Here is a 57,671-nt window from a genome sequence, read left to right as displayed (position 1 = left end):
ATACGCAGATGATTTTGTTCTAATCCACGAAAGCCTAGCCGTAGTGGAAAAGGGCAAAGAGATAATTGAAACATGGTTAAGTGAACTAGGACTCACATTAAAACCCGAAAAAACAAGAATCACGAATACCTTGGATAAGTATCAAGGAAACGTCGGGTTCAACTTCCTAGGGTTTAATGTAAGACAATATAAATGCGGGGTTCATAAGGATATGAAAAACTCCTATGGGAAACACCTAGGATTCACCTTAAGAATCAAACCACAAAAAGAAAAAGTCCTAAAACACTATGAGAAGCTTCGAGACATCGTAGATGCCCACAAAGCAGCACCACAAGCTGCCCTAATATCCCATCTGGAGCCAATCATAAGAGGATGGTCAAATTACTACAGCACAGTAGTAAGTAGTAAAGAAAAATCCTTACTAGACCACCTGTTATTCTTAAAACTTAAAAGTTGGGCGAAAGGAAGGCATCCAAAACAAGGGGTCAAAGAAATAATAGAAAAGTATTGGCATAAAAAGAAATTCGGAAAATGGAACTTCTGTACAATAGAAAACGGAGAACCAGAATTCCAACTCCTAAAACATTCTGAAATTCACCACAAAAAATACAAAAAGGTGAAAGGAGTAGCCAGCCCATACAATGGAGACTTAATCTACTGGAGTACGAGAAAAGGTGAACATCCCCTATTACCCGACAAGTACGCAAAACTACTTAAAAAGCAAGACGGGAAATGTAACCACTGCGGATTGTTCTTTAAAGATGGAGACAAATTCGAGATTGACCACATTATTCCCAAATCCCTAGGAGGCAAGAATAATGAGGAAAACAAACAACTACTCCATCGTCATTGTCACGATAAAAAGACTACCCTTGATGGAAGTCTCGGCAACAAATCTGACTGTAATAGTGTCAAGCCTAAATCACAATCAAATATCCTCAAATACAAATGGGTAGATGATATGTTGGTGACGCAGTTCTAATGACAAAGACCAATTAATTGAGGAGCCGTGTGGGGTGAAAGTCTCAAGCACGGTTTTGAAGACGAGTCGATGAGGCGACTCATCGGCTTAGTTTAATCGTCCCCAGAAGTTAAAATTCTGGTCAGCTAAGAAGACGTGGAGCCACGTCGATTTATAAGGGGCTGTGTGGCGAGGTTGCCTCGCCACTTTATACGCCCCGTCGCGTTGCGAAGCATCAGCTTTAGAATCCCCGTCTCTTTAGAGCGGGGAGAAGTCAAGCTAGAATAAAACATGAACTCATTGCTCCAACTACTGACCCCCTCACCCAGAAGCCTAATTATTTCTAGGTTTTTTCCTGAGTGAATGGGCAAATTTTGAATAATAAAATTGCTGACCCATGACCATCACATCCCCTGTTGAATTCCAAGACTCATTCGATGTCATCGTTGTTGGTGCCGGACATTCTGGATGTGAAGCCGCCTTGGCTACTGCGCGTTTAGGATGCCGCACCCTGATGCTCACCTTAAATCTGGATAAAATCGCTTGGCAACCCTGTAACCCGGCTGTGGGCGGTCCTGCCAAATCTCAATTAACCCATGAAGTAGATGCTTTAGGCGGGGAAATCGGGAAAATGGCAGACCGAACCTATCTACAAAAACGGATACTCAACGCTTCGAGAGGTCCGGCCGTTTGGGCATTAAGGGCACAAACCGATAAGCGGGAATACGCCGCCGTTATGAAACAAATTGTCGAAAATCAAGAAAATTTGTTCATCCGCGAAGCCATGGCCACCGATTTGGTACTGGGGAAAAATGATGAGGTGATAGGAGTTCAAACCTATTTCGGTACTTGCTTTGCCGCCAAAGCGGTTATCTTAACCACAGGAACCTTTTTAGGGGGTCGCATTTGGATAGGAGGTAAATCCATGGCCGCCGGGAGGGCCGGAGAATTCGCCGCCGTTGGGTTAACCGATACCCTCAATCAATTAGGATTTGAAACCGGACGCCTCAAAACCGGTACCCCGGCCAGGGTTGATAAACGTTCAGTGGATTATTCTAAATTAGAACCTCAGCCGCCAGATGACAAAGTTTGTTGGTTTAGCTTTGATCCGCAAGCTTGGGTAGAACGAGAACAAATGAATTGTTATCTCACTCGTACCACCGCCAAAACTCATCAACTGATTCGAGATAACTTACATTTATCTCCCATTTATGGCGGGTTCATTGATTCTAAAGGGCCTCGTTATTGTCCCTCCATCGAAGATAAAATCGTTCGCTTTGCCGATAAAGAAAGCCATCAAATCTTTATTGAACCCGAAGGAAGAGAAATTCCTGAACTCTATATCCAAGGATTTTCGACGGGATTACCGGAAAATATTCAATTAGCCATGCTGCATACCCTGCCCGGATTAGAAAACTGCGTGATGCTGCGCCCGGCTTATGCGGTGGAGTATGACTATATACCGGCAACCCAATGTTATCCCACCTTAATGACCAAAAAAATAGAAGGATTATTTTGTGCCGGACAAATTAACGGTACCACCGGCTATGAAGAAGCCGCCGCACAGGGAATTGTCGCCGGAATTAATGCGGCGCAATTGGTTAAAGGCCTACCCTTCGTGGTGTTTCCCCGAGAAGAAAGCTACATCGGAACTTTGGTTGATGATTTATGTACAAAAGACCTCAGAGAACCCTATCGAATGCTCACCAGTCGGTCAGAGTATCGCCTGATTTTGCGTTCTGATAATGCTGACCAACGGATGACTCCTTTGGGGCGAGAAATTGGTCTGATTGATGACCGCCGTTGGGACTTGTTTCAACGGAAACAGGCTAATATTATCGCCGAAAAAGAACGTCTTTATGAAAGCAGAATTAAAGAAAATGATGAGTTAGGAAAAGCCATAGCGGCTAAGACTGAACAAAAGATCAAAGGTTCGGTTACCCTAGCCGATTTATTACGTCGTCCGGGCTTCCATTACGCGGATTTAGAAACTTATGGACTGGGGAATCTGGATTTAACGACGGCTGAAAAAGAAGGGGCAGAAATTGATATTAAATACTCGGGTTATATTAAGCGGCAGCAAAATCAAATCGAGCAAGTTTCTCGTCATAGTAATCGCTCATTGCCGGCCGAGCTTGACTATATGAAAATTGACACTTTGTCAATGGAAGCTAGAGAAAAATTAACCAAAGTTAAGCCGCTAACCATTGGACAAGCATCACGGATCGGTGGGGTTAATCCGGCAGATATTAATGCCCTGCTGGTCTATTTAGAAACTCGTTTCCGTTATCAATCTATTTAAGTAAAAAAGGGTTGAGATTATGGCAGTTAGTTCTAATGAATTAGAAACCGAAATTGTCTATCCAGATAGTGATGGTAAACCAATGGCAGAAAGTGATGCGACTAGAGATTATTTGATTTATGGAGTGGAAGCATTAAGTAATTATTTTCAAAATCAAACCGATGTTTATGTCTCAGGAAACCTATTTATCTATTATAAAAAAGGCAGTCCAAGTGCGGTGATTGCCCCGGATGTATTTGTGGTCTTTGGGGTAGAAAAGAAAAAAAGAATGAGTTATAAAGCTTGGGAAGAAAATAGCCAACTTCCTCAGTTTATTTTAGAAATAACCTCAAAGACTACTCAGGAAAATGATGAATATGATAAGCCGATTAAATATGCCCAATTGGGCGTTCAAGAGTATTTTCAGTATGACCCCACCGGGGATTATTTGAAATCTCAATTAAAAGGACAAACTTTAGAGGAAGGTCGCTATCAACCTCTAGCAACTACAAGGTTAGCAGATGGAGTTTTATCAATACATTCTCAAGTGTTGGGGTTAGACTTACGGTTGTATGAGGGCGAATTACGTTTTTATGACCCTCAAACCCAAAAGAAACTTTTAAGCCCTCAAGAAATAGAACAAGCTCGCCAAGAAGCTGAACAAGCTCGCCAAGAAGCTGAACAAGCTCGCCAAAAGGCTGAACAAGCACAGCGAGATGCAATTCCTCGGTTAAAAGAGATGGGGTTAACAGTCGAACAAATAGCAACAGCATTAAATTTGCCAGTTGAAGAAGTCAGAGCATATTTTTGAGCTTTAGGAAATTTAACTGATCCTAATGGCAATATCTGTTAGAATTTATGCCAAAAACTGGGATAAAAAACTTCAGTAAGATAATGCTATGACCTCTCATCTCAATGGAAAAAAAAATATAAAACTTTCTTTCGACAAAATCCTATTTGTCATCGCTTGTACTTATTTAATGATGGTGATTTTTGGGTTAGTCAGTCAAGGCAAGCCGAAATTAGCCGGCACCGCTAACTCATCTGCTCAACCCTCAAACCCAAACCCGACTCTTTCCCCTGATGATGCTCGATTTATCGCCTATTTACAACAATCTTTAGAAATTCTCGAACGCAAGCAGCAACAACAAAAAGCTATCCATCAACCCACCTCTAACCACTCGGGTACACAACCGATAAAAGTTCCTTCTCCACCGCTTCCTTTAAATCCTTCTTCTACCACCCCAACAACTCCTCGCATCGTAGAAAAAATTTACATTCCTGTTTATCCCCAGATGCAACCAATACAACAGCCTAGCGCCGCTATCAATTCCCCTCCCGTAATCGCTCTTAAACCCTCTTCTAGTAGCCTTAGCCGCTCTCTTGTTCCCCCACCGCCACCGCCAACAGTTCCCACTCCCCCATCAATTCAACCGGTTAAACCCCCCTCGACAGTTCCAGTATTAACCCCAGGCGTTAGTCTTGTTCCACAAACTCCCCCACCCCTTTCTTCTCCTTCGAGTAATGGCGGTGGAAATCTATTAGTGGGTTTGTTAGAAGCGGGTGATAAATCTTCGGCTTTGATTACAATTGATGGTCAAACTCAACGAATTCAAGTAGGTGAGAGCATAGGAACAAGCGGCTGGACCTTAAAAGCGGTGGAAAATCAGCAAGTCATGATTACCCGCAATGGTACAGTTCGCCGTTTGGGGGTAGGACAATCTTTTTAAGCTTAAGAAAGCTCATTGACCATATCTTTCTAAGCGTTGCATTGCTAAAACTAAAGTGGCCTTGATGCGGGTAAAAGCCTGAGCTAACAAACCCACTTCATCGAGGGATTTTTGCTGAAAATCCGCGTCTAAATTGCCTGAACTAATAGCCTCAGCTACTTTTGTCATCCGTTTAAGGGGTCGTACCACCGAACGAGTCAGCCAATAATTAACTACAAAAAGCGTTACCCCTAATATAGTGAGCATAATGGCCAAGAAAATGAGCAAATTTCTGCGAGCAATGTTAAATACTTGACTAGCAGGTACATAAATCATATTTGCCCCAATGACTTTATTGAGTTGCCAATTAAAACCATTGCTGCTTCCATATCGCTCAATCATGCTTTTTGGAGCCACTTCCGGGGTGCTGTGGCACTCTAAACAACTCGCACTCGAGACAACAATCGGCTGGGCAATATAGAACATTTGCTCATCTTCACGGGAGCGAAAGCCGCTCAATTGCTGAATTTGCCGATTGTTGCTCATTTGTTTAATAATATCGGTTTCAAAATCATCGGCTCTATCCCGAAGATTGGTAGGATTAAGGGTAGCATCTTTATAAAAATAATTCTGCCATTGGGGATTGTCGCGCAATTTTTCAAAAACTTCCCAGGCGGCAAAAAAAGGAATGATTTGCGGTAAAAATTCGTTGTTTAAGCGAGCAGATAACTCTGGGGTAATTTCTTTATCGGTATAAGCACTCACAGCATTCATTGTCTTTAACAGTGCTGAAGCTTCTGCTGTTACTTGACGTTGTGCGCTTTGATTGAGGATTATTCCTATCAGGAAGCCACTGAGAAGAATGGCTCCAACAAAAAGTAATCCGAGCAAAATAGAGATCTGTTTGCTAAGATTAACTTCTCTCAAGCGGGAACGAAAAATTTCAAACATAGCCGTGTGGGTGGTTTACTAATAATCAACTCCTGGCGGTTGAACAAGTGGAGCGGCAACATTAGTCAATGGTTTTTGCTCCCCCGGGTTTGTTAGATTAAGATTAAAAAATGATATGACTACAGCCAACGCCTATAAATTAGCAAAAACAGAATTACCCAATATCCTGGAAGGAACCTTAATTTTGTGCCGCTTTTACGAGATAGCTGATGAAATTGATCTAGCCGCCGTATCCAATTGTATCGCTAAACCCACCGCCCGACGGCAGATCTCAGTTCATGCCAAACAAGCTGAAAGTATTCAAATTGCTCAACCTCCTGTACAAGCTGAATTTGGTCAAATGTCGTTTTCTCTGGGGGGGGTATTTTTAACCGGAACCCTCAGAACCAGTATCTATGATTTAGGGGCGATCGCCTTGACTTTAGAATTACCTTTATCTGATCATACTCCTTGGGACACGATTACTCATATAATTGGTTCCTTACAAGAATCGCCACAAGAATTACAAAAGCTTTTTGAAACTGCGCTAGAAGAACTGGAAAAACTCTTAACGCCTGTGCTGAAAAAAGCTCATCGCGGTTCTATTGTGGAAGATTATAGTATTCTGGTTATTCAACGTCTAGCCGCAGAAATAGCCATTCCTGAACTGGGAAAAAATCCTTATGTATGGGCGACTGTATTAGGAGAAAAACGCCTGTTAAGCCAAAGCGCCTCAAATTTGTTGACTCAGATGAGTTATTATCTCAATGATTTAGCTCTTTTAAGCTGGAATACGGCTTTACTCATCGAACCTGATCCATTAGCTGTAGCTACAGCAGTGGCTTTGATTGAATTTGCTAATGTAGAGTTATTGCTGATGCGTTCCTATGATGCGGAACTGGACGCTGAGTTACCCTTATTGTATCGTCAATTGCCCCAAGAACGCCCCCAATTTGCGATTCCTGTGGTGGGTCGTTACAGTCAATTATTGCACCAGGTACAACGCTTGGTGGCAGAATTTACAGAAGTGACTGAACGGGTTGATAATGCGCTTAAGGTCACTGATGATGTTTACTGGAATCGATTTTACAGTGCTTTACTTAATGTTTTACGGGTTGATGTCTGGCGTTCAGGAGTCGAACATAAGTTGACTTTACTGCGAGAAACCTACAGTATGTTACACAATGAGGCAGATACAGAACGAGCAACTGCGTTGGAGTGGATTATTGTTTTATTGATTTTCTTTGAGATTGTGATGGCACTGTGGAGAAATACTTGATATTTGCTTTTTTTATCATCAAGACCCAGAAATATCACATCTTCTGGTAATCACTTTAGCCGGTTGAGAGATCAGAGTCACTTTTCCTTGACTGTCAATTAGCCATCCTTTTGCTTCGACTACTTTATCGGATGTGGGTGTTGAGTTTTGTGCCGCCACAGGTGTCTGATGGAGGTCTTGAGGCGGTTGTATATCTTCCCAAATTTCATTATTACTGAGAGTTTCAAAAGGATCAGAAGCTAAACCCCCCCGTCCAGTAATCACAAAACGACTCGAAGTCTCTGCACTGCCAAATTGACATCCTTGTAAGAGTTGAGGGGTTTCAGGGGGATTAGGGTTTTCGGACAGTTTATCTTGAGGATCAAAATCTCGTTGATTGATTTGGACGACTCCACTAATTCCTAACTGGGAACTGGCGTTAATGTCACTCAAACCTGTCAGACTTGCACGGGGTTCAATTCCATAAATTCCTTCAGTAGTGATGGTGATGTTTCCCCCTTTTCCTTCAAAAGCATTGGCAGTAATATCGCTATTTTCATTAGGAACTGCCAAGATCAATCGAGCATTAATGTTGATGTTGCCTCCGTCGCCGCTTCCTTTGGCAGTGCTACTAATCTGGCTGTTGTTGCGTAGTGATAAAAGAGCTTGTACGTTTAAATTAATATTACCTTGTTCCCCTATGGTTTCAGCTTTTATCGATCCTCCATTATTAAGGAGCAGATTTTCTGTATTAATTAAAAGGTTGCCGGCTGTGCCTTTTCCCATACTACTGACGCTGATTTCACCCCCATTGTTAATGAGCAATTGGGGGGTATTAATGCTTAAATTTCCCGCCGGGTTAGGACTTTCAGTGGTCCCTAAGATCGTGCTGCCTTTGTTATCGATTAGTATCGACTTGGAAGCATTAATGTCTAAAGACCCGGCTTGACCAATACTTCCTTTAACAGCCGCCACCGATATAGTTCCCCCGTCTCGGACCACTAATTGCTCTGTATTGATGATTAAATTGCCGCCATTCCCTCTGGTCCCTTGTTCTGTGGTAGTGGCAAATATGCCGCTAGGACTTATTACTTGATTCTCTAGGGTTTGACCCCTAATTTCTATAGATTTAGAAGCATCTATTCTTACTGTTCCCCCATTGCCACTAGAAAACTTAGTGGAGCTATCTATCCGTCCCCCATCCCGAAGAATCAATTTTTCGGTTGTTACCTTCAAGGTTCCAGCATTTGTGCTTCCGTTAGCCGTCTGTGTTGTTAATACGCTGATTCCTTCTCTATCACCGCCTACTTCTACCGATTCAGAAGCATTGACGCTTAAATTTCCTCCCTGTCCATTACCCTGATTAGATGCGTCTATAAAAGAATTATCTCGCACAATCAACTGCTTTGTGTCAATGGTTATGTCTCCCGATGCTCCGGTCGAAAAAGTATTAGTATTAATATTACTGAAATCGCTCACTTTTAAGGATTCGGAAGCTTTAATAACAATATCTCCACCCTGATTAATTCCTTGGTTAAACGACACTAATATCGAACCCCCAGTCACAACTATCTGTCTTCCCTGTAACAAAATATCTCCACTGGTTTGACCCTCTGAGGCAGTTGTTCTAACCCGCGCCTCTTGAGATAGTTGAATATCTTGAAAAGCTTGCACTCCCTCAATTCCTAAAGACCAGCCTTGCTCTATGGGATTCAAGCTGACCAAGCTGTTGTTACCCACGCTCGTGAGTTCGATTCTTCCCCCAGGTGCAGATAATATCCCCCCTGTTAAGAAAATATTCCCTCCCACAAGGGCTAGGGTTTTGCCGTATGCTACCTCAAGCCCCACTCCCAAACCAGCACTATTGTCTACTCTCGATTGATTGATAATGGCTGCGGGATTATTGCCAAATTGCAAGCCAATGGGAACACTAAGAGTTAACAGGGGTTGGGATGGGGAATCAACTGCACTGTAAAAGGTTCCATCAGCAAACTTGATTTGATTAGCCGTCGTGGCGATCAGTGACCCTCCTAGGTTTAGACTTGCATTAGGGCCAAATAAAATGCCGCTAGGATTGAGCAAAAATAGGTTAGCATTGCCATTAGCTCGGATGATCCCATTAATATTAGACATGGAGCCTCCAGTCACCCGAGTGATGATATTCTGCACCTCGGGGAGGTTGTCAAAAAAAGCTTCCCCTCCATTGGGCACAGAAAATTCTCTTAAACTATGAAAAAGATTTCCTCCTGCTTGCCTTCCACCAGTAATGGTGAAATGAAGATTATCTGTAGAGGTAACTTGTGTTCCCACAGAAGGGTCGCTGCTAATTTGTCCGTTACACCTGCTGCTATAGACATTGAGGCAACACAGAGAAATTGCAGCAACCATCCAGGATGAATTAGGAAACTTTTTCAACTCAACTAAGGCTCCTGTTAAGCTTTAACACACAACGCAAAAATTATCTACTCTGCGTCCAATTCGATTATAAGGTGGGCATAGAACAGTACAGGTACTGTCAGTGCTTTGATTGACGGTTTGCGAATCAGCAAAAGGGTTTTCATTGGCTTTGTTTATGGGGGTAAAGGTTTGCTCTAATTTTTCTGTACTGACAACTGGGATGTTGTCCTGAGCAGCCAAAGGATTGCCGAGTGCGCTAATCAGTTGTACTATTACAAAAACACTAAAAAATAGGCATAAAAACATTATTATTGACTTTCTGGTTTTCATAATAATAACGTTGGCTCTTCCAAGTAGTAGAAATGTTTAGGTTTACTAACTTATATTTTACCTAATATTTTGTCCAAGATATCAATAAATTATTAACTAATATTTCTTTTCCTAACGGGGTACTAATCGATCTTCCAACCTCTTGTTAATAGACATTTGAGACTGTCTCATGATTTGACAAGGCCGGCAGGCCCAAGCCTAGCGGCTCTATAGTTCATAATATATATTTATATAGACTAAGGGTAAAAATGAATTCATGCTTCCTCATCCTCAATGGCAAATCCTAACCCCTGTAGAAATTCCCCGATGGTTTCAAGAGATAGTCAAGGGTTATACTCGCAACTCAGATGGGTTAATGGCTGCACAATTATTATGGCAAAGAGGCATAACTGACCCCCTGCAACTGCCGGGTTTTTTAGACCCAGATGCTTATCAGCCTAGCAGCCCCTTTGCCTTTGGTCAAGAAATGAAATGGGCCGTTCAACGTCTCCAACAGGCACTCTCTAGCGGCGAAAAACTCACGATTTGGGGAGATTTCGATGCCGATGGCATCACCGCCACCAGTGTTTTATGGGAAGGACTCGGAGAATTTTTTCCTCAATATCTTCAACTGGATTATTACATCCCCAACCGCTTTAGCGAATCTCATGGCTTAAACTGTTCGGGTATAGACCGCCTGGCAAGACAGGGAACCCGCTTAATTATCACCTGTGACACCGGTAGTACCAACCTCACCGAGATAGAATACGCCAATCAATTAGGTATTGATATCATTATTAGCGACCATCACACCTTACCCCAAGACCGTCCTCCCGTTATTGCCATTATTAACCCTCGCTATTTTGACTCCTCTCATCCTCTTTTTCATCTTTCTGGTGTGGCTGTCGCCTATAAATTAGTTGAAGCACTATATCAAACGTTACCCGATTTGCCGAAAAATCCGCTCTTAAATTTATTGGACTTAGTAGCTATAGGATTAATTGCTGATTTAGTACAACTCGTCGGAGACTGCCGCTATTTAGCGCAACGCGGCATACAAAAACTTCAACAGCAACTCAAAAACCCCACTCGTCCAGGAATTGCCCGTCTCCTAGAATTATGTCAAAGAAGCGGCGATCGTCCTACTGATATTTCTTTTGGTTTAGGGCCAAGAATTAACGCCGTTAGCCGCATACAAGGAGATGCGACTTTTTGTGTGGAATTACTCACCAGTAAAGATAGCCAGCGCTGTCAAAAATTAGCCTTAGAAACCGAATTAGCCAACACCCGCCGTAAAGCCTTACAAAAAGAGATCACCGCACAAGTCCAAAAAAAACTCTCTCAGTTAGATCTCTCTACCACTCATGTGATTGTTTTAGAAGACCCTCAGTGGCAAAGTGGGGTTTTAGGATTAGTAGCCGGACAAATTGCCACTGAATATAACCGTCCTACCATTTTATTAACCCCTGGAGATGAAGAAAATGCCGATAATGCCGCCTCTTTAGCGAAAATAGCGAGAGGTTCTGCGCGTTCAGTTAATCATATTGATTTGTATCAATTAGTGGCTTCTCAGTCTCATTTATTACATCGTTTTGGCGGTCATCCTCTGGCAGCCGGGTTAAGTTTACCCGTAGAAAATATTTCCCTGTTTCGAGATGGAATTAATCAACAACTGCGGCAACAACATGGAGATTTAGCTTTACGGGGTCCGGTCATAGAAGCTGACTTGGTGGTGAGTGTTGCTGAGTTGGGAAAGGCCCTATTTTGGGAGTTAAAGCTTCTCGAACCCTATGGAATGGGAAATCCTATTCCTAAATTACTGATTCAAGATTGCTGGTTTGAAAACGCTTGGCATAATAACCCTAAAGATTTAAGAGGAAAAAAAATTCAATACATCAAAACCACCTTTCAACTCAGGGATAATTCCGTCAATGAAGGATTTCCTGGTGTCTGGTGGGGACATTACAAAGACGAATTGCCTCAAAATACCTCCTCTGATGCCCTGGTTGAACTCGATTATAATCTCTATGAAAAGCGTTATGAGGTGCGCTTGCTGGCGGTTCGTCCTCATACTCCCGACCATTATCTTAATAGCCGTTTACCAAATACAGATATACTCATCGATTGGCGAAATCAACCTGCTATAGACTCCTCACAACCGGTCAGAATTCTGCAAAAATGTCCCACCTCTTGGGATGAAATTCAACAGGAATATCGACGGGCCATCGCACTTTCTTCTAAACTTGCTCTTGCTTACCCTCCTCCTCAACCTCTATCTCCTGAGCAAACTTGGGAAAAGTTAGTCGGTATGGCTAAATATCTCAGTCGTCGGGGTCAAACAACAACCCTCAGACAAATGCAAGAGCAATTAAATTTAAGCCGCTATTCCCTTAATATTGGTTTACAGGCTTTGTCTGAGTCCGGTTTTCATTGTCACAGCCATCAGGGAACCCTTGAAATCAGCCACTCTTGTGAGAGTTTTCCCGAATCTGATGCTGCCATTTATCAATTTTTTTCGGCGGTAGAAGAAGAACAATTTATACATCAGTATTTTTCCCGAATTCCGCTTTCTGTTCTTCAAAATTTACTCGAACAAACACCGATAAATTTTGATATTTTTTAATAAAATTTATTCGTTTATTTTTTCTTACTAATTAACGGATAGTGACAAAAAATAAATATTTGTAAAAAAAAATTAAGAAGTTAAAAACTTTTATGTCAAAACCGAAAAAAATCAAGACATAAAATCAAGGTTAATCTAAGATTGAAGAGGAGATATAATTAGAGTCTGAATCAATTGCTATGCGGTTATTGTTAATACCAATTTTCCCAGAGTGCTGTATTTAATTCCTCCCCAGCAGTCCTTGATAAGGGAAAAATTTAAGTAAAATTAAGGATATCATCAAGAAAATGGTATAAACTCCAAAAATAACGAAATAAGCACAGGGATATTTTTTGAAAAATATCAATAAAATATAGAAAAAGTGAGTAACTGAAAATGATCAAAGTAACTCCCAAATTATTAACCCAACTAACTGAGGCGTTTGACAAACTAAGTCAACAAAAAGCCACTGGAGAGTTAGTTCTCAATCAATCCCAAAAAGTAGCAACAATTTACCTATTTTCAGGTAGACTGCTCTACGTTGTTGATGAAATTCATCGGGTAAGACGTTGGAAACGCGCCCTCAAGCAACATTGTCCAGACTGGACTCCTCCGACACAATTATCGAATAATGATCCTTGGGAATATGATTTACTCTATCAAGGAATCAGCCAAAAAAAATTAAGTTTGAATCAGGTTAAAAATATTATCTGTACCATTGCCCAAGAATGTTTATCCGAATTAGTTTTATCTAAAGACCTTCATAGTAAATGGAGCGCAACTCAACGGGAAAAATCCACACTGGTTTATTGTATAACTTTATCTTTAGCAGAAATTCATCCAGTTTTAACTCATGCAACCGAGATTTATCACCAGTGGCAAGCCGCTAATTTAGAGAGCATTCATCCGAGTTTATCACCCCAACTGATGTCAACAGTCCAGGGAAAGCCTCTACCGGTACCTGCACAGTATCTCAATGGAAAATATACCCTGTGGGATATTGCTTTAGAACTTAAACAACCGGTGACAGAAATTAGTAAGCTTTTATTGTCTTTAAAAGATGAAGGAAGGATTATATTTCAAAAAATCGAAGATTTGCCGAATTTATTGACTAAAGCATCCCTATCTAATAAGCCTTCCATCTCTCAACCCTCAACCCCTTCCCCGGCAAAAGCCAGTAACAATAATTACCTAATCGCCTGTATTGATGATAGTCCTGTAGTGGCCCATAATTTGAAAAAGATCTTACAGCCAGCAGGATATCAAACCTTATCTATTCAAGAACCGATGGCAGGATTTGCCCAATTAATTGAACATAAACCGAATTTGATTTTACTAGATTTAAATATGCCTAATGCCAACGGCTACAGTGTTTGTAAATTCCTACGAGAAACGCCGGTTTTTGGCAAAACCCCGATTATTATTCTAACCGCTCAAGATACCGTCATTGATCGCGCTCGAGCTAAATTAGTAGGAGCAACGGATTTTATTAGCAAGCCGCCTAACCCAGAAGAATTGTTACAGATCGTGCAAAAGTATTTAGCCCAAGCGAGTAAAACCGAAGAAGCTACCTATGGAAATTTGACTAATCAACCCGCTTATTAAGATCTGATTAAAGACTACAAGGATATCCTCGATGTTAACTGAATCAACCGCTCAATTTACCCCCGTTTATGGACCTGTCAAATCATGGCGTTATGGGCGATCCCTGGGCATCGATCCCATTGGTAAAATATCTAGCTGTTCGTTTAACTGCGTTTACTGTCAACTCGGAGAAATTGAACAACCCACCGGTGATCGCGCCTTATTCGTAGCCACATCAGAGATTTTAGACCATTTAAAACACTTTGCGCCTTGGGACGTAGAGGTGATCACCCTTAGCGGCAGTGGAGAACCCACATTAGCGCTTAATTTAGGGGAAATTCTCCGAGAAATTAAAGCCCTGACCGGCAAACCGACCTTAGTATTAACGAACGGAACCCTGCTCACAGATGCGGCTGTTCGTAGCGAATTAGCCCATGCCGATAAAGTTTCACTGAAATTAGATGCTGTTAATGCTTCACAACTCAAACGAATCAACCGACCCATAAGAGAATTCAATTTAGCAGAACTGGTGAGAGGAATCAAACAATTTCGAGAGCAATATAAGGGAGAATTGAGTATTCAGACAATGGTTTTAGTCCCTTGGGATGACATCACTATAAATACATATATAGAGTTAATTAAGCAAATAAATCCCAAAGAGATACAACTCAATACCCCTAAGCGCCCTAAACCTTTACAACATCAGCTAGAAGCACGAGGAAATCATACTCAGGCTGAGGAACGTTTTTACCCAGTGCAAGTGTTAAAATGTGTGAGCGCGACAGTTTTAGAAGCATTAGCAACCCGCATAGCTCAAGAAACTCAAATTGCTATCAAATGCGCTTAATGGCTCCCTAAACCCTTTCCCCTTTTGCGGTTCGGGAGTTTAGCCCTGATGTAGGATACTGGGGTGGTGAAGTAAGGTTAGTATAAAGTTAGAACAAAAAAACCAAGGAAACAGAGCCGTGAATACAAATTTTGTTCTCACTCTAGCCGCAATTATGACTGTTGGGACTCTAGGAAATTTGGGATTTTCCAGTTCTGCCAATGCTCAACAGAATAATTCCTCTTCATCAGACATCATTCAAGACACCGAACCGAATACCAACAATAACAGAAATACTCCTCAAAAAGGAGACAATTCTCAGTCACGGACCGTAATTATTTATTACGACTACCCTGATCCGGTTTTAGAACAAAGAATTTACCGCAATAACTTAGAGGGAAGACTGTTTGATGAAAGCCGCTCTCAAAGAGCAAGGGACTATTACTATCGGATCACCGAGCCATATAATCAACGTTATTACCTAGACCGTAGCCCAGTCCCCTACTACTATCGAAGATAAAAAATCAGATTGTGGTGGGTTATTGCCCCCCAATCTAGATTAATTTTGAAAACGAGCTAACATTCGGTTTGTTATCACCCTAAAATATCGGAAAATAGGAAACTGATAATATTCTATGATCAGCCAAATTAAACAACACAGATGACTGACTAACGTCAGCACGATCCAAAAAATCGGTAACCAAGACAAACGACTTTCAGGCAGAGGGGGAAACAAATAAACCGACAAGCTGACAATGGCTGTAGGCAGTAAAATAAACATCATTCCTGCTATCCAATAGCCCCAACTCAGTTCAACCCCCTCAGATTTTACACTCTGCCAAGAACGACCATTCCAACGCCATTTCAAGGCTAACTGACTATCAGCCATTTGGATAACTTGTTGTTCTAAATCAGCAGAAAAAATATGATTACAGAAATTACAGGCAAAAGCGTCCATTAAGGAAATATTAGAAAGTTCTCCATGACGACAGACAGGACAGGTGTAAACGCGACTATAATTTAAAACACTACCGGATTCAGAAATATTAGACATCACACCAACGCTTTAATAGAGGTTCTCTGTGATTAATTTTCGAATGGTTTATTTAAACCCCACCGTTGAAGGCTTCAGCCGAAGTCCTGACCGCAGGAAGGGTCTACCAAGGAGCGGGGTCTTTATTAAGCTAACATTTATTCGTGGATAAAAACCAAGCGGCTATAAAGCTCAAAAGCCGCATCCCAAGGGGTTTCTTCTGGGCGTAGTAGGGTAATATGAGGTTCTATTAATTTAAGCATTTCTTGAAAATCTAGAGCGGTTTCAGCAAAATGGTTAAAATCTGACCAGACCGGCACTTGGGGTAACTGCTGGTTTAAGTATTGATTTAACTGTTTCCAATTATCGCTAGTGGTTTTTGGTTCACCCGTGTGCTGCGCTGATGAAAAATTAACCCCTTTTTGAAACTCGTAGTTTTGGTCCCATAAACGAATAATACAAGAGTGCGGAACTCGTTCGGCACCCCAGTTAGCTTTAAGATGGAGATCGCAGACTTGGATATAATCTAGGGTTTTAGTCTTTCGTTGTAGTTGACGTTTAGCATCGATGTCTATACATTCTTCAAAAATAGGAAGGCGACCTTCTACCCGTTGAGTGACCATAGACCAATCAAAGGTAATGGTTTCTGACTCTCCTTTTTTGGGCTTATAAACGGCTGTTACTTGGGGAGATACTGAGTCTAAATATTTAATTTCATATACTTGAAACCGTTTAATTTCTGGCAGCGAAGCAGAAAAACAGGGGATTTCAGCTTTGGTGAGCAGTTCTTGATAATAGCGCATTTCCCCAATATTACCAGTGCGATACAACCGCCAAACTCGACTTGGCAATTGTAAGCGGGCGCTATAAGGGTCTAAATTCATAATTTTTGCAAAGGCAAGGGCAGCCTTTTGTTTTAATTCATTCGGGATCGGTTCTAAAATTAATATGCCAGGTTCAGTATTGCCCGGCTCACTGTTAAGTTTTGCTAAGATTTCTTGACGTTGCGCTTTGGCTATTTGAAGTTCTCGATCTTCGAGTTCGCTAATGCGGTTAATCCCTTGACGAGCCAGAGCAACAATTTTAGGATTAGGAGAGGAAAGCAGCAATTGCCGGTATTGTTGATGAGCTTGAGCTAAATTTGCTCGTGCTTCGTCTAAACGGGCTATATAAAATTGAAACCAAGGGTTATCTGAGTCTTCTTTTCCAATTTGTTGTAGGAGTTCTTGGGCAGATTGATAATCTTGATTTTCGATCGCTTCGGCAACATCATTATACATAAATCATACCTAAGAAAACGATTGAGTGTCCACCATAGCACTGACAAGAGAAGCCACATAAACAGGGGCAGTAATAGCGCGTAGAATGCGAGGTCCTAAAGAAACGGGTTGAAAACCAGCACTGATGGCTAAATCAATTTCTCCAGTTGTCCATCCTCCTTCGGGCCCGGTGGCAATGATTTGAGGATTTAAAAGCGGCTTAGTTAAATAGCTGAATAAATGATCTGTTTCTCTACGAGTAACACAAATATATTTATCTGTCTTTACTTCTTTTACTTTTGTTAATGCGATGGAAAACTTGATGGGTTCAAGGATTTGAGGAACGATTTGTCTTTCGGATTGTTCCGCCGCTTCTAAGGCAATTTTACGCCAACGTTCAATTTTTTGGGCACTAGGATTGAGTAATGTCCGTTCACTGATTACAGGAATAAAGGTGGTAACACCTAATTCGGTACAACCGCGCACGATCTCTTCAAAACCACTGCCTTTGGGTAAGGCGATCAACAGGCTTAAGTTAAGTGCTAATTCTGTTGATTCAGTTAAGGTTTCTAGAAGTTGGGCTGAGGTTCCTTGTAAAATTGCCTTCCAAGCTTTTCCTTGTCCATTCATAATGATCAAAGGATCACCGTCTTTTAATCTCAGTACCCGTTTAAGATAATGCTGTTGATCATGAGTTAAGTTTACCCATTCTTGTTGTTGTTGTGTCGGTTCAATGACTAATCGATACACTTTTTTAAGTTAATAAAAGTATTGTGTATATTGGGTGAACTCGAAACAATATTGATCATTATTTTCTCATCTGACGTTCATATCTTGGGCGGCAAGGAGTTCCCCAAGCCACTTGTTGGGAAGGGATATTACTAAAAACGCTACTTCTAGCCCCGATAACAGCATTAGCTCCTATATTAACGCCAGGTGCAATAAAACAATCTGTCGCTATCCAAGCCCCATTGCCAATATTAATGGGTGCTGTCATCAGTCTAAAGGCTTCATCTTCTATATCATGGCTGCCAGTACATAAGTAACATTTTTGGGAAATTACAGCTTGAGTTCCAATTTTAATCCAATCCAAACTATAAATTACCACATCATCCCCAATCCAACAGTTGTCTCCGATTTCTACTTTCCAGGGATAAGTAAAGCGGGCGGTGGGACGAATAATTACTCCCTTACCAATTTTTGCACCGAATAGCCGCAACATCCAGCAGCGTATAGCGTTTAAATTGTGAAGACTCAGAGGAAAAACCATCGCCTGCACCAACCACCAGATTAAAATCAACCATCCCGGACGACCGCGATCAAACCCGGCTTGGTCGTATTTCCGCAAATCTACCAAAGGTTGGGCGTTTAAAATCGGAGGAAGATCAGTATTAAATTCCATTAGCGGGTTAAGACTTCAGATTTAGCTTGAACGGGGGCAGACTGAGACAAATTAGCAATATTTAAAGCACCTCCAAAATTTCGTAACTCGTATAATTTTACTCCGATTTGATATTCATATTGACTTAATAAACGTGCATAAATATAGCCGGCTTTGCCATCTAAGAAACCCAGGCGAATAATATAAAATAGGATAAAACGTAACAAAGGTTTAAACGGAAGACGCACCCAAATTTTCTTTAAAAAACGTTTACGCTGTACAGCATCTCCAAACAGATTTGAGCCAATTGTTCCCTCATTTCCTTGTCCGCTTAAAAGATTATAATAAACTCTGGCTTCCCAGTTAGAGTAACGGTTATGTCTTTCTAACCAATGATAAATATCCCGAAAATCAATGTGTAGCATATCATTTTTGAGATAGCCCACTTTGCCTTGTAAAATCACGTGTTCATGAACTTCGTTATCGCCGGTATTGGGAATGTCTTCGGTTTTTAAATTTTCGTAACGTCCTAACTTGTGTTTAAATAGTCTTAAATTCCAATCGGGATATTTTCCCCCGTAACGTATCCATTTACCGAGAAAAAAGACTTTTCGATTGAGATAGTAACCATTGTACTCAGGATTTTGTATGGCTATAGCTATCTCATCCCAGAGTTCTGAAGGAATGCGTTCATCACAGTCTACTATTAAAATCCATTCATTGCGTAGGGGCAGATTTTCTAATGACCAATTTTTCTTTTTTGGCCAACCTCCATTAAAATAAAATTGGACAAGATTAGCTCCATAATGGCGAGTAATTTCTCCACTGTGATCGCTGCTTTGAGAATCTACAACAAATATTTCATCGGCTCGAGCAACACTTTCTAAACAGGCAGGCAAATTTAATTCTTCATTTTTTGCCGGTATAATTACGGATACGGGAATTTTATTTAATTCAATAGACATAGTTGAAGGACCATTATTATTAAATTACTTGGCTGATAATCCTAGTTTAGGCTCGTTTCCAAGACGATCACGAGGTTTAGTCCAAAAAAATCAAGGTGATCGTTGATCTGTTGTCTCGATTTTACTATACTCTATAGAGTTTATGAATCAGCAAATTTCCCGAAGAAAAATTATTCTCGTAACTGGTGCTGCTCGTTCAGGTAAAAGCGAATGGGCCGAACAATTAGCCGCACTGAAGAATGATCCCGTCACTTATATAGCCACTGCTTATCGAGACTCCACTGATCTAGAATGGGAAGCGCGGCTTAACCAGCATCGTCTAAGACGGCCTACCCATTGGCAAACAAAAGAAATTCCTCTAGAATTAGCCACCACCATCGCCCAAGCTAAAGCGCCGCATTGTTTGATCGTAGATTCTTTGGGAACTTGGGTTAGCAATTGTTTAAATGAAGATGGTGCGAGTTGGCAACAGATCTCCCTTGAGTTACTGACCAGTTTACAACAATCTCAGGTAGAGGTGATTTTAGTGGCAGAAGAGACTGGCTGGGGAGTTGTGCCTGCTTATCCTGTGGGGCGGCTTTTTCGTGATCGCCTTGGTCATTTGATTAGACAGATTGGAATTATAGCAGATGTTGTCTATTTGGTTACGGGAGGTCATGTTCTCAACTTGTCTCAATTAGGACAACCTTTAATAAAAAATCAACAAAGTGATGATTTTATTGCTTAAATTAATCTGATGAGTTAAAGAAAGCTTAAAAAACAGCTTTGATCAATTCAGATTAGCTATTTGTAGCGACTTTCAGGATTTTAGCGCAGAAATTTTGGCTATCTGTACACCTGAGTTTTTTTTTAAGTATATATTACCAGTAATACGGCTAGGCTAATCTTATTTTAAGAAACGATAACATCTGCTTCACGTTAGTATAAAAATAGGACTTAAAAATAGTACAACTCGAACAGCAATATATATATGAGTATGGCAACAGAACAACAAGTAAAACTCTATCTTGCCTATTGGTTTCAACTAGGCAAAAAAGTTTTACTCCGTAATGGACGAGAACAATTGCTTCCCAAGCCAATTTTTTCTGAAAATAGCTACTCTTCGGAGTTTGAAAACTGTTGGGAACGTTTAATTGATCCTAAAAGCGGAGATTGTTATTTAGAAGGAACTAATCAAACAATTCAACAATTGCTCAGTCCGGCTTGGGAAATTATTGACTGTGCCAGATGCCAAATGCCGGTTCCGGTTCGTCAGTTGGGACAACCTTGTCCAGAATGTCCCTGTAGCGATATTCCACTTTGGCCTAATACAGAACTGCCTCTCCCTCGTTCGCCTGTGGATACAAGGGAGCGTTTAAATAACCTGACTCAACGTTTGCAAAAAAGAGAATATAAAATTATTCCTAAGAAATCTCAGCCAATTGATCGCTACGATGGCGAGGAATCTCGTAACTGAAAAAATCATAAGCTAATTTAGTGTTAGGAAAAATTGCACGCGCTTCTTCTAGTAAATTATTAACATCTAATTCATTACCGGGAGCATAACGAGGACTAAAATGAGTCATGATTAAAAGTTTGACTCCTGCGGCTAAAGCCACCTGAGCCGCCATCGTCGAGGTAGAATGAAGACGTTCAAAAGCCAGTTGAGCATCTTGATGAGCAAAGGTTGCTTCGTGAATTAAAACATCTGCTTCTTGGGCAATTTCTACGGCACTCTCACAAAAAACGGTGTCAGTACAATAGACCAATTTACGGCCGCTTTCAGTGGGACCACATAAATCTTGTCCTCGAATAATTCTCCCATCAGCTAAAGTAACCGTTTCTCCGTTTTTGAGTTGTCCATAAATTCGCCCCGGAGGAATGCCAAGCGCTTTGGCTTTTTCCACATTAAACCGTCCTGGCCGGTCTTTTTCTGCAATTCGATAGCCATAGGCGGGGATACGATGCTTTAGTAACCCACAACTAACGGTATATTCTTCGTCCTCATAGACTACACCCGGTTGCACCGTATGAACCTGTACCCGGTTGCCAAAATGAGTATAGGAATATTTAGAACAAGCTTGGATATAGTCTTTTAATCCTGTTGGACCATAAAGATCAACCGGTTGAGCAGTACCCGCTAATCCACAACTAGCCAGTAATCCCATTAAACCAAAAATATGATCGCCGTGTAGATGAGTGATAAAAATGCGTCGCAGTTGAGAGGTTTTGATCTCGCTGCGTAACAGTTGATGTTGAGTTCCTTCTCCACAGTCAAATAACCAGACTTCTCCTCGTTGGGGAAGCCGCAAAGCTACACTAGATACGTTCCGAGATCGGGTTGGAACTCCTGAACTGGTTCCTAAAAATGTAATTTCCACTACTGTTGACATCCTTTTTTCCCTTTTCCTATCCTGACACATAAAGGGAATTTAGGATAAATAGTCGTTTTCAAATACCTTGAGCAAATATTTTCTTAAGATTGATTGACTCTCATAAGACATTTGACATCGATTAATACTAGCGACTCTTTTTGTATCACGCCGCAACTCTCCAGAGATTTTCCCACAATTGCAGTTTTTTTATAATTTAGGAGTTCTTGGGGATTAATATGATGAGCAAATGCCTTTAACCATTCATCTTGTTGTATATACTCTTCAGTGAAGGCTGATTTATCCACTAACCAAAAATCGATCCCATATTGATTGATAAAATTAGATACCTCTTCAAAATCGCTACTATACTGAGCTTGAATTAATGCTATGGTTCGTTTTTCCATTTCGGCAAAAAATTCTGGATGATAGGGGAGAGCATACCCACTTCCTCCCACTAAAATAGAACGGTGCGTAAAACTGGGTAAATTGTTGGCTTCAGGAACTAGAGAAGCAACTAAACTATCTTTTTGCTGTTTTTTAAGAAAGTCATAAAGCTCAGGATATTTTCCCTCGATATAATCACTTGAAGGAAAAGTATAGCCGCTTGCATTCAGTAACATTGGGTAGCCTACCGGCAGGTAAATAATAATTAATAATAAAAAAGTTGTTGTGATTAATTTATGAGTTAATACTGACCGTTGGTGCAAGAGTGTTATTAATCCTATGGCTAGAGATATAGCCGCACCGACAGCAAAAATTATTTTAAAGCTATGTTCTGTATAACGATTGGGCAAATGAAGCTTAAAAGCTACAGCATGAGCCAGCAAAAAGAACCCCAAAGAAATCAAGGCAAAATTTCTAATCAATAATCCTTTTTGGGGATAAAATTCTAAGGAAAAAGAGAGTTTTTTAAAAAATTGCAGCACCACAGGGAGAAGAAAACATAAAAAGACTTGAGGAGGTAATAATTCAAAACCTCGTCTATAAAGGCGACACCAGTCGGTAGGGATAAAACCACTACGTTTCCCACAAAACCAGTATTGCATCGGTTCAGGATTGAAAAAAGCCGACCAACCTTTAGAACTAAAGACCGGTAGTTTTTTCGCTTCAACTTTGGTAATAACTTCTCCAAAAGGAGACGGATAAATTAGATAAGGTAGCAGAACAATTAAAGTAACTAAACCCGCAGACAATATCCATACATAATCATCCTTTTCAGTTGATAAATAAAGTTTTCTTTGGCCAAAACGAAATAAACGAAGCCCAACTAATCCAGCCGCTAAAAGTAAACACTGAGGATAAAACAAGCCCAGCAGCCCCATACAAAAAAGAGTCTGTAATTTTTTTTCTTTGATGTAATAATAGAGGAAACAACATAAGAAAGGAACGGCAAAAGCGGCTGGTGTCGCCGATACTAAATCATCTCTTGTCCACAAACTTTGATTAAGGAAAATAGCGGCAGAAAATCCTGCAAAAGGTAAGGGTAAAATTTCTAGGGTTAGCCGAAATATATAAAGAGTTGCAATTAGTCCTAAAACGAACGGTAATAATTTATGTAAAAGAATGGGGTCTATTCCTAAAAGAGCAAAAAATTGATAGAGTTTTGTATAGCCGATGGGAGCCGATTCTTGAAAGTAATCAGCAATAATATCCTTGGGAAACAATTCTGCGTCAACAAATCGCGCCATCCAAAATACATGTTGACGAGCATCATCTTGAATAATATATTTTTGGGAAAAAGCTTCTTGTAAAGCAAAATGGCTATAAAAAGCCGAAAAAAATAGACTCAAGTAAAGCCAGAAAGTGTGATATTTTTTAGCAAAGCTTAGAGATGAGTTGGTCGAAAACTGTTGGGTAATTTTCGTCTTCAATAATAACTTAAAATCGGGCATCAAAACTTTTAATGATATTTGAACAGTCAGCTAAGACGAATTTGAACCCGGGATAGTTGCACTTGTTGAGAAAGATTTTAAATTTGACGCTCTCAAGGCTAAATTAGCGGCTCATACCGGCTCGTGATAACAGAGATTTTCTCTTGGGGGATAAAGGGGGAATAGAGCCGCTTACAGGTATTAGCGAACAAATTGCCAGCGCAAAATCATAATAATAAACAGTCCAATCACTAACAGAGCTATAATTCCCCAAATATCATGGACAGAAGCAGAAACCCCTTGCCAAATTCCTTTGATGGATTGTTCTACGATAAAAAAGATTGACTTAGTTATACTTGAAAAGACATTTTCAACGGCTCTACCTATAGTCTCTCCATTCCAGTTATTAGGGTTACCCAAGTTCTCTAAAATCCCTTGACTAGCTGATTGCCAAAAATCACTGATTAAAGACTTAATTTGCTCTAACTTTGGCTCTAAAAAATTGGAAATTTCCCTCACGAAATGATCTAAGGTTGGCTGCGGATTTGATAAAAGGGGATTTAAAGCCTGATCTAAATGAGTTTTCCATTGACTCAAAACCTCTTGAGTTCTCGATAATTTATCTTCGAGAAAAATTCGACTTTTCTGGGCTAAATCGTTAATATAACCGGCTGAATAGTTGGATAAAATTTGCTCTAACTTCTGGCTTATAGAAATTTTCCAGTCGGTGAGCGTTGTGGTAATGGGGGATAACTTTGACCCTAAATCCGGAAAGTTTTCGGCGGTAAAGTCTCTCAGGTAATTTTGAGGATTTGACAAAAAATCGTCTAGAGTCTGTCCGGCATGAGAGCGAAAACTATCGAGAGTATTTTGGGTCGATTGGACAGCATCCTGAATATATTTATCCCAATCAAATTTTTGAGTCATTCCTTGAAACGCATCAGCCATAAGCCAACTTACTTGCAGAAAAATCTGGATAAAAAACATGAACTTAATTCCTTATTAGTTCAACAATTTGCATTTTTAATCCCTATCTGGTTCTTCGGTAAAGGTTCGATTATTCCTCACTCATAAAGCTTCATAACATCAGTAATGGCTAAACGAGATTGAACACCCAAAGATAGGGGAGAAATATGTCCTCGGTTAAAATGATCGGCTGCCGCACAACCAATCATAGCCGCATTATCGGTACAGAGTTTTAGAGGGGGAAAATAGACCGTCAGATTATGTTCAGTTGCGGCGGCGGTTAGATGTTTTCTTAAGCCACTGTTCGCGCCGACTCCTCCACCGACAGCAATAGTATTTAACCCATAGTCTAACGCACAGGCAATGGTTCTTTTAGTCAAAGAACGCGCCACCGTATCCTGAAAACTGGCGGCTAAATCATTAATGGGCAAAGATTGATTTTCTTGTTCTAATTTTTGAACTAAGCGCAATACAGCAGTTTTTAAGCCGCTAAAACTTGAATCATAGGGGTGATATCCGCCTGTGGGTAAGGAAACTCTACCCTCTGGTAAAGCAAAGGCTTGACTATTGCCAGTCTGGGCCATGCGATCAATAATGGGTCCACCTGGATAACTTAATTTTAGTTGCCGCGCCACTTTATCAAAAGCTTCTCCGGCTGCGTCATCTCGCGTAGTACCTAACATTTCATAGACTCCACAATCTTTGACATAGATTAGACTGGTATGTCCTCCAGATACCAATAAACATAAAAAAGGCGGCTGTAATTGGGCTTCACTGAGGTAAGAGGCATAAATATGTCCTTCGAGATGATGAACCCCTAGAAAAGGTTTTTGATATAAAATGGCTAGGGTTTTGGCGGCACTTACCCCCACCATTAACGCCCCCACTAAACCCGGTGCTACTGTTGCCGCGATCGCATCAATTTGCTCCCAGTCTAAGGCGGCTTCTGATAATGCCTGTTCAATACAAAGATTAATGGTTTCTAGATGTTGACGGGATGCTACCTCTGGAACAACCCCGCCATAAGTTCGATGCAGGTCAATTTGAGAGGCGACAATATTGCTATAAATGTTACGATTGTTTACGATTGCAACCGCCGTTTCGTCACAACTTGTTTCAATTGATAAGATCGTTGCCATTCTCTGCTAGTTTGATTCAAAAGACTACTTTTTGTAATGTAAACTTTACTCGGGCAACCTGTCAGAGTAATATTGCATCGGTGTACCACTAAGTCCTCCCTTTCTGGACAAAAAACTTAACTTTTTGTAACAAAAGGAAACAATTTATGCGACGATTTTTGGCTCTTATTTTGGTTTTAAGCGTTTGGTTCACTTTTGCGCCGCCAGCGTCAGCAGATTTTGCTAATTTAACCCCCTGTAGTGAATCTGCCACTTTTCAGACCAAAGCAAAGTCTTTCCGCAATACCACTGCTGATCCTCAATCCGGTCAAAAGCGGGCTGAACGTTATGCTGAAGCCCTCTGCGATGAGAACGGATATCCTCATTTAATTGTTGATGGTCGTTTGACTCATGCTGGTGATTTCCTTGTTCCTAGCGTTTTATTCCTTTATATCGCTGGTTGGATCGGTTGGGCTGGACGTTCTTACCTAATTGAGATTCAAAAAGGTAAAGATCCAGAATTGAAGGAAATTATCATTGATGTTCCTTTAGCCATTAGCAAAATGCTTGCGGCTGCGGCTTGGCCTTTGGCAGCGTTAGGAGAATATACTTCTGGCAAATTGGTTGTCAAAGATGTACCTGTTTCTCCTCGCTAAGATCGAGGATTTAGTAACTACTTGTTGAAATTTGTTGTTTGGAGAACTATTCATGGCTAAATTTTTATCTTCTGCACCGGTTTTACTGATGGCTTTGTTGACCTTTACAGCCGGACTTTTAATTGAAATTAACCGTTTTTATCCCGATCTTTTGTTCTATCCTTTAGGATAAAACAGTAGGATGGGTCTAATAGCCATCGACTCAAAAGGATAAGAATTAGTGATTAGGACGGTGATGAATAATAAGCAATCAGTTAAAATTAAACATTGTTGGTTTTTTATCACCCCCTAATCACTCTGATGGATAAAACATTATATGACCAAAAAAATTTAATATTTTGCGCTTTTTGAATTACGCTTTCGATTGGTGGAAATCAAGAAAATTAAAGCACTTACTATCATGATTGATTGGGAACCGTGATCAATAATAACCAATGGGTTAAGATAAACATCGTTTGTTTTTTATCTTCCCCTAACCCCTCTCATGACTGTGATGGAATTCCCCATTGATCAATATAAAGGAGAAATAGCGGCTTTAAGTGCGGCTTTTTTATGGGCTGCTACATCGGTTGTTTTTGTCGTCCTCGGACGAACCATTCCCCCCCTCCTGCTGAATTTTGCTAAAGGGGTGATGGCGATCTCTTTTATCAGTCTTACTTTAGTGTTAACCCGTCAACCCTTTCCTAGCCTTCCTCTGATGCCGGTTAGTATTCTCTTCATTAGTGGTGTTATTGGCATTGGTTTAGGAGATACTGCCTATTTTACGGCACTTAATTCTTTAGGAGCTAGAAGAACCCTATTAATCGAAACCTTAGCGCCTCCTTTGGCGGCTATTTTAGCTTTGGTTTTTTTAGGAGAGTCTCTAAGCTTTGCTGATTGGTGTGGTATTTTATTAACCCTATTAGGGATAGCTTGGGTGATTAGTGAACGCACACCGGCAACGGTGGTGAGTAGTCCTCATCCGTTTAGGGGGATAATTTGGGCAGGTTTAGCCGCTATGGGTCAAGCAATTGGGGCAGTTTTGTCGCGTTTGGCTTTGGTACAATCAGACATTACCCCTTTATGGAGTACCCTGATTCGGCTAATTGCAGGTACACTCATCGCTTTTTTCCTATTGTTAATTCGTCCTCAAACCCGAGATAAAACTGCTCAGATAGCTTGGTCTTTTCGCTTGATAGGGATTATTGCTTTAACGGCTTTTGGAAGTACCTTTTTAGGAATTTGGTTACAACAAATGTCTTTAAAGTTTGCGCCTACGGGGATTGCACAAACTCTGACTTCTACGAGTCCGTTATTTGTTTTACCCTTGGCGGCTTGGATGGGAGATAAAATTACTTTGAGGGCATTGGTTGGGGTTTTAATTGCCCTTGCTGGAATTGCGATTTTATTTGCTTAATAAGAGTCTTCTTTAAGCATTTTCTCTTTGAGTTTTTCGGCATCTTTATACATATCAATACGTCCATCACGGTATACTTTAGCAATAAATGGGGCGGGATTTTGGCGGACAAATTCTTGCATTTTGACGATTGTTGCTAAAAATATTTGAGCCATATCCGGCCCCGATAAGTTTTGCGACGCTAGGGCAAACATTTTTATACCAGCATAAGCAACTGCCAATTGTTCTGTGTTATTTTTGCCAATCTTGGCATCTTTCGTCAGGACTACCCACCCTTTTTTTCCTACTTCAGGTAACCATTCAACATCTTGAGCATTATTTTCAAAATGATCATCATGAATTTCAACGGTAATGCCGGCTTTACGAAGTGCTTCTGCAATGTGCTTTTTTCCTAAACATCGATCAATAAAAAAGGTGATCTGTTTTTCTTCTTTCATGCAGCAGCAGGCAGTTGAAGTTCATAATCAATCGCTTCTTTAATCGAGCGACTATCGCAGTCATAATCATACGCCAGATCCTCAATAGAATCACCAGCACGATAACGTTCTGCTAAATTACTTGTAGGAATACCAGTTCCATCGATCACTAAACGGCCAAAGGCAATTCGAGGATCAAACACGAGAATACGAGGATTATCTTCTTCGGGAGAACGAGTAAAAGGATATAATTTAATTCCTAATCCTTTTTCATCAGTTTCTATACGTTTTAGATGAGTATCGAGGGATTTTTCAAGTTCTATCATTTCTTTTGTAGAAGCATTAATGAGAGAACCATATTTTTCGATAAATAAGTCTACTCCATCAGTACGAAAACGCTCTTGTGCTAGGGGATGAGGAATTTTAAACTGCTCATCAATAAAGTCAAGGGCAGATCGTACTTTATCTAATAGAATTTCATGCTCTGTACGAATTGCTCTTAAAACATGGACTTCAATCAGATTAGTAAAGGAAAGCAGTCGAGGCTTATTTTTAGGAATAGAAATTAAGGGTTGAAAGAATTTTGAACCCTCGGTAGTGGGGTAGTATCGCCCTACAGTCCATGAGCGAATAGTTGCCTGTGGAATGCGTAAATAACGAGCCGCATCGCCGATGGAGTAGTTGGGCATATCCCTAGGGTCTTTTCCTCCGTACAGGTCATTCATGGATATACTTTGATTTTCTTTGTCTCAATTATACGAACATTTGCATCAAATTCAGAACTTACCCAATTCTGCATTAGAAGTCAGAAAAGTTAATTTTTTTAAAATAACATGACCGTCATGCTATAATCAAGAAATTGTTAAGCCGGAGAAAATCTTAATGGCAACTGAGCGATGGAATGATGAAAGGTTAGATGAACTTGCGGATACTGTAGAACAAACAACACACAATGTGGATCTGCTAGTAGGTGCTGTGAATGCTTTTTTAGAGCGGGATCGGGAACGGGCTGAGGAATCTCGTCAATATAAACTTGACAATGATCAACGTTTTAATACACTTTTAGAAGAATTGCGGCAATATAAGCTGGAAAATGACCAACGTTTTAATACACTTTTGCAAGAGTTGCGGCAATATAAACTGGAAAATGATCAACGTTTTAATACACTGTTGGAAGAAGTACGCTTTCTGATTCGTCAACTCGGGAACAATCAAAACCCATAGCTATTTTTAATCAGTCGGATTTTGAGCCGCTTGGGCTTTCTTTTTAGCGATCGCTTCTTCTAGAGCAATTCGGGCCACTTCTTGCCAATCTGAGAGCCAACCCGCTTTAATGTCGGCTTTGAGGGAAGGAGGGAGTCTAATCGTCATCTTTTCGGTACAGCTTTCAGAGCGGCTGTATTTTCGCTCAAATTGATATTCACTAAGGGCAGGGTTGCCGCCGGGTCTTGGCATAATGTTTATTACTAAGGGTGCTAGTTAACAGTGTAACGATGAAGTGAATTTTATTGCAAGACTGACATTCTAAAAGAAAAACTAAGAGCATTTCATAACTTATGTCTATGTACTGTCTGTGTTATGAACTAATAAACAGAGCCAAAGACCTAATATAGAGCCTAATGTAAAAATAAACAAAATTAATTTTACTGATGTAAAAAAACTCGCACATTGTGCTAAAATTTCAAGTTTTTTTGGATAGAGTTTTAACATCGTAAAAATACTCAGATTTTCCAGCAAATCAAAGACCATCACCACAAAAGGAAAAAAATAAAAATTAGACCAATAAACTTGACTGGGGTCAGTAACTTGTTTCCGACTAACTGATCTACTCTTGAGCAATAAACGCAAAATAGAAGCAAATAATAATGAATAAATAATCGGAAATATAAAATCAATAGTTACTGTTTCTTTAGCATAAAATTCACGACCTTTTTGGGGATAATTATTAATAGTTTGATAAGCAAAATCAGGTGAATATAAAAATTGAGAATCTAATAATTGACCTCCAACAATATTCGGAATAATAGTTAAAAATAAAAAAAAACAAGAACAAAGCTTATACCTAATATAAAAATCCATATTCTTGTCTTTACTAAATGATCAATTAATGCAGTTAATTTGTTGATCCCGAATGTCATAATTTTAAAAATTCCTAAAAAATCCAAGGGAGAGAGCTAATTATAAATAAACTCTCTCGAAAAACTTTCCTTACTCCATAACACTATTAAAGAAATCAATAGTCTCTTTCAGCACCTTAATAAAAACATCAATTTCCTCACGAGTATTATAAAAATACAAACTCGCCCTAGCGCTACCAGAAGCATTAAATAACCGATGCAGAGGTTGAGTACAATGATGTCCTGAACGTATCGCTATCCCTTCATGGTCTAACAACGTCGATAAATCACTGGCATGAATACCTTCTACATTAAAAGATGCTAAAGCAGCCCTTCCTTTTCCTTCGGCTGTGGGTTTAGGGCCGTATATTTTCAGGTTAGGAATAGTTGCTAATTTTTTAAATAAATAAGCCGTTAATTCTTCTTCATAAGCGCGGATATTATCCATGCCTACTGCGGATAAATAATCTACCGCCGCACCCAGGGCAATAGCTTCAGCAATAGCCGGCGTTCCGGCTTCAAATTTATGCGGCAATTCTCCAGTGGTAAAACCTTCGAAAAATACCTCAGAAATCATTTCCCCACCGCCCATAAACGGCGGCATTTCTTCGAGAAGCGAACGTTTACCATATAAGAAACCTATACCAGTAGGGGCACACATTTTATGACCACTGGCCACTAACCAGTCACAGTCTATTTTTTGCACATCAATAGACTTATGCGGCACACTCTGACAACCATCAATTAACACTTTTGCACCCACTTCATGTGCCAAAGAAATAATGGTTTCTACAGGGTTAATACAGCCCAAGGTGTTAGAAACATGAACCACCGCGACTAATTTGGTTCGCTCTGACAACAATGTTTTATACTGTTCTAAGTCAAACTCTTCATTTTCAGTCAGTCCCACATATTTAATGACTGCCCCTGTCTTAGCCGCCATAATTTGCCAAGGAACAAAATTACTATGATGTTCCATCACGGTAGAGATAATTTCATCTCCGGGCTTTAAATTGGTTAATGCCCAACTGTAAGCCACAAGGTTAATGGCTTCTGTGGCGTTGCGGGTAAAGATGATTTCTTCTCGATATTGGGCGTTAACGAATTTAGCTACCTTATCTCTGGCGGCTTCGTAAGCTTCTGTAGCGCGAACACTTAAAGTATGAGCGCCCCGGTGAACATTGGCATTATCATGGTTATAATAATGGCGCAGCGTGTCTAATACGGCTTGAGGTTTTTGAGAAGTAGCGGCACTATCTAAATAAATTAAAGGTTTACCGTTGACTTCTTGCTGCAAGATAGGGAAGTCAGAACGAACTTTAGCGGCGAGTATGTTTTCTTTGATGGCAGTCATTGTTCTTCGTCATGAGTCAGTGGTTATTAGTCATTGGTCATTAGTCAATAGTTTTATGTCAGTTATAATACTTGTTGATTGAGTAAAGTTTATTATTTACTAAAAACTAAGGACTAATGACTATTTTTAGTCAACGGTACGACAGGTAACACACTGAGATAACCGTTGACGTAAAGAATGGACAGGAATTCTATCTATGATATCTGCTGCAAAGGCATCAATTAACAAGTGGCGGGCATCTTCTTCCGTTAAGCCGCGACTACGCAGATAAAACAGTTCATCTGCTTCTAACTGACTAACGGTTGCCCCGTGAGAACATTTAACATTATCGGCGGTTATTTGTAATTCTGGCTTCGTATTTACTCTAGCTTTGGGGGATATTAATAAGTTGCGGTTAAGTTGGGCAGCATTCGTCATTTGGGCGGGTTTAGGCACAAAAACTTTGCCGTTAAAGATAGCATGGGCACTATGATCAATAATACATTTATGGAGTTGATTAGTTGTCCCATAAGGATGATTAAGATAAACGGCACTATGGGTATCTGAAACCTGCTTATCTCCAATTATCGTTAACCCATTCAGCGTGGTTTGGGTTTGTTCTCCTTGTTGAAAGATTTCTAGGTTATGGCGATAAAGTTTGCCGCCAAAATTTATCTCATTTATCGTGTAATTACTGTCTCGTTTTTGGGCGATGGTACTTTTGGCAATATGAAAACTTTTACCGGCTTCTCGTTGAATACGGCTATGATTAACTTGGGCGTTTTCTTCTAGCCAAATTTCGGTTACTGAGTTGGTAAAGTAGGTATTGTCTGATAAATGAGAACAACTGTTGGTAATGACACGATAATCTTCGATGATTTGTAGGCTTGAGTGTTTTTCGGCCACTACTAAAACTCTTGGTTGAGTAAAAATGGGGGTTTCTGTCTTTACGGTTAAAAATAATAACTGAATAGAACTATCTACTGTTACTCCTGCCTCTGTCCACACCACCGCTACATCGGTTAATCCGGCGGTATTGAGGGCGCTAAAGATTTCGGTTTGTTCGTTTTGTTTTCCTAAATATACGGAAATTTTTTCGGTTGGGATACTGGCTAAGTTTCCCACTTTTACGCCTTCGGGTAAAGCCGAAAGATTAGATAATTCTGGGGCATAAAACCCGTTCACAAAAACGAGAATACTGTTGGCAGTTTCGGGCAGAATAAAAGATTTAATGGAGTCGGCTGTTAAATTTACAGGGGTAGCCGCCGAAAAATTTTGCTGTTGTAACTCCGATATATCAGTAAAACGCCATTCTTCATCTTTTTTAGTCGGTAAGGCTAATTGACCTACAGTTGCGGTAGCTTGTTGACGTATTTGTTGAAGAAATTCTGCTTCAATGACTGCTATTTTTTCCTCAGATTGTTGCAGTAACCTATCTAAATAAGTATCCTGCTCAATGCCTCCGATGTCTGATTTAATTATTACTGATGTACTCATTACAACTTCCTACTAATTAATTTTGGATTCCCTAAACTTCCGTTAGAACTTTTTCATCAAGAAAATCATAACCTTGTGCTTCTAATTCTAAGGCTAATTCTTTTGTGCCGCTCTTAACTATTCGTCCATCGTACATAACATGAACAAAATCCGGTTCTATATAATTGAGTAAGCGTTGATAGTGGGTAATTAAAAGAAAAGCGTTATCGGGTTTAGCCAGTTGGTTAACCCCATTGGCCACGATTTTTAGAGCATCAATATCTAAGCCCGAATCAATTTCATCTAAAATGGCTAATGTAGGGTCTAGTAATGCCATTTGTAAGATTTCATTGCGTTTTTTCTCGCCGCCAGAAAACCCTTCATTGAGACTTCTTTCTAAGAAGCTAGGATTCATTTTAACAATGTCGAGTTTTTCTTGTACTAAGTCTTCAAAATCAAAGGTATCAATTTCTTCTAATCCTAAATGTTTCTGACGAGCATTATAAGCCACTCTCAAGAAATCTAAATTACTTACTCCCGGAATCTCTAAAGGATATTGAAAGGCTAAAAATATTCCTTCTAATGCCCGTTTTTCGGGTTCTTTTTCTAATAAATTTTCTCCTTTATAGAAAATTTCTCCGCCAGTTACTTCATATTCAGGATGACCCGTTAATACTTTAGAAAAGGTACTTTTTCCTGAGCCATTTCTGCCCATAATGGCGTGAACTTCACCGGCTTTTATTTCTAAATTAACTCCTTTGAGAATCGGCTTTCCGTCAACATTTGCCGTTAAATTTCTTACAGATAAAATTACGTCACTCATTTTTTATTTCCCAGTATTGATTACTCATTCTTGATTAGTCATTAGTCGGGTGTCATTGCTCATTAGTTATTCCACTAGCTAGATTCAGTCTAATTATTTCTGGTTTTTCACTAAGAACTAATGACGATTGACTAATGACTAATAACTAACCTACAGTTCCTTCCAATTTCAGACTTAACAGCTTATCCGCTTCAGCCGCAAATTCCATCGGTAAGGCGCTTAAAACATCCTTACAGAAGCCGCTAACCAGCATCGAAATTGCGTCTTCTTCAGAAATCCCCCGTTGAGCAAAATAGAAAAGTTGATCTTCCCCTATTTTAGAAGTAGAGGCTTCATGTTCTACCTTAGCGGTATTATTATCAACTTGAATGTAGGGGAAAGTATTCGCTTCGGCATTATCCCCAATCAACATTGAATCACATTGAGAATAATTTCTAGCGCCTTTTGCTCCGGGCCCCATCTTCACTAAACCTCGGTAGCTATTCTTAGAATTGCCGGCCGAAATTCCTTTAGAAATAATGGTGCTGCGAGTGTTTTTGCCAACGTGGATCATTTTTGTCCCCGTATCAGCTTGTTGTTTATTATTCGTGAGAGCAATAGAATAAAATTCTCCCACAGAATTGTCCCCAACTAACACACAACTGGGATATTTCCAAGTAATAGCTGAACCGGTTTCTACCTGAGTCCAAGAAATCTTAGAATTTACGCCTTTACATAAGCCGCGTTTGGTGACAAAGTTAAAAATGCCGCCTTTCCCGTTGGCATCTCCGGCAAACCAGTTTTGCACGGTAGAGTATTTAATATCGGCATTATCGAGGGCGACTAATTCTACCACCGCCGCATGAAGTTGGTTAGTATCATACATCGGGGCGGTACAACCTTCTAGATAACTCACAGAAGCGCCTTCTTCTGCCACAATTAAAGTACGCTCAAATTGTCCTGTATCTCCGTTATTAATCCGGAAATAAGTAGACAATTCCATCGGGCATTTTACCCCTTTGGGGATGAAGACGAAAGACCCATCACTAAATACTGCTGAGTTGAGGGCAGCAAAATAGTTATCATTAACCGGAACAACGCTGCCTAAATATTTTTGTACTAATTCGGGATGTTCTTGTAGCGCTTCAGAAATGGAACAGAAAATAACGCCTTCTTTGGCTAATTTTTCTTTAAAGGTAGTGGCAATGGAAACACTGTCAAAAATAGCATCTACCGCCACATTACTGAGGCGTTTTTGTTCGGATAGCGGTATGCCCAATTTCTCAAAGGTTTCTAATAAAGCCGGGTCAACTTCTTCAAGACTCTCGAGTTTTGCCTTCTTTTGTTTTGGCGCAGAGTAGTAGATAATATTCTGATAGTCTATCGGGGGATAGTCGACATGAGGCCAAGTCGGTTCCGTCATCTTCTGCCATTGCCGATAGGCTTTGAGACGAAACTCTAGCATAAATTCTGGTTCATTTTTTTTGGCCGAAATTAAGCGAATAATGTCCTCATTGAGTCCACGCGGTACGGTTTCCGACTCAATATCGGTAACAAAACCGTATTTATATGGTTGGTTGACTAGAGTTTTAACTGTTGTCGCACTCATTGATATTAGTGTTCTCTCTACAATACGGGTTTAACGGTAACAAAGCCTCAAGGATGGCAGAGGAGTTCGGTACAGGTTCGACTTAAACAACAAGTTTGTTGTATAAGTCTATTCTACACTACTTTAGCAACATTGATGTTGTCAAAGTAGAACTTGCTGTCTTGATACCCTACAGTAATAACATTTATTCAAACTCCTGACAGTGCGTTACGCTTTGTTAACACACCCGTAAGCTGTAGGGTTTTCCCGCTTAAGTGCATTTCCCGGCAAATCTGAATTACAATAGATAAACAACATAACTGTTGTCAAAGTTGAGCTAATCCCCAGACAGGGAAATATGACTACCACTCAGCCTACTTCTACAAAACAAGATATTCTTAACTATCTCTTAAAGTACGGTCAAGCCACCGCACAAACCTTAGCAGGAACCCTAGATATAAGTCCCCAAGCAATTCGCCGTCATCTAAAAGACTTAGAAACCGACGAACTGATCGAACATAAAGCTGTACAAAGCGGCATGGGACGGCCCCAATATGTCTATTGCTTAAGTCGTCAAGGCCGCGAAAAATATCCTCACCGCTATGGAGAATTTGCCGTTTCCTTCTTGGATACCCTCATCGAAACAGTGGGAGAAAAACAAGTCGGCGAAGTTTTGCGTAAACAATGGCAAAGAAAAGCGGCTGAATACCGTGATCGCCTTGGTATAGGTTCTATAAAAGAAAGAGTAAATAAATTAGTTCAACTGCGGCAAGAAGAAGGCTACATGGCCGAATTACTGCTAATAGAAAATCATCAGGGTCGCCAACCCGGATATATTTTAGCTGAACATAATTGTGCTATATCAGAAGTGGCAGAATCTTATCCCAGTGTATGCGGACATGAATTAGAAATGTTTTCAGCCGTTCTCCCTGACTGTATTATAGAACGCACCCACTGGATCAACAATGGAGAACATCGTTGTGGTTATCTAATTCAACCTCGATAAATTCTGCCCAAAATTCCTAATAACAAACAGCCAAAATAAAAAATGATTGAATCACAATCTCCCGCGCAATTTTTAACCCCGGAAGAATCTGCTGATGTAGACAAAGCTTTACTCACATCACCCGAAAAATTTTTAACTCGCTTAACAATATCCTCCCTTAGACTCTTAAAAATTATTGCTCAAGATAGAGGCGTGCCGCTAGAAGAAATAACTCATCAACAGGTTATTGATTGGTTTGAAAAAGATGGTAAAATTAGAAGAGAACAAGGAACTGATGCAGCCGTTTTAAAATGGTAAAGCATCTCAAACAGTAAACTTATTCTCTTCTAAACTTTTGTTCATGAGCGAACAATGACTATTCAACTAAAAGTTCCTACTATTGCTTGTGACGCTTGCGCTAAAACGATTACCAAAGCGATACACAATCAATATTCACAAGCTAATGTTAACGTGGATGTCGCTAAGAAAATTGTTACCGTTGAAACAGACGCATCAGAAAATTCTATCAAGCAAGTCATAGAAGATGCCGGTCATACCGTAGAACAATAAACAGTCAACAGCTAAGAAATCATTACTCTTAACTGTTAACTGTTAAGTTATTTTAAGTCTGGTTCAATACCAGCCGCCCGAAGTTGTTCTAACAAACGTTCGGCCCTTTGACGTTCGGTTTCGGCCCTTTGACGTTCGGTTTCGGCCCTTTGACGTTCTTGAGTAACCAACTCCGAACCCCACAAAAGTAACTCGCCCTGTTCATCCCACCAGCGTAACCAATAGCAGGTCAGGTTTTCTCGAGTACCTTGCCAAACCCCCAAAAATAGATTCATTTGTGGGATCAAATAACGTCCATTCTCATCAGCCGGTTGTAACTGATAGCGCCCCGCATTATCTAACCGATAAACCTCTATAGTCCCAGTAAGCGGTTCAAAAATAACATAATTAGGAACCTGCAAAACTTGTTCATAAAAGAACCATTTACCCGGCGGATAAGTAGGTTTAGTCGAATATTCACCCCCCTCTGTATCTGAGAGAAACTCCATCACAATAAGCGGCATATCTCCTTGAAGTCGGGGGGTATAACTCCTTCTAACATCATCTTTAGGCACATCAATAGCCGCAATATATGCCCAGTCCGGCGCTTTGACCACTATCTTACGGTTGACAGTGGCACAAATTCCATAATTAGTAGGAGTTAAAGTCTTTTCAGATAGTCTGCCGCTAATATTAAGACTTTCTGTTAAAGCAGCCGCTAAAGCAGGTTGTAATATATTATCCACTGGATCGTCAGGTAAAACAAAATCATCCGGTAATTTTTCCCAAGAAATTTCTAGTTTAGTAATGGTGTTATTAGTCATTAGCTATTAGTCATTAGTTATTAGTTTTTCTCTTCCTCGTATACCCTCTTCTTTACCATCCCATTGTGCCAGGTTCTCCTTTAAAAGGCCCAACAATATCCGACGTTACCCAACCCCCATAAAAATTCCCGGGCTGCGGCTTGACTAACTCATCATCAACATAACAAGCATCCATCGCGGCTGGATAAAAAGCATAAGAATTCTCAATACCCGCAAACTCAGCAACCGGCTGAGGATAACGCCAAGCCGCCGCTTTAGCTTTTTTATCCCCTACAATAACATCATAATAAAGACATCTTCCTTTCCACTCACACCAACTTTTTTGAGTTGTTTCTACTAAATATTCTAACTTAATATCTTCTCCAGGTAGATAATAAACCGGCGGATGGCTAGTTTCTAAAACTCGTTTTGCTCGTCGTGTTTCTGCCAAAATAATCCCATTAAAAATCACACGAATTTGCTTACTGACATCTTCAAGACGAGGGGGACGCGGATAATCCCACACGGACTCTTGACCCGGTTTAGGAGTAATAGGGACAGGTTTCATTTAACTCGCTTCTTTGATAATTTTAGGATTTAATAACATCATATAGCGTTTCGCTTAGAAGTTGTGGGAGGGCGAGGCCTAATTTCTCGTTGGGTTGAGAATAGCTGATGCAATAAACCAGCAGACATCAACAAACAAATAAAATATAATAGTAACTAGCTAAGGGCTGATGAGTCGGTAGGAAAAAATTAATCATCTCTTTTGCCAGGTCATTTTAAGACAGTGACCTATGAATCAGCACACCTATGGTAAGCAGTAAACCTCAAATCCTTTCCCCTTGGCAACAAATTCAGCAACGTATTCAAGTTAGCCCTCTACCCAAAACCGAGGAATCTATCTTACTGAGAATTTTAGTACAAACTCTAGTGATTATCGGTATTATCGCTACTGATGTAGCTGCCCAAACCCAGATGAGTTATTGGGCAATTCCTTTAAGTATTGCCGGGGCAACTTGGAGTTGGTATCGCCGCAAAGAACGCAACATCGCCATGAAATTTTTCCTAGCGATAGCTATGCTGGCAGTCTTAGTATATTTTTTATCTAACCTCAATTTAAACGATACTCGTCTGTCCCTAGCAAAATTATTAATTCAATTACAAGTTATCCACAGTTTTGACCTACCTCGGCGCAAAGATTTAGGGTATTCAATGGTCATCGGACTAATTTTAATCGGGGTAGCCGGAACCGTCTCTCAAACATTGGCCTTTTCACTCCCTTTAGTGGGATTTTTATGTATTGCTCTGCCAACTTTAATTTTAGATTATCGTTCCCGTCTGGGACTAGAAAGCATCGATAATTATTTACGAGCAAAATCTTCGGTTTCTTCAGCCTCTACGAACAATTCGAGTCAGCGTTATTCTCCTTTATCATGGCATCGTTTGAGTGCCTTTACGGCAATCTCTTTATTAATAGGATTAATGATTTTTGCACTCATGCCACGTTTTCAGGGATATCAGTTAAAAACTTTTCCCATGAGTGGACCTGCCGAATTAGCTAACCAGGTTTTTCACCAAGAAAATCGAGATGTAGTGAACCCAGGATATATAAAAGGGGGAAACGCTGACGGACAAAAAGGTACAGGATTAGGAACCAACCTCAGTGAAGGCTCTGGTCAGGTTGATGATACATTTTACTATGGTTTTAATACCAAAATGAATCAAAATCTCAGAGGCAACATGAAACCCGAATTAGTCATGCGGGTTCGTTCACAAGCCCCCGGATTTTGGCGAGTAATGGCATTTGACCACTATACCGGACAGGGGTGGGAAATCTCCCGCCACAAGCAATTATTAAATCTTCAAGATTCTTTTTGGCAATATCGTTATTTTCTTAGTCTTCCCCCCATATATACTGAGACAAAAGAAATCATTCAAACCTACAGTATGGCTTCAACCTTACCTAATGTCATACCGGCTTTAGCTTATCCTGAATATATCTATTTTCCTGCTAAAGAAATAGCCGTTGACCCAGAAGGAAGTCTACGTTCCCCAGGACTACTACCAGAAGGATTAACTTATACTATTATTTCCCAAGTTCCCTATCGAAATCGCACACTACTACAAAAAGCCAAAGAACATTACCCGAAACAAATCAGAAAATACTATTTACAAATTCCCCCAGAAATTGCTGATAAAGTTCACACCCGAACCGAACAACTCTTAGCTAAATCTCCTAAGCCGCTAACGAGTGTTTATGAAAAAGTTCTCTATCTAACTCAAGCCCTTAAGCAAAATTATGAACTGATTCCCGATTTGCCATTTTTTAAAGAAGATGAAGATTTAGTTCAAGCTTTTCTATTTCATTATAAGGGCGGCTATGCCGATCATTTTTCCACCGTTTTAACCGTTATGTTACGCTCTCTAGGAATACCGGCCCGGTTAGCGGTGGGTTTTGCGCCTGGGCACTTTAACCCCTTGACCGGCTATTATCTGGTGTATAATACCGATGCTTATGCCCTCACAGAAGTTTATCTAGCCGGTTTCGGTTGGTTTTCCTTTGATCCGATTCCAGGACATGAAATAATTCCCCCTTCTTTCGAACAGGAGCAAACCTTCAGCGTTCTTAAACAAATTTGGCAATGGGTAGCCGGCTGGCTTCCCTCCCCTGTGTCAGCGATCGTTGATCATCTCTGGAATGGCATCATGGGGGTACTCTTAAACTTCTTTAGCGGCTTATGGCAATTTCTATCGGGTAGTTTAATCGGCGTTTTAGCGGGTTTAATGATGGCTATCGCCTTGGGTTTTTTGGGATGGTTAGGATTTAATTCAGCACGAAAATGGGGATACCGTCGTCGTTTAGCAAAATTGCCTCCTATGGAGCAAATCTACCAAAAAATGTTAGCCCTGCTCAAAAGGCAAGGATATCCTAAACATCCTGCTCAAACGCCCATAGAATATGCTAAGAGTGCCGTTGAACATCATCCCCAAGAAAGCGCCGCCATTATCGCTGATATTTCTCAAGCTTATGTTAGTTGGCGCTACGGAGAGCAACCCCCCAATGTAGGCCTTCATAAACAGCAGTTGAAAACTTTAACCAAAATGATCACTCAATTTACAACGGCTACTTAAACAACATTGCCCCCTAAAAATAATTGACAAAATTAGCAGAATCCAATAATCTAAATCCAACTCGACAAAGAGGCACGTTAAACTCATCAGGGGTGAGGAGTTGAAGTAGTGAAACAGTTTAACCTTAAGCTCAGAAAAAAAATAAGCCAATTACTTCACTCAGTCGCTAAGAATATAGAACCTCCAGATAACAAGACGGTGGGAGTCCTAGAAAAACCTACAGAGCAACCCTCCCCGCGATTTAAGCTGCCTCGCCTAACCCTGCCTGCCCTCTCGCCAAAATTGCAAAAATTGGCAGTTGTCCCTAGCAAAATCCAAAGACTCTATCAACGCTATCCCCTTCATCAGCATCCTAAATTTTGGTTCGGCTTGGGAATCACCCTAGGCATGGGAACCACAACCTTAGTAGTAGCCTGGAATATTTATCGTTTAGAAAGCACGCTCCCGAAATCCGTTGATGAAGTCCTCACCTACGCCCCTGAAGGCAGTTTAACCATTCAAGCGGCTGATGGCACAATCTTACAACAAGTTGGGGATATTCCTTATGAACACCTTAAATTATGGCAATTCCCCGACTATCTCCTCAAAGCATTTATAGCCAGCGAAGATCGCCGCTTTCAAGAACATCATGGCGTAGATTTTCAAGGCATTTCCCGCGCCGTGATCTCTAACCTACTGGCTAAAGATGTGGTGGAAGGAGGCAGTACCATCACCCAACAACTCGCTAGAATGGTTTTCCTCTCCCAAGAACGAAGCTTCAACCGCAAAATTCGCGAAATGCGTGTCGCTCAGAAAATTGAACAACGGTTTGATAAAGCCCAAATTCTCGAAAGTTATCTCAATTTTGTCTATCTCGGTTCGGGGGCTTATGGGGTCGCTGATGCCTCTTGGATTTATTTTAGTAAACCCGTAGAAAAGTTAACCCTCACCGAAGCCGCCACCTTAGCCGGCATTGTTCCCGCCCCGAGTCTTTATTCTCCGATCGAAAATCAAAAAGCGGCTAAACAAAGACGGGATTTAGTGCTTAAACGCATGGAGGAACAAGGATTTATTACCCCACAACAAGCCGCTACAGCTATCGCCTCCCCCCTGACGATTAATCCCAGTCCCCCCAAACGCCTACAACGCCAAGCCCCCTATTTTACCGAATACATTCAAAAAGAACTGCCCAGATATCTCTCAAAAGATGTGCTTTCTCGCGGCGGCTTAATTGTAGAAACTACCCTCAATCCTAAGTGGCAACAAGTAGCCCAAGAAAAGGTCGATCAGACGGTGAGTTTATATGGGAGATGGCAAAGATTCTCTCAAGCTGCCCTCGTGGCTATAGATCCCCGCAACGGACAAATTAAAGCGATGGTGGGAGGCAATGATTTTGAAAAAAATCAGTACAATCGTGTTACTCAAGCGAAGCGACAACCGGGATCGACGTTTAAAACCTTTGTCTATTCCACAGCGATCGCGGCAGGATTTTCTCCTTATCAAGGTTTCCTGGATGCAGAATATGTCGTCGATGGCTATAAACCGGAAAATTATGGAGATACCTATAGCGGGCAATATGTCTCTATGCGTAACGCCCTGACTAAATCATTAAATGTCGTTGCGGTGAAAACGTTAGTGGATGTGGGATGGAATCCAATCATTAGAATTGCTAAAAGAATGGGCATAGAATCACCCCTCAAACCTACCTATTCTCTAGCTTTGGGAGCCTCTGAAGTCAACTTATTAGAAATTACCAGCGCTTATGGAACTTTGGCTAATAAAGGCGTTCATCAACCCGCCTATGGTATTAGCCGCATTATAGACCGCAACGGTAAAATTCTCTATCAGGCAGATTTTAAGCCAGTTAAAGCGATCGATGAGGGAACCAGCGCCATTATGACCTGGATGTTACAGGGAGTCGTCAATGATGGAACCGGCCAACCCGCCCAAATCGGCCGCCCCGTGGCCGGAAAAACGGGAACCTCTGATAAAGCAAGAGACCTTTGGTTTATTGGCTATATTCCCCAATTAGTAACAGGAATTTGGTTAGGAAATGATGATAATCAACCTACTTGGGGAGCTAGTAGTACATCGGCGGCTCTGTGGCGACAGTTTATGCTCCCTGTGGTGCAAAATATGCCGATAGTTTCTTTTGAGAGTTTACCCCCCATAGACGGGCGCAAAGGGTCCATTAAAGCTGAACCCATTAAACCGAAAAATAGTTACTACAAAATGCCCGAACCCCAACCCACAGAACAAGAAGCTCAAACCACTAATAACAACACTCAAGTCCAAACACAACCCCAAACACAACCCGAACCTCGCAGAAGACGCAGAAGACGACGAAATCAAGAGCAAGCTTTTGCCCCTCAACCGGTACAACCTAGATATAATTATTCTTATCGAAGAAGACGATCGACAACATTTGCCAGTTCTCCCCCTCGTCAATCTGCTCCTGCCCCAGTGGCGACTTCCAATTCTGCTCCTACACCGGCAGCACCGGCGGCTGAATCTGTGCCCGTCTCCGCTCCAGTGACTTCTATTGCTCCCCCTGCTCCCCCTGCGGCTCATAAGTCGGAGTAAAAATCGTTATTAATCACTAATATCTTTTAAATCGATGTCATACAAATTTTAGTTTTGTCTGTGTTCAAATCAAATAAGCGTCTTTTGAGCAATAGCATAAACTCAACTTGTAATATAGACAACTTATCCTTTCCCCATAAACTCTTAACATTTGTTATCGTAGATCTTAACAAATGTAAATTCTTTGCGAGACGACAAAACAAAAATGGTTGTTACCTCTGCCACTCAGGCTGAAGCCCAAAACACCAAAGCTCTCAGGGAAGTCTGGGCTACCATTGATTTCAATAGTTGTCCCTATCACTATAACTTCCATATGCACACCACTTGCTCCGATGGTCAACTCAGTCCCATCGCTTTAATAGAACAAGTGCTTAAAATTGGTCTTAAGGGTTTGGCTATTACAGATCACCACTCTACCCAAGGTTACCAAATTGCACAAGAGCGGCTTAATGATCTTCGCCTACACCAACCTAATACCCTTTTGCCTCACCTTTGGACAGGCATAGAAATCACATCAAATTTATTAGGAGCAGAAGTTCATATCCTCGGTTATGGGTTTAACCCCCAACATCCGGTTATGAATTCTTATCTCAAAGGAGTACGCCCATTGGGAGAAGATGCCCAGGCTAAAACCGTTATTGATGCCCTCCATCAAGCCGGTGGATTAGTGGTTTTGGCACACCCTGCCCGTTACTCTCGTTCAGCACAAGAATTAATTCCTGCGGCTGCCGGGTTAGGAGTTGATGGGATAGAAGCTTACTATGCCTATGGAAATCCTAAACCCTGGCAACCTAGTCCAAAACAAACTGAGCTAGTCCTAAAACTGGCTGAAGTCTATGGAGTCTTTACCACCTGTGGAACAGATACTCATGGCGTTAACTTACTGTATCGTCTCTAAAGCAATCTGTATTTCAATCATCCGTGTGCATCCATCCTAAATCCAATCGTTGCCAGGTTAATTTGTTTAGCTCTTGCTGCCAATTCCAGCGTAACAAGTTTGCCTTTTGTCCTACAGATAAGCCGGGTAATCCGATCGCTTTACGCGGTGATTCAGTAGCCAAAGCGATCGCTGATTCAACCTTACAAATATCCCATTTGACTAAATTTTCTACTCCCGTTAATAACGGTAGCGTGGTTCCTGCTAATTTTCCACTGGCTAATCTAGCTGTCCCCTTTTCGATTTGAATTTTTCGTTCATCCCAGGGATATATTCCATCCGGTAATCCCAAAGGAGCTAAGGCATCACTGACTAAAAAAGCTCCTCGCTCATATTCGCAAGCTCTTAAGAGAATTTTAAGCATGGTTGGCGCTACGTGATGACCATCAGCAATCACACCACAATACACATTTTTACTAACGATTGCCTCTCCTAATAATCCTGGTTGACGATGATGTAAGGAAGGCATCGCATTAAAAGCATGAGTAACCATTGATGCCCCTTTTTCAAAGGCTTGTCTAGCTTCTTTGGCTGTGGCTTGTGAATGACCCAGGCTGACAATAATCCCTCGAGAATGTAAATAGTTAATGACTTGTCCAGTGACATCTAATTCTGGCGCTAAGGTCATAATTTTAATGATACTTTCGTGATTAGTGATGATCCCTTCTAAAGCTTCTAAACTCGCGGTTAGTAAATATTCGGCTGGATGCGCTCCTCGTTTTTCATAGTTCAGAAATGGCCCCTCTAAATGAACTCCTAAAACTTGGGCTGTGGTTCGATTATTTTGCTTTTGTTCGGCAATAAATTCTTCTAACACTAATAGCGAACGTTGGAATTTCCGCACAGCAGTTGTGACTAAGGTGGGCAGAAACCCATCCACTCCTTTTGTCCATAAAAAATCACAAATTTTCTCTAGTCTAGGCAAGTCTTCTAGCGTTAAATCGGGAAACGCCAACCCAAAACAACCATTGATTTGTAAGTCTATTCCTCCCAAAGAAATCCAATCGCCTTCTACATCGATAATGGATGGTTTTTCTTTTTTTGCTACCCCTTCCCTCATGGGTTTGATTGCTGCTATTTCAGAACCAGTAATCTCAATCTGCTGCAATTCCTCTGAGCCTGGTATTAGAGCGTTGATGATAGTGATCATGATTTTTTGTACTTCGTCTATCGTTATTATTCCTTAGTTTTTCCTTATTCCCTATTCTCTGTTATCTGTTGCTGATTGTTAAGATTAAGTGTGTCAAAAAAGGGTTTTTAAGCCTTGACAAATTTAATTTTTTTTGCGATAATTGTTTTTACAATGGGAATATTTTTGTTTATATTTAAGTTTTTATATTGTCATTATAAAAAATCTTCTATTAAAAATAATAATACCATAAAAATCTCCCATTTTAAATATTAAAATTAAAATTTAACAATTAAAATCAAAAACTGATGACCAACCAACAGCCTACAACAGCCGCTCCTAAAATCCAAGTAGGAATCATAATGGGTAGTGATTCAGACCTACCAACCATGAAAGAAGCAATCGCCGTATGTGAAGAATTTGAAGTCAGTTGGGAAGTGGCTATCGTCTCAGCCCATCGTACCCCAACGCGAATGGTAGAGTATGCTCAAAGTGCCCATCAACGAGGCATCAAAGTCCTGATCGCCGGGGCCGGCGGAGCGGCTCATTTACCGGGAATGGTAGCTTCATTAACTCCTTTACCGGTCATCGGAGTACCCGTTGCCACTCGTCATCTCGGGGGAGTGGATTCGCTCTACTCAATTGTACAAATGCCCGGAGGAATTCCTGTAGCAACCGTTGCTATCGGCAACGCCAAAAATGCAGGCTTATTAGCCGTACAAATTCTAGCCACCCATAACCCAGACTTACAAGTCAAAGTGCAACAGTATCGAGAGAACCTTTCTCAAAGCGTTTTAGACAAACAAAGCAAATTAGAACAACTGGGATACCAGCAATACTTAGAACGGATGTAAAAATAAGTATAAAGACTCCGCCCCTTCGGAACCCCTCAATGCCTCGGGACTTCGGCTCAGGGGTGGGGTTTAACTAAATACTAGAGAGAAAAACAGTAATGATACGCTGGATTCTAATTTTATTGACTGTCGTTTTGATTTGGAGTGGGGCGGGGAACGAGTTCCGCACTGGCGGACAGAGTGCCTGGGCCGAACCGGTCGTTTCTTCTTCAATTACAGAACAACAAATCAAGCAGGGAGAAGCCCTAGCTCAAAAAGCCTTTGAAGCAACAGACAAAGGAGATTTTCCCGCAGCCGAACAATATTGGACTCAATTAATCGAACAATTTCCCACTAATCCTGCGGTTTGGAGTAACCGAGGCAATTGTCGCGTGAGTCAATTTAAACTCGATGAAGCGATCGCCGATTTTAACAAAGCCATTGAACTCGCACCCGATAGCCCTGATCCCTATTTAAATCGTGGGACGGCCTTTGAAGCGCAAGAACGATACTCTGAAGCCATCGCCGATTATAATCAAGTATTAGCCTTAGATCCTTCTGATCCCATGGCCTATAATAACCGAGGCAACGCTCAAGGAAGCTTAGGCCATTGGCAAGAAGCCCTAGCAGATTATCAAAAAGCCATCGACATAGCTCCTAATTTTTCCTTTGCTCAAGCCAATGTGGCCTTAGCGCTGTATGAAACAGGTCATAAAGAGGAAGCTACCCGCAAAATGCGCTCTTTAGTCAGAAAATATCCCATGTTTCCGGATATGCGAGCGGCTTTAACGGCGGTACTCTGGGAACAGGGTAAACAAGGAGAAGCCGAAAGTAATTGGGTTGCTGCTGTGGGGATAGATAACCGATATCAAGACTTAGACTGGGTGAAAAATATCCGTCGCTGGCCGCCTCAGATGGTAGCGGCTTTGGATAAATTTTTGAACCTTAATTAAAAACATCGACGATGATTCGCTCTGATTAAATGGTAACTATGATGAAACTCTAAAATTATAGTCCATCAGAGAATCAGATAAATCATCGTCCCCTTTTCCCTACTTCTGGCCAAAATCTTGGGTTGCCCGGCAAAAAAGTTTACAAAAAACACTTTTTTAGAATTAGTAAGGTTAGAATTTTAGTAAAATAGTCAGCTTTATTTAAATGTCAGAGGAACAATTGATCCCACTCATTACTGATTTTGGCGACTTCAATAAATCCCTGACTCTCACTGACCAATCAGTTATCACTCATCAGCTTCAAGTGCTAAACTACTCGTTCTATTTTTCCGGGACTCAATTTAAAAGATCTCAGGAAATTTTTGAACATCAAAACTTATATTACTCTTGAGTGAAAGAGTGTATAACTCAAGTCTGTTGACCTTCAGATAGAAGCCAATCTGAGGGCAAACTATCTACCATTAATAATAAAAAATTTCCAAGGAGATACTGCCTATGTCCTACTCTTTCGATATTATTGGCATTACCCCTGTTTTAACGTTTTTTAATTATCAACAGCAACATGAACACAATCCTCATCGAGGAAAAACGCATCTCGGTAGCTATGAATGCTCTTTAGACTCGTTTATTAAATCGACCAAAATGGTTCCCTCTAGACCGAATTGGGATTGGGATGAAGTCACTAATATAATGATTAAGTTTTGGTTGAAGAATGAAGACAAGATCCGCTACTGGAAAAATGAGTTAACCCGGGGAAAACAAGAAGAAAATATAATCGTTGCTAGAGTGGTTAATTTTGAAGCTCTACGAAATGAATTAGAGTCTTTATTTGAGGCTTGATATTTAAATCCCACATTGAGTCCCTCCAACTGTTATATCGGTTGGAGAAATTCAATAATAAGTACCTGGACAAAAGTAAAGTTAACTGTTTGGCAAGGGAACAGGGAACAGGGAACAGGGAACAGGAAAGGCTTTCAATGTTTTTACATTTCTTAACATAATGTACACGGAGTGGCGCGGAGCTAAGCTTTATTTATGTCCAGGTACTTACTATTTTTTAAAAATATGCAGGTATAGAGAAAAATTATTGATTACAATAGAAATAAGCTAATCAATGTTTTCTAGCTTACATAAGATTTTTTTTTAAATAATATCGATAACATTAACTCTAACATCGGTTTGGTAAGCTATGACTTAAAGAAATTAAAAACAACAATAAACAGTCACTATGTTTACCATTCCAGAGATTTTCACTAATTCTTGTAAAACCTTATTTTGGTTACCATTAGGCATAGCAGTAATCAATTTAGGATTTGACAGTCAATCGGCACAAGCCTTAACTTTTCAAGAGACGACTAAAGGAAAGCTAGAGTTTAGAGATTATGATCATCAATTGGTAGCCACTGGATCATTTAATTATAGTCCAACACCGTTTGAAGGTTTTTTTGCTGTAGGAGAAATACTCGATTTATATAGTGATTACGATGAGGATGGGAATTATTATGAGTATTATTTGCCCACAGGTTATTATGAAGGTATATTCTATAATGATCCTAGTCAAATACCTAACAATCTGTACATTGTTAATACACTTGAGATCGAAGCTAGTCAAAATTTACATCTAACCGATATCCAGATTAATTTGTCGGGTTCCCAAAAGAAGTATTATTTAAGTTCTTACCTTCCTAATCAAAGTTATTTTTTTAATCCTCTTAGCAGCAGTATCAGCCAAGTCAAGATTAGTGCTGACAAACTAGGTAATGTTTTTTTATTTTCTACAGACGCTTGGTATTACCAATCTGACCTAATTGGTGAGATACTGATTTCAATAGATGCTGCTGGCTTTTTTTCCTTTTTTGATTACGATGAAAACGTTTCGCTTGATGGTACATGGACGGCGAGTGCAGTACCCGAACCTCTGACTCTTTTCGGCGTGAGTACAGCCTTGAGTTTTGGAGCCTTTTTCAAAAGAAAGCTGTTGAAAAAATCAAAAACTGTTTAATGATGACTACCCTAATTAATTGTTGAAATTTTAGGCTTTAGCCCACCACTAGGGGAACCTGCTGAAGGCAGGTCCCTTAATTGATTAGCGTTTAATTTATAAGTAGGTAGGCATAAATAAATGAATAATACATTAATTCTTAAAAATGCCTAAAACTCTTAGCTGTTGCCTGTTGCTATTTATTTACTATTAGGATTGGGGGGTTTTTTATTAAAATAAGCCTCCATCACCTGACGAACGATGGGACCGGCCACCGAACCTCCCCCACCGCCAGAATGTTCTACAAAAGCCACTGCAACAATTTCTGGATTATCAAAAGGAGCAAAACCGCCAAACCAAGTATGAGACTTACCCGGAGGGGCTTCGGCTGTGCCGCTTTTTCCGGCTACTGGCGGTAAATAAGGAACATTAAGACCTTTGCCGGTCCCACTGGTAACCACGGCCCGTAGTCCTTCTCGGAGAGTTTTGATCGTAGTGGGTTTAAAATGCAAATTCGTGCGCCATTGATCCGCTTTTTTGGTACTATCTGCTAACAGATGAGGTCTGACTCTATAGCCGCCATTAGCCGGCACAGCAAACATCACCGCTATCTGAAGAGGAGTTGCTTGGGTAAATCCTTGTCCGATGGACATATTGACACTATCTCCGTCAGTCCATCCCCAATTGAGCATCTTGCGCTTCCAAGCATCATCAGCAATTAAGCCGGGAACTTCGCCAGGGATTTCAATCCCTGTTTTGCTGCCAAATCCATAGATATGAGCATATTTAATTAAAGTTGGACCTCCTACCCCCCTGCCAATTTGGCCATGAAACGTATTACTACTCATCGCTAGTGCCCTGACATACCCCAAAGGACCAAATCCTGCCCGGTTCCATTCTCCAAAAGCCGTTCCGCCTACATTCAGATAAGCAAACGTCCCTAAAATCGTATTGGGAGGGTATTTTCCGGACTCCATACCGGCGGTTTGGGTAACCACTTTAAAAGTAGAAGCCGGAGGAAACCCACGCATGGCCCGGTTAACAAAGGGTTTTGTTTCTTGTAGTTCCTTCCAAATAGCCGGAGTGATTTGGGAAGAAAAAACGTTAGGATCAAAGCGAGGATAACTAACCATCGCTAAAACCGCGCCAGTCCTCGGATCAAGGGCCACTACTGCCCCTTTGCGGTTGCCTAAAGCCGCTTCTGCTGCTTTTTGAACATTCAAATCTAGGGTTAGGGTTACATCTTTGCCGGGTTTAGCCGCTTTTTGACCTAACACCCGCATCACTTTACCGGCTCCATCTACTTCCAATTGCAAGCCGCCCCATTCTCCTCGTAATTGTTGCTCATAGGCTGCCTCTACGCCCATTTTTCCCACCACATCGCCCATGCGATAGCCTTCTGAGCGGCGTTGTTTTAACTCTTCGGCATCTAATTCTCCGGTGTATCCCAACACATGAGAAGCGATTTTTTTATGAGGATAATCTCTAACCGTTTCTATATCTACTTCTATGCCACTAATTTGACTGCGGTACTCTTCGAGTGCTGTAATTTGAGCCGGGGTGAGACTGCGAGCGATGCGGATGAGGGTAGGAGAGTTAAAACCCGCTTGTTGCACCTTTTCTTCGATACTTTTTTCAGATACGCCTAAAAGTTCGGCAATACGTCTTCTATTTTCCGGCCAGTTTTCCCGTTTTTGAGCCATCGGCCATAGATAAGCCGCATGAGTTAAACGAGTCGTGGCCAATACTCGCCCTTTGCGATCAAATAGGTTGCCTCGCACCGGCTGTTTGGGCACAATCCGAATACGGTTATTTTCAGCTTTTTCTCGATAGACTTCTCCTTGAGATAATTGTAAGTAAAAAAGACGTGCCCCCACCCCTCCTAATAAAACAAGACTGATCAACAGCATCATTAAAATCGATTGATACTGTCGTCCTACTGTTCGGCCTGTCTCTTGACGACGATCTTGGGCAAAAGAAGGTTGAGAGGTTCTCTTGGGAGAAGGGCTTTTTTTGGCTCTTGGCTTTGGGAGGAAGTCGATAGTACGCATTCAGTAAGCAAACTCAGTTTAAATAATTAGTTTTATAAGCTTTGCCTTTCTTAGTATAGAAATGTAACCACCAAATCACGGCCTTTCATCAGTCTATATAATGATTTCTACTTGTTCTAAGTAGAATTTCCTATCATAGACGATGATTTCCCAGGAGGGAGCATTTGATTGTATTCAAATAGACGCAACTAACACCGCCGATGCTCCCAAGCCCGAGAAATTTTAGTAAACATTGCTAGTATGTAAGAAAAATTCCGACTCGATCTCCCAAAATCCATGACTTTGACAGAACCCCTTGTTTCGTTGCTCGAACATGATGTACTAGAACGCTTACGGAAAGCGGATCAGCTTCTACAGGGTTTACGTACTCAGCCTATCTCTGTTCCTTGTGTAGTTAAAGAAAGTTCACAATCCCTGGGAAGCGTAGACTGGGATGTAGTCATTAGTGGAGGAACTTTAGGAATTTTACTGGCTGCGGCTCTCCAACAACAAGGCTACCGTATTGCAGTGATTGAACAAGGAATTTTACGCGGGCGAGAGCAAGAATGGAATATTTCCCGTCAAGAATTAACCGTATTTTTAGAGCTAGAACTTCTGACAGAAGCCGAATTAACCACCGCGATCGCTACAGAATATAATCCCGCTAGAGTAAGCTTTTTCCAGGGTTATGAACTGTGGGTTAAAAATGTTCTTAATTTGGGTGTTGACCCCGTTTTTTTATTAGAGACTTTAAAAAATAAATTTTTACATCACGGAGGAAAGCTTTTAGAAAAAACGCCTTTTCAAGCCGCTACTGTTCATCCCGATGGACTTGTGGTCAAAGCCGGCGATATATCTTTAAAATCTCGCTTATTCATCGACGCAATGGGGCATTTTTCCCCTGTGGCTAAACAAGCTAGAAATGGTCATAAACCCGAGGGACTTTGTTTAGTGGTTGGCAGTTGCGCTAAAGGCTATGACAAAAATGAAAGCGGAGATTTAATCGCTTCTATTACGCCTATTCTCAATCAGTGTCAGTATTTTTGGGAAGCTTTTCCGGCTAGAGATGGCCGCACCACCTATCTGTTTACTTATCTAGATACTCATCCCGATAGATTTGGCTTAGAGTTTTTTATGGAAGAATATCTTAAATGGTTGCCAATCTATCAAAATGTTGAGTTAGAAAAACTGCACTTTGAACGATTTCTTTTTGGCTTTTTTCCCTCTTATCGGCAAAGTCCCAATAAAACTCCTTGGCATAGAATTTTAGCTGTAGGAGATAGCAGTGGCAGTCAATCGCCTGTTAGTTTTGGAGGGTTTGGGGCAATGGTTAGACATCTTAAAAGACTTACTGATGGCATTACTGAAGCCTTAAAAGCTGATGTTTTAGATGCTTATGCTTTATCTTTATTACAACCTTATCAACCTAATATATCGGTGACTTGGTTATTCCAAAAAACTATGAGTGTAGCCATGAATCAAAAAGCCGAACCTAACCAAATTAATAATTTAATGAGTGGGGTTTTTCAGGTGATGGATCAATTAGGTGAAGATGTTTTAAAACCTTTTTTACAAGATGTAATTCAATTTCCGGCTTTGGCTAAAACTTTAATTTTAGTTAATCCCAAGCTAGTTTTACCCCTTCTTCCGCAAGTGGGAATTAGTCCTTTAGTTGATTGGAGTTTTCATTATTTCAATTTGGCTCTTTATAGTGGGTTATTTCCCCTCGGTAAACTCCTGAATCCTATCGCTAATAATTTACCTGATATTCCTAAATATTATTATCATCGTTGGCTAGATGCTTGGAAATACGGCTCAGGCAAAGATTATCATAACAGTTAATAGAGAACAGGGAACAGAGGTAAAAAAGAATGACTAATGTAATGATTAATGACTAATGATTAATGATTAATGATTAATGACTATGCAAAATTTTTATCAAGAAATTCATCAACCTGATGCTCAAATTGATCTGGCAAAAGCTTCACTATACCTAGCTCAACAAGAATACCCTAAACTCGATATAGACGAATATTTAAACGCTCTTGATACAATGGCTCAAGAGATAAAAGAACGTTTGCCAGATTCATTTTATCCTCTAAAAATTATTCAAACAATTAACCATTATTTATTTGAAGACCTCGGCTTTGAAGGAAATAGAACTGACTATTACGATCCCCGTAACAGTTTTTTAAATCAAGTCATTGATAGACGGACGGGAATACCTATTACTCTATCTGTGGTTTATTTAGAAATAGCCAAGCGGCTCGATTTTCCTATGGTAGGCATAGGAATGCCAGGACATTTTATTATTCGTCCTAATTTTGAAGAAGCCGGAATTTTTGTAGATGCGTATAATCAAGGAGAAATTCTCTTTGAACAAGATTGTGAACAAAGACTACAAGAAGTTTATCAACAGCCAGTTAAATTAGAACCTCATTTTCTTGAACCGGTCACTAATCAACAGATTTTAGGACGAATATTGACAAACTTAAAATATATTTATCTCAATGGTCAACAATTTTTTAAAGCATTAACTATTCTTGAATACATTTTGTTGATTTTTCCCAATCATCCTCTAGAATTGCGAGACCGAGGATTAATTTATTATCACTTAGGTGAAACCCAAAAAGCTTCTCAAGATTTAGGATTTTATCTGGCTTTGTTACCGGATGCTCAAGATGCTCAAGTGATACGCCAATTATTAGAAAAAATGAATTGATTTAGTCCTTAGCACTTGAGTTTAGACTATCAAAAAAAATAATACCTATGAACTAATGGCGAGCTATTTTTGCCTGCAAGTTAGTCTAAACAAAAGATGGAAGCAAGATCAGCAAACGACAAATCGAGTCAGCGATGCTGAAATAGGGCTAACTTATTTATCCCTAGCGAGACGCGCGACAAAAAGTTCTGGAAAAAAGGGCCCAAAACCATACTCAGTATAAGTTTAACCAAAGCGCATCAGTTAAAGGTTTGATAGATATAGGTTCAGTGCCGCTTATACCCCCTTTAAGGTAGAAAACTTGTCCAGCAAGACTTACAGCCCTTTTAGTCACTAAAGTGTGTTTAAGTCCGGCTAGTGCAGCTTGGCGGAAATAACGCATCAGGTTTAAAAAAGAACTAAATTCAGATAAACTAAAGGTGTTTTACACAAAACTTTACATTTTTCCCTTAAGTTTAACATCAAGTCTAACATTGCCCCTGTAAAATACATAGATGCTCAGCGAGCAAATGAAAATTATATCAAGAATTTACAAAGTTTATGACTTTAATCGACAGTCCTGACATAATCCCGTTAAATTTGAATTCCCCTGGTTCTTTAACTTTGAATGAAGATCCCATTATCCCTGTTTCCTCTGCCAGCGCACCGTTGAATATTGAAGCCTTACAAACTACGGCTAATTCAATCAATGCTAATAAAATTCAATTCCCAAATTTTTCCGACATTTCTGCTTTTAAACTGAATGGTTCAGCAAGACAAATAGACAATGTTTTAAGGTTAACAAACGATAATACTAATGAGAGAGGCACAGCATTTTTAACTAATAAAATCGATATTACCCCCAATACTTTCTTCGAAACACAATTTCAGGTTAATCTTTATGGAAAACAAAAAACAAATGGGGCAGACGGGCTTACCTTCATCATTCAGAACACCCCATCTGGAGCTAGCGCATTAGGAAGCGCAACAGCAGGAGGAGGAGGATTAGCCTATAAAAATCTTGGTTCAAGTATAGCAGTAGCTTTTGATACATTTAAAAACAAATGGGATGTTGGCAACAATAACTTATCTCTTCTCCAAGATGGCAAGGTTGAGAAACCGCTAGTGACTCAATCTTCTCCCCTCGATCTTAATGGCGGGAAACCTTTCTATGCCTGGATTAATTACGATGCCATAGCAAACCTTTTGCAAGTCTTCTTATCTGAGAGCGCCAACAAACCCACTTCGCCGGTGCTTAACTACGAGGTTGACCTAGCTTCAGCCGTGGGGTCTCAAGCTTGGATTGGTTTTGGGGCAGCAACAGGCGCACTATATAACGCTCAAGAAATTCTCAACTGGGAATTCACAAGTTATGAACGCATCAACCACAAACCCAACACGCCAGCGATCACTGAACCTAACGTTGCAGGAAAAATTGTTATCGCTGGTGATGTTCATATGGAAACGTCAGACTTCGTTGATGCTAACGATCCGTCCGATACTCACCTTTATACTGACTGGGAAATCTGGGATGTGGCACGTAATCAAGTGGCTTGGCAAGCTTACAATATTCGAGGTATTGAGAAACTCCACATTCATTTAGGAGATGGAGAGTTTGTCAATAGTTATCTTGGACGATCAGAGCTTTTCGCCAGTACCGACTACAAACTACGAGCCCGCCACGCTGACAATTATGGATTAACCAGTGATTGGGGAGAGATGCCTTTTAAAACAGCTAGTGCTATGACAGTCTTTCCGCTAACTTTAGACAATATTGAGGATGAGTCAAAGCCTGAATGGCGTGATAGCAATAATGGCAATCCTATTATCCTGCCAAACTCAACCACTCAACCTTTCTTGAGCCTAGAGTCACCGTCAAGTGAAACCTTATTACAATTTAAAGGCTTAGATGGAATATCTAACCAAATTGTCAATGCGCCTGCTTTAAATCAACACAAAAACGTGCGTTTGCGGATTAGCGCAGGAAGTAGCAGTCTTAACTTACCCCAGTCGCAAGTAACTTTCACAGATGAAACCGCAAAAAGCTACAGCATCTATTTACCCGCCATCAGTTTGGCAGCCGGTCAACAAAACTATTTTTGGGTCTCTACCAATGGCACTACCTATGTGGGGACTAATACACAAACTCGTCCTGACTTCTCTAAAGTAGCGCAAGGCACTTTAAACCCTTGGCGAGTTACCCAGTCTGGTTACAAAGTTGAGAAAGTTGCCACTGGCTTCCAGTTACCAGTAAATATTGCTTTCGTCCCTAATGCTAAACCTGATGATCCCCAAGATCCTAGCGATGATAACGATCCCTATTATTATGTGACCGAACTCTACGGCACCATCAAGGTGGTTTCTAAGAAAGGCACAGTCTCTAATTATGCCACTAACCTGCTGAACTATAATGTCTTAGGATCTTTCCCTGGCAGTGGCGAGCAAGGGCTATCCGGTATTACCGTCGATCCTCAGAATGGAGATGTTTTAGCAGCACTACTCTATAGTCCCAATCCCAAGAATGATCTAGCTCCTCATTATCCTAAAGTAGTGCGTTTGCGTAGCAGCGATGGAGGTAAAACTGCATCAAGCCAGACGACAATTCTCGACATGGTTGGCGAAATACAAGGACAATCTCACTTTATCTCTAATCTCTCCATCGGGCCGGATGGCAAACTCTACGTTCATATGGGCGATGGCTTCAATACTAGCACTGCACTGAATTTAAATTCTTTCCGAGGGAAAATCCTGCGATTAAATATAAACGGAGCAGACCCGAAGTTAGATGGAACACCTTCTCAAGATAATCCCTTCTATAACAAGGGTGATGGCATCACTGCTAAAGATTACATTTATGCTTATGGATTACGCAATCCCTTCGGAGGAGCTTGGCGGGCAGCAGACAATTCCCATTACTCAGTCGAGAATGGGCCAGGAAGCAATGATCGCTTTGCTAAAATAACCCCTGGCACTAATTATGGTTGGGACGGAACCGATGCAAGCATGACAATTAATGCCCTTTATAATTGGACAGCAACAAATGCGCCAGTTAACGTCGCCTTCATTCAATCAGAGACATTTGGTGGCAGTGGTTTTCCTTTAAATGGACCTACCTCTAAGGAGGGACATGCTTTTGTGTCATTATCCGGACCTACTTATGTAGGCGGTCGAACGACTCGAGGTAAACGGATTGACGAATTTATTCTCGACGAGAACGGTAACTTAAAGAGCGATCCGATTTCTCTAATTGAATATGATGGAGTCGGCAAAGCTACAGTAGTTGGCTTGGCAGCAGGTCCAGATGGGTTGTACTTTAGCGATCTCTACAAGGACCTTGATTATACTTCGCCTATTGATCGCGGTGCTAATATCTGGAAAATTAGCTATGTAAAGGGGTAAAAATAGTGAGGATACTGACTTGTAAATCGTTTCGATTTTCATTGATGCTGGTGAATCTCATTCAAACATAAAAAAGTTGTTCTCCC

General features: G+C 40.6%; 51 protein-coding genes (1 of these 51 cut by a window edge). 28 read left to right on the top strand and 23 right to left on the bottom strand.

The features are described 5' to 3' along the window. From ltrA to CYAN7822_RS15490, 4 genes are all read left to right on the top strand, one after another. On the top strand, positions 1–982 hold the 3' portion of the coding sequence (ltrA, locus tag CYAN7822_RS15505; RefSeq protein WP_013323220.1) for a group II intron reverse transcriptase/maturase. Its footprint begins 863 nt before the window's first position; only the last 982 of its 1,845 coding nucleotides appear in the window; its start codon lies off the left edge, out of view; it ends in the stop codon at positions 980–982. A 376-nt stretch (positions 983–1,358) separates the two neighbouring features. Further along, positions 1,359–3,263: a tRNA uridine-5-carboxymethylaminomethyl(34) synthesis enzyme MnmG gene (gene mnmG / locus CYAN7822_RS15500; RefSeq protein ID WP_013323219.1), complete on the top strand. Its 1,905-nt coding sequence runs from the start codon at positions 1,359–1,361 to the stop codon at positions 3,261–3,263. A 19-nt stretch (positions 3,264–3,282) separates the two neighbouring features. Continuing rightward, positions 3,283–4,053, top strand: coding sequence for a Uma2 family endonuclease (locus CYAN7822_RS15495; protein WP_013323218.1), 771 nt, complete (start codon positions 3,283–3,285; stop codon positions 4,051–4,053). Between the two features lie 88 nt (positions 4,054–4,141). Beyond that, positions 4,142–4,972 carry a hypothetical protein gene (locus CYAN7822_RS15490; RefSeq protein WP_013323217.1) on the top strand — a complete coding sequence of 277 codons (831 nt, stop codon included), beginning with the start codon at positions 4,142–4,144 and terminating at the stop codon, positions 4,970–4,972. 12 nt (positions 4,973–4,984) lie between these two features. Here the strand turns inward: CYAN7822_RS15490 and CYAN7822_RS15485 are convergent, their stop codons facing one another. After that, a complete protein-coding gene (locus tag CYAN7822_RS15485) occupies positions 4,985–5,902 on the bottom strand; it encodes a c-type heme family protein (RefSeq protein WP_013323216.1) in 918 nt (305 codons plus the stop codon). A 115-nt stretch (positions 5,903–6,017) separates the two neighbouring features. Here CYAN7822_RS15485 and CYAN7822_RS15480 point away from each other — a divergent pair, with 115 nt between their 5' ends. Further along, positions 6,018–7,160: an RMD1 family protein gene (locus tag CYAN7822_RS15480; protein ID WP_013323215.1), complete on the top strand. Its 1,143-nt coding sequence runs from the start codon at positions 6,018–6,020 to the stop codon at positions 7,158–7,160. 18 nt (positions 7,161–7,178) lie between these two features. On the opposite strand, the gene CYAN7822_RS15475 is transcribed toward CYAN7822_RS15480, so the two are convergent. Further along, the gene (locus CYAN7822_RS15475) at positions 7,179–9,527 is read right to left on the bottom strand and encodes a two-partner secretion domain-containing protein (protein ID WP_041933266.1); all 2,349 of its coding nucleotides are present in this window, start codon (positions 9,525–9,527) and stop codon (positions 7,179–7,181) included. Between the two features lie 595 nt (positions 9,528–10,122). On the opposite strand from CYAN7822_RS15475, the gene recJ reads away from it, so the two are divergent. The 4 genes from recJ (at position 10,123) to CYAN7822_RS15450 (ending at position 15,377) form a co-directional block, all read left to right on the top strand. Further along, positions 10,123–12,468 carry a single-stranded-DNA-specific exonuclease RecJ gene (recJ, locus tag CYAN7822_RS15465; protein WP_013323212.1) on the top strand — a complete coding sequence of 782 codons (2,346 nt, stop codon included), beginning with the start codon at positions 10,123–10,125 and terminating at the stop codon, positions 12,466–12,468. A 375-nt stretch (positions 12,469–12,843) separates the two neighbouring features. Further along, complete coding sequence (locus CYAN7822_RS15460; protein ID WP_013323211.1) at positions 12,844–14,052, top strand: response regulator; 1,209 nt, start codon at positions 12,844–12,846, stop codon at positions 14,050–14,052. Between the two features lie 31 nt (positions 14,053–14,083). After that, positions 14,084–14,878, top strand: coding sequence for a radical SAM protein (locus CYAN7822_RS15455; protein WP_013323210.1), 795 nt, complete (start codon positions 14,084–14,086; stop codon positions 14,876–14,878). Positions 14,879–14,996: 118 nt separating this feature from the next. Then, positions 14,997–15,377: a hypothetical protein gene (locus CYAN7822_RS15450; RefSeq protein WP_013323209.1), complete on the top strand. Its 381-nt coding sequence runs from the start codon at positions 14,997–14,999 to the stop codon at positions 15,375–15,377. A gap of 39 nt (positions 15,378–15,416) precedes the next feature. On the opposite strand, the gene CYAN7822_RS15445 is transcribed toward CYAN7822_RS15450, so the two are convergent. The 5 genes from CYAN7822_RS15445 to CYAN7822_RS15425 all read right to left on the bottom strand — a co-directional run bounded on the left by CYAN7822_RS15445 (position 15,417) and on the right by CYAN7822_RS15425 (position 19,495). Beyond that, positions 15,417–15,911: a hypothetical protein gene (locus CYAN7822_RS15445; protein WP_013323208.1), complete on the bottom strand. Its 495-nt coding sequence runs from the start codon at positions 15,909–15,911 to the stop codon at positions 15,417–15,419. A gap of 137 nt (positions 15,912–16,048) precedes the next feature. Continuing rightward, a complete protein-coding gene (locus tag CYAN7822_RS15440; protein ID WP_013323207.1) occupies positions 16,049–17,170 on the bottom strand; it encodes a tetratricopeptide repeat protein in 1,122 nt (373 codons plus the stop codon). A 9-nt stretch (positions 17,171–17,179) separates the two neighbouring features. Beyond that, a complete protein-coding gene (locus tag CYAN7822_RS15435; protein WP_013323206.1) occupies positions 17,180–17,899 on the bottom strand; it encodes a 16S rRNA (uracil(1498)-N(3))-methyltransferase in 720 nt (239 codons plus the stop codon). A gap of 58 nt (positions 17,900–17,957) precedes the next feature. Then, positions 17,958–18,551 (bottom strand): hormogonium polysaccharide biosynthesis acetyltransferase HpsU, encoded by a 594-nt coding sequence (gene hpsU / locus CYAN7822_RS15430; protein ID WP_013323205.1) that lies wholly within the window; start codon positions 18,549–18,551, stop codon positions 17,958–17,960. Beyond that, a complete protein-coding gene (locus tag CYAN7822_RS15425; RefSeq protein ID WP_013323204.1) occupies positions 18,551–19,495 on the bottom strand; it encodes a glycosyltransferase family 2 protein in 945 nt (314 codons plus the stop codon). Before CYAN7822_RS15425 ends, hpsU begins: the two co-directional genes overlap by 1 nt. Before the next feature lie 142 nt (positions 19,496–19,637). Here CYAN7822_RS15425 and cobU point away from each other — a divergent pair, with 142 nt between their 5' ends. Next, complete coding sequence (cobU, locus tag CYAN7822_RS15420; RefSeq protein WP_013323203.1) at positions 19,638–20,222, top strand: bifunctional adenosylcobinamide kinase/adenosylcobinamide-phosphate guanylyltransferase; 585 nt, start codon at positions 19,638–19,640, stop codon at positions 20,220–20,222. Between the two features lie 249 nt (positions 20,223–20,471). Continuing rightward, positions 20,472–20,951 carry a hypothetical protein gene (locus CYAN7822_RS15415; RefSeq protein ID WP_425365343.1) on the top strand — a complete coding sequence of 160 codons (480 nt, stop codon included), beginning with the start codon at positions 20,472–20,474 and terminating at the stop codon, positions 20,949–20,951. Here CYAN7822_RS15415 and CYAN7822_RS15410 read toward each other — a convergent pair. From CYAN7822_RS15410 to tsaD, 4 genes are all read right to left on the bottom strand, one after another. After that, positions 20,899–21,855 carry a ribonuclease Z gene (locus CYAN7822_RS15410; RefSeq protein ID WP_041933772.1) on the bottom strand — a complete coding sequence of 319 codons (957 nt, stop codon included), beginning with the start codon at positions 21,853–21,855 and terminating at the stop codon, positions 20,899–20,901. The genes CYAN7822_RS15415 and CYAN7822_RS15410 overlap by 53 nt on opposite strands. 95 nt (positions 21,856–21,950) lie before the next feature. Next, entirely contained in the window at positions 21,951–23,741 is a 1,791-nt protein-coding gene (locus tag CYAN7822_RS15405; RefSeq protein WP_013323200.1) for an MnhB domain-containing protein, read from the bottom strand. Between the two features lie 180 nt (positions 23,742–23,921). Further along, the gene (locus tag CYAN7822_RS15400; protein WP_013323199.1) at positions 23,922–24,707 is read right to left on the bottom strand and encodes a hypothetical protein; all 786 of its coding nucleotides are present in this window, start codon (positions 24,705–24,707) and stop codon (positions 23,922–23,924) included. A gap of 77 nt (positions 24,708–24,784) precedes the next feature. Continuing rightward, on the bottom strand, positions 24,785–25,825 hold the full coding sequence (tsaD, locus tag CYAN7822_RS15395) for a tRNA (adenosine(37)-N6)-threonylcarbamoyltransferase complex transferase subunit TsaD (protein WP_013323198.1): 1,041 nt from the start codon (positions 25,823–25,825) through the stop codon (positions 24,785–24,787). Between the two features lie 146 nt (positions 25,826–25,971). Between tsaD and CYAN7822_RS15390 the strand changes: the two genes are divergently transcribed. The 3 genes from CYAN7822_RS15390 (at position 25,972) to CYAN7822_RS15380 (ending at position 27,856) form a co-directional block, all read left to right on the top strand. Then, positions 25,972–26,460: a photosystem I reaction center protein PsaF subunit III gene (locus CYAN7822_RS15390; protein ID WP_013323197.1), complete on the top strand. Its 489-nt coding sequence runs from the start codon at positions 25,972–25,974 to the stop codon at positions 26,458–26,460. A 52-nt stretch (positions 26,461–26,512) separates the two neighbouring features. Continuing rightward, positions 26,513–26,632 (top strand): photosystem I reaction center subunit IX, encoded by a 120-nt coding sequence (gene psaJ, locus CYAN7822_RS15385; protein WP_013323196.1) that lies wholly within the window; start codon positions 26,513–26,515, stop codon positions 26,630–26,632. A 312-nt stretch (positions 26,633–26,944) separates the two neighbouring features. Further along, positions 26,945–27,856: a DMT family transporter gene (locus CYAN7822_RS15380; RefSeq protein ID WP_013323195.1), complete on the top strand. Its 912-nt coding sequence runs from the start codon at positions 26,945–26,947 to the stop codon at positions 27,854–27,856. Here CYAN7822_RS15380 and CYAN7822_RS15375 read toward each other — a convergent pair. Then, positions 27,853–28,293, bottom strand: coding sequence for a PIN-like domain-containing protein (locus CYAN7822_RS15375; protein ID WP_013323194.1), 441 nt, complete (start codon positions 28,291–28,293; stop codon positions 27,853–27,855). The two genes, CYAN7822_RS15380 and CYAN7822_RS15375, sit on opposite strands and share 4 nt — an antisense overlap. Further along, entirely contained in the window at positions 28,290–28,997 is a 708-nt protein-coding gene (locus CYAN7822_RS15370; RefSeq protein WP_013323193.1) for a DUF433 domain-containing protein, read from the bottom strand. Before CYAN7822_RS15370 ends, CYAN7822_RS15375 begins: the two co-directional genes overlap by 4 nt. A gap of 157 nt (positions 28,998–29,154) precedes the next feature. On the opposite strand from CYAN7822_RS15370, the gene CYAN7822_RS15365 reads away from it, so the two are divergent. Further along, on the top strand, positions 29,155–29,496 hold the full coding sequence (locus tag CYAN7822_RS15365) for a hypothetical protein (RefSeq protein ID WP_013323192.1): 342 nt from the start codon (positions 29,155–29,157) through the stop codon (positions 29,494–29,496). A 6-nt stretch (positions 29,497–29,502) separates the two neighbouring features. Here CYAN7822_RS15365 and CYAN7822_RS15360 read toward each other — a convergent pair whose 3' ends face one another. From CYAN7822_RS15360 to sufB, 6 genes are all read right to left on the bottom strand, one after another. Next, entirely contained in the window at positions 29,503–29,727 is a 225-nt protein-coding gene (locus CYAN7822_RS15360; RefSeq protein WP_013323191.1) for a hypothetical protein, read from the bottom strand. Positions 29,728–29,832: 105 nt separating this feature from the next. Further along, on the bottom strand, positions 29,833–30,351 hold the full coding sequence (locus tag CYAN7822_RS15355) for a hypothetical protein (protein ID WP_013323190.1): 519 nt from the start codon (positions 30,349–30,351) through the stop codon (positions 29,833–29,835). Positions 30,352–30,480: 129 nt separating this feature from the next. Continuing rightward, on the bottom strand, positions 30,481–31,743 hold the full coding sequence (locus tag CYAN7822_RS15350) for a SufS family cysteine desulfurase (protein ID WP_013323189.1): 1,263 nt from the start codon (positions 31,741–31,743) through the stop codon (positions 30,481–30,483). A 126-nt stretch (positions 31,744–31,869) separates the two neighbouring features. Then, entirely contained in the window at positions 31,870–33,219 is a 1,350-nt protein-coding gene (gene sufD / locus CYAN7822_RS15345; RefSeq protein ID WP_013323188.1) for a Fe-S cluster assembly protein SufD, read from the bottom strand. Positions 33,220–33,250: 31 nt separating this feature from the next. Next, complete coding sequence (gene sufC / locus CYAN7822_RS15340) at positions 33,251–34,021, bottom strand: Fe-S cluster assembly ATPase SufC (protein WP_013323187.1); 771 nt, start codon at positions 34,019–34,021, stop codon at positions 33,251–33,253. Between the two features lie 145 nt (positions 34,022–34,166). Continuing rightward, the gene (gene sufB / locus CYAN7822_RS15335; RefSeq protein WP_013323186.1) at positions 34,167–35,609 is read right to left on the bottom strand and encodes a Fe-S cluster assembly protein SufB; all 1,443 of its coding nucleotides are present in this window, start codon (positions 35,607–35,609) and stop codon (positions 34,167–34,169) included. A gap of 337 nt (positions 35,610–35,946) precedes the next feature. Here sufB and sufR point away from each other — a divergent pair, with 337 nt between their 5' ends. From sufR to CYAN7822_RS15320, 3 genes are read left to right on the top strand one after another with little or no spacing between them, the layout of a single operon-like run. Then, positions 35,947–36,594 carry an iron-sulfur cluster biosynthesis transcriptional regulator SufR gene (gene sufR, locus CYAN7822_RS15330; RefSeq protein ID WP_013323185.1) on the top strand — a complete coding sequence of 216 codons (648 nt, stop codon included), beginning with the start codon at positions 35,947–35,949 and terminating at the stop codon, positions 36,592–36,594. A 42-nt stretch (positions 36,595–36,636) separates the two neighbouring features. Continuing rightward, complete coding sequence (locus CYAN7822_RS15325) at positions 36,637–36,891, top strand: hypothetical protein (RefSeq protein ID WP_013323184.1); 255 nt, start codon at positions 36,637–36,639, stop codon at positions 36,889–36,891. Between the two features lie 54 nt (positions 36,892–36,945). Then, entirely contained in the window at positions 36,946–37,143 is a 198-nt protein-coding gene (locus CYAN7822_RS15320) for a heavy-metal-associated domain-containing protein (protein ID WP_013323183.1), read from the top strand. A 47-nt stretch (positions 37,144–37,190) separates the two neighbouring features. Here the strand turns inward: CYAN7822_RS15320 and CYAN7822_RS15315 are convergent, their stop codons facing one another. Then, the gene (locus CYAN7822_RS15315) at positions 37,191–37,946 is read right to left on the bottom strand and encodes a Uma2 family endonuclease (protein WP_013323182.1); all 756 of its coding nucleotides are present in this window, start codon (positions 37,944–37,946) and stop codon (positions 37,191–37,193) included. A 52-nt stretch (positions 37,947–37,998) separates the two neighbouring features. Continuing rightward, a complete protein-coding gene (locus CYAN7822_RS15310; RefSeq protein ID WP_013323181.1) occupies positions 37,999–38,493 on the bottom strand; it encodes a DUF427 domain-containing protein in 495 nt (164 codons plus the stop codon). A 245-nt stretch (positions 38,494–38,738) separates the two neighbouring features. On the opposite strand from CYAN7822_RS15310, the gene CYAN7822_RS15305 reads away from it, so the two are divergent. The 3 genes from CYAN7822_RS15305 (at position 38,739) to CYAN7822_RS15295 (ending at position 44,520) form a co-directional block, all read left to right on the top strand. Beyond that, positions 38,739–41,060, top strand: coding sequence for a transglutaminase TgpA family protein (locus CYAN7822_RS15305; RefSeq protein ID WP_013323180.1), 2,322 nt, complete (start codon positions 38,739–38,741; stop codon positions 41,058–41,060). Between the two features lie 108 nt (positions 41,061–41,168). Further along, the gene (locus CYAN7822_RS15300) at positions 41,169–43,622 is read left to right on the top strand and encodes a transglycosylase domain-containing protein (RefSeq protein ID WP_013323179.1); all 2,454 of its coding nucleotides are present in this window, start codon (positions 41,169–41,171) and stop codon (positions 43,620–43,622) included. Positions 43,623–43,827: 205 nt separating this feature from the next. Then, positions 43,828–44,520: a PHP domain-containing protein gene (locus CYAN7822_RS15295; RefSeq protein ID WP_013323178.1), complete on the top strand. Its 693-nt coding sequence runs from the start codon at positions 43,828–43,830 to the stop codon at positions 44,518–44,520. A gap of 13 nt (positions 44,521–44,533) precedes the next feature. Here the strand turns inward: CYAN7822_RS15295 and nagA are convergent, their stop codons facing one another. Beyond that, positions 44,534–45,709, bottom strand: a complete 1,176-nt coding sequence (nagA, locus tag CYAN7822_RS15290) for an N-acetylglucosamine-6-phosphate deacetylase (protein WP_013323177.1) — start codon at positions 45,707–45,709, stop codon at positions 44,534–44,536. 287 nt (positions 45,710–45,996) lie between these two features. Between nagA and purE the strand changes: the two genes are divergently transcribed. The 4 genes from purE (at position 45,997) to CYAN7822_RS39490 (ending at position 49,476) form a co-directional block, all read left to right on the top strand. Continuing rightward, positions 45,997–46,542, top strand: coding sequence for a 5-(carboxyamino)imidazole ribonucleotide mutase (gene purE / locus CYAN7822_RS15285; protein ID WP_013323176.1), 546 nt, complete (start codon positions 45,997–45,999; stop codon positions 46,540–46,542). A 101-nt stretch (positions 46,543–46,643) separates the two neighbouring features. Beyond that, positions 46,644–47,474 (top strand): tetratricopeptide repeat protein, encoded by an 831-nt coding sequence (locus CYAN7822_RS15280; RefSeq protein WP_425365342.1) that lies wholly within the window; start codon positions 46,644–46,646, stop codon positions 47,472–47,474. 495 nt (positions 47,475–47,969) lie between these two features. Continuing rightward, complete coding sequence (locus tag CYAN7822_RS15275) at positions 47,970–48,314, top strand: hypothetical protein (RefSeq protein WP_013323174.1); 345 nt, start codon at positions 47,970–47,972, stop codon at positions 48,312–48,314. Between the two features lie 388 nt (positions 48,315–48,702). Beyond that, positions 48,703–49,476: a PEP-CTERM sorting domain-containing protein gene (locus tag CYAN7822_RS39490; RefSeq protein ID WP_013323173.1), complete on the top strand. Its 774-nt coding sequence runs from the start codon at positions 48,703–48,705 to the stop codon at positions 49,474–49,476. Positions 49,477–49,655: 179 nt separating this feature from the next. Here the strand turns inward: CYAN7822_RS39490 and mrdA are convergent, their stop codons facing one another. Beyond that, on the bottom strand, positions 49,656–51,506 hold the full coding sequence (gene mrdA, locus CYAN7822_RS15265; protein ID WP_013323172.1) for a penicillin-binding protein 2: 1,851 nt from the start codon (positions 51,504–51,506) through the stop codon (positions 49,656–49,658). Positions 51,507–51,782: 276 nt separating this feature from the next. Between mrdA and CYAN7822_RS15260 the strand changes: the two genes are divergently transcribed. From CYAN7822_RS15260 to CYAN7822_RS15250, 3 genes are all read left to right on the top strand, one after another. Further along, complete coding sequence (locus tag CYAN7822_RS15260; protein WP_013323171.1) at positions 51,783–53,327, top strand: NAD(P)/FAD-dependent oxidoreductase; 1,545 nt, start codon at positions 51,783–51,785, stop codon at positions 53,325–53,327. An 82-nt stretch (positions 53,328–53,409) separates the two neighbouring features. Beyond that, positions 53,410–54,207 carry a SirB1 family protein gene (locus CYAN7822_RS15255; RefSeq protein WP_041933265.1) on the top strand — a complete coding sequence of 266 codons (798 nt, stop codon included), beginning with the start codon at positions 53,410–53,412 and terminating at the stop codon, positions 54,205–54,207. Between the two features lie 540 nt (positions 54,208–54,747). After that, positions 54,748–57,585, top strand: a complete 2,838-nt coding sequence (locus tag CYAN7822_RS15250) for a PQQ-dependent sugar dehydrogenase (RefSeq protein WP_013323167.1) — start codon at positions 54,748–54,750, stop codon at positions 57,583–57,585. The last annotated feature ends 86 nt before the right edge of the window (positions 57,586–57,671 follow it).

This window comes from Gloeothece verrucosa PCC 7822, from assembly GCF_000147335.1.
Taxonomy (GTDB): domain Bacteria; phylum Cyanobacteriota; class Cyanobacteriia; order Cyanobacteriales; family Microcystaceae; genus Gloeothece; species Gloeothece verrucosa.
The sequence above is the reverse complement of the archived record's forward strand: the minus strand, read 5'-3'. Positions and strand labels throughout refer to the sequence as shown.

Coding starts and splice junctions, on each gene's coding strand:
- mnmG (WP_013323219.1), top strand. CDS start 1,359: ATGACCATCACATCCCCTGTTGAATTCCAAGACTCATTCGATGTCATC.
- CYAN7822_RS15495 (WP_013323218.1), top strand. CDS start 3,283: ATGGCAGTTAGTTCTAATGAATTAGAAACCGAAATTGTCTATCCAGAT.
- CYAN7822_RS15490 (WP_013323217.1), top strand. CDS start 4,142: ATGACCTCTCATCTCAATGGAAAAAAAAATATAAAACTTTCTTTCGAC.
- CYAN7822_RS15485 (WP_013323216.1), bottom strand. CDS start 5,902: ATGTTTGAAATTTTTCGTTCCCGCTTGAGAGAAGTTAATCTTAGCAAA.
- CYAN7822_RS15480 (WP_013323215.1), top strand. CDS start 6,018: ATGACTACAGCCAACGCCTATAAATTAGCAAAAACAGAATTACCCAAT.
- CYAN7822_RS15475 (WP_041933266.1), bottom strand. CDS start 9,527: ATGGTTGCTGCAATTTCTCTGTGTTGCCTCAATGTCTATAGCAGCAGG.
- recJ (WP_013323212.1), top strand. CDS start 10,123: ATGCTTCCTCATCCTCAATGGCAAATCCTAACCCCTGTAGAAATTCCC.
- CYAN7822_RS15460 (WP_013323211.1), top strand. CDS start 12,844: ATGATCAAAGTAACTCCCAAATTATTAACCCAACTAACTGAGGCGTTT.
- CYAN7822_RS15455 (WP_013323210.1), top strand. CDS start 14,084: ATGTTAACTGAATCAACCGCTCAATTTACCCCCGTTTATGGACCTGTC.
- CYAN7822_RS15445 (WP_013323208.1), bottom strand. CDS start 15,911: ATGTCTAATATTTCTGAATCCGGTAGTGTTTTAAATTATAGTCGCGTT.
- CYAN7822_RS15440 (WP_013323207.1), bottom strand. CDS start 17,170: ATGTATAATGATGTTGCCGAAGCGATCGAAAATCAAGATTATCAATCT.
- hpsU (WP_013323205.1), bottom strand. CDS start 18,551: ATGGAATTTAATACTGATCTTCCTCCGATTTTAAACGCCCAACCTTTG.
- CYAN7822_RS15425 (WP_013323204.1), bottom strand. CDS start 19,495: ATGTCTATTGAATTAAATAAAATTCCCGTATCCGTAATTATACCGGCA.
- cobU (WP_013323203.1), top strand. CDS start 19,638: ATGAATCAGCAAATTTCCCGAAGAAAAATTATTCTCGTAACTGGTGCT.
- CYAN7822_RS15415 (WP_425365343.1), top strand. CDS start 20,472: ATGGCAACAGAACAACAAGTAAAACTCTATCTTGCCTATTGGTTTCAA.
- CYAN7822_RS15405 (WP_013323200.1), bottom strand. CDS start 23,741: ATGCCCGATTTTAAGTTATTATTGAAGACGAAAATTACCCAACAGTTT.
- CYAN7822_RS15400 (WP_013323199.1), bottom strand. CDS start 24,707: ATGTTTTTTATCCAGATTTTTCTGCAAGTAAGTTGGCTTATGGCTGAT.
- tsaD (WP_013323198.1), bottom strand. CDS start 25,825: ATGGCAACGATCTTATCAATTGAAACAAGTTGTGACGAAACGGCGGTT.
- CYAN7822_RS15390 (WP_013323197.1), top strand. CDS start 25,972: ATGCGACGATTTTTGGCTCTTATTTTGGTTTTAAGCGTTTGGTTCACT.
- psaJ (WP_013323196.1), top strand. CDS start 26,513: ATGGCTAAATTTTTATCTTCTGCACCGGTTTTACTGATGGCTTTGTTG.
- CYAN7822_RS15380 (WP_013323195.1), top strand. CDS start 26,945: ATGACTGTGATGGAATTCCCCATTGATCAATATAAAGGAGAAATAGCG.
- CYAN7822_RS15375 (WP_013323194.1), bottom strand. CDS start 28,293: ATGAAAGAAGAAAAACAGATCACCTTTTTTATTGATCGATGTTTAGGA.
- CYAN7822_RS15370 (WP_013323193.1), bottom strand. CDS start 28,997: ATGAATGACCTGTACGGAGGAAAAGACCCTAGGGATATGCCCAACTAC.
- CYAN7822_RS15365 (WP_013323192.1), top strand. CDS start 29,155: ATGGCAACTGAGCGATGGAATGATGAAAGGTTAGATGAACTTGCGGAT.
- CYAN7822_RS15360 (WP_013323191.1), bottom strand. CDS start 29,727: ATGCCAAGACCCGGCGGCAACCCTGCCCTTAGTGAATATCAATTTGAG.
- CYAN7822_RS15355 (WP_013323190.1), bottom strand. CDS start 30,351: ATGGATTTTTATATTAGGTATAAGCTTTGTTCTTGTTTTTTTTTATTT.
- CYAN7822_RS15350 (WP_013323189.1), bottom strand. CDS start 31,743: ATGACTGCCATCAAAGAAAACATACTCGCCGCTAAAGTTCGTTCTGAC.
- sufD (WP_013323188.1), bottom strand. CDS start 33,219: ATGAGTACATCAGTAATAATTAAATCAGACATCGGAGGCATTGAGCAG.
- sufC (WP_013323187.1), bottom strand. CDS start 34,021: ATGAGTGACGTAATTTTATCTGTAAGAAATTTAACGGCAAATGTTGAC.
- sufB (WP_013323186.1), bottom strand. CDS start 35,609: ATGAGTGCGACAACAGTTAAAACTCTAGTCAACCAACCATATAAATAC.
- sufR (WP_013323185.1), top strand. CDS start 35,947: ATGACTACCACTCAGCCTACTTCTACAAAACAAGATATTCTTAACTAT.
- CYAN7822_RS15325 (WP_013323184.1), top strand. CDS start 36,637: ATGATTGAATCACAATCTCCCGCGCAATTTTTAACCCCGGAAGAATCT.
- CYAN7822_RS15320 (WP_013323183.1), top strand. CDS start 36,946: ATGACTATTCAACTAAAAGTTCCTACTATTGCTTGTGACGCTTGCGCT.
- CYAN7822_RS15315 (WP_013323182.1), bottom strand. CDS start 37,946: ATGACTAATAACACCATTACTAAACTAGAAATTTCTTGGGAAAAATTA.
- CYAN7822_RS15310 (WP_013323181.1), bottom strand. CDS start 38,493: ATGAAACCTGTCCCTATTACTCCTAAACCGGGTCAAGAGTCCGTGTGG.
- CYAN7822_RS15305 (WP_013323180.1), top strand. CDS start 38,739: ATGGTAAGCAGTAAACCTCAAATCCTTTCCCCTTGGCAACAAATTCAG.
- CYAN7822_RS15295 (WP_013323178.1), top strand. CDS start 43,828: ATGGTTGTTACCTCTGCCACTCAGGCTGAAGCCCAAAACACCAAAGCT.
- nagA (WP_013323177.1), bottom strand. CDS start 45,709: ATGATCACTATCATCAACGCTCTAATACCAGGCTCAGAGGAATTGCAG.
- purE (WP_013323176.1), top strand. CDS start 45,997: ATGACCAACCAACAGCCTACAACAGCCGCTCCTAAAATCCAAGTAGGA.
- CYAN7822_RS15275 (WP_013323174.1), top strand. CDS start 47,970: ATGTCCTACTCTTTCGATATTATTGGCATTACCCCTGTTTTAACGTTT.
- CYAN7822_RS39490 (WP_013323173.1), top strand. CDS start 48,703: ATGTTTACCATTCCAGAGATTTTCACTAATTCTTGTAAAACCTTATTT.
- mrdA (WP_013323172.1), bottom strand. CDS start 51,506: ATGCGTACTATCGACTTCCTCCCAAAGCCAAGAGCCAAAAAAAGCCCT.
- CYAN7822_RS15260 (WP_013323171.1), top strand. CDS start 51,783: ATGACTTTGACAGAACCCCTTGTTTCGTTGCTCGAACATGATGTACTA.
- CYAN7822_RS15255 (WP_041933265.1), top strand. CDS start 53,410: ATGCAAAATTTTTATCAAGAAATTCATCAACCTGATGCTCAAATTGAT.
- CYAN7822_RS15250 (WP_013323167.1), top strand. CDS start 54,748: ATGACTTTAATCGACAGTCCTGACATAATCCCGTTAAATTTGAATTCC.